Consider the following 55,672-nt stretch of genomic DNA (forward strand, 5'->3'; position numbering starts at 1 on the left):
CATCCACCGCGCCATCGAAGCCGCCGCCTCCGGCCATGCCATGCTCGACCCGCTCGCCGCCGCCCGCCTGATCCACGCGGCCCGCCGCGACGACCCTGGCCACGCCGTGAAGGACGCCGCCCTCCCTGACGGCCTCACCGAGCGCGAGGCCCAGGTGCTCGGCCTGATCGCACAGGGCCTGTCCAACGCGGAGATCGCCGCCAGGCTGTACCTGAGCCGCTCCACGGTGAAAAGCCACATCAATCAGATCTTCACCAAGACCGGCAGCCGCGACCGCCCGCAGGCCATCGTGTACGCACACCGCCATGGCATCGGGACTCAGGAGGATCCGGCCCAGCGGAACTAGGACTTGTCCGGCCGCTCACGCCGCTCGCTAAGATCGGGCCGACGGAGGACGCCTGATGCGTGCGGTGGAGTTGAGTCGCGCGGAAGCGGTCGCGCTCGTGCATCGGATTATGGAGGCGGACTACGGCTCCGAGGATGAGGTGAACGACCGGCTGGACAGGCTCGACAGAGCTCTGGTCTGCCCGGCCGGTCACGTCAGCGGCCTGGTTTTCTGGTCGACGGAGCGGCAGTTGTCGGCCGAGGAAGTGGTCGACCAGGCCTTGGCATACCAACCGATTGCCTTGTGACGCCGGTATTCAGCTGCGGAGCGAGATCACGAGGGCTTCGTGAGGGGTTGCCCCAACGCGCTTTCCAACTGTTCGTGTGGGGGTTCGGGGGCGGGCCCGGGGGCGTTCTGGTCTGCGGCGCTGCGCCAGAGAACCAGCCGCTTGGACGCTCGTGAACGGGGCTGAATGCAACCCGAACTGCCACCCTCACGCTCGCGCTACGCGGTTGCCGACATCCCGCCCGACCGCAGCGTGAGCAGCATGATCTCGCTCGGTGCGAAGATCCTGAAGGGCGGCCCCCAGAAGCCGGTGCCACGGCTGGTGTAGAGCTGGGTCCGCTCACCATGTCGGCTCAGGCCGTGCACCACCGGCTGGTCGATCCGGACGAGGAAGTTGAACGGCCAGATCTGGCCGCCGTGGGTGTGCCCGGAGATCTGCAGGTCGACGCCGGCGGCGGCGGCCTGCGGGACGTACTTGGGCTGGTGGGCGACGAGCAAGATCGGCAGGTCTGGGTCCGCCCCGATCAGCGCGTCGGGCAGGTTCGCGCGGTGCCCGGCCTGGCCGGAGGACTCCGCGGTCACGTCGTCCACGCCCGCGAGCACGAGGGCGTCCCCCTTGCGTTCCACCACCACATGGCGGTTGTGGAGCGGTTCCCAGCCCAGTTCCGCCATGCGGTCCAGCCAGCCCTGGGCCTCCCCGGAGTACTCGTGGTTCCCCGTGACGTAGACCTTGGCGAGCCGTGACCGGATTGTCCCGAGCGGCGCGGACTGCTCCCGGCGCTGGACGGGCGTTCCGTCGGCGATGTCGCCGGCGTGGACCACGACGTCCGCGTCGAGCGTGTTGACCACCCCGGCAACCCGCGCCGACCAGGCCGCACGGTCGATCGGCCCGTAGTGGGTGTCGGCCAGCACGACGACACGGGTGCCGTCCAAACCGCGGCCGAGCCGCGGGATGTGGACGTCCAGCCGCCTCACTCGGGGCACGCGCATGGCCTCGTAGTGTCCCCAGGCGAGCAGCCCGGCCGAGACCACAGCGACAGCGACAGCGACGATCCTGGCCCGGTCGACGCCGCCGACATCGAGCCCGATCAGCACGAACTGCACCAAGCCACCCAACACCGACCAGGTGAACAGCACCCAGACCATCCCGAGGGTGGTGTCCGCCACGCGAGCGGCCCGGTCGACCCGCCGTGGCCCGTGGCCCGCGACCATCAGAAAGGGGAAGGAGACCATCCAGGCCGCGAAGACAACCGTGCCGGCCAGGAAGACCGGCAACGGCCAGTCGACGCCGGAGGCGAACAGCGTCCACCAGGGCGGGAGGCACAGCACCACGAGGACGAGGACGACCACGGCCAGCCGCCGACGCATCGATCGCCGAGGCGTCCCGCCCTCGGCCGGACTCTCGCCACTCGGAAACGGCGCCGCCCCGACCTCAAGACGGGCACCGGCTTCCGTCCCCCAATGGTCCGACCGAACGTCCGACTCGATGGATTCGCTCTCTGTCACTGCTCCACCCCTCACGTCCGTCGGCCCACCCTCGCTCCCTATCATCCGGCAGACGCTGGCTGTTGAAATCGTCCGGGTCCGGCCTCGTCAATTGGCCAGGAACCGCCTCGACTTCAGCCTCCATTCGCCCTGAGAGGCCAGGCTGTCGACGCACCTGCACCTTGTTCGTCGATACAACTTGCCACGGTCACCGATCTTCGCTGCAGCCGAATCTGAGGTAGGCGAGCAGGCCGATGATGTTCCCGAAGGCGCAGATGGCCAGCCACACCTGCGGGGGGAACTGCCGTGTGCGCGGGTGTCGCGAAATGTCGATCATGCACAGGATGGCCGGGAGGATCGCGATCAGTGGCACGATCGCGACCCACGCGGTCCCGTTGGCCGACCCGGTCATCTGCCGGTGCCGCGTGCGGTGAGGATGCGCTCGACGGCGCCCGGGTCATCGGGGGTGATCGTGGGACGTACGCGGTGTCCGACGTCGATCACAAGCGCCGAGTCCTTCTTGGGGCGGTGTGGATCGAGGTTCCACCAGTGCACGAAGTCCCCTGAACCCCAGATCCGCCACTTGCGCGCCCTGTTCATACCCGTCAGGGGAAGCCTCTTGACACTCCTGATCGAGGTGTAGCGGATGCGCCTCGCTCCCCAGAGGTAGTAGCGGCGGATGGTCAACCCTTGGTCGTCACAGACGATCTGGCCGTCCTGATAGGCCACTGCTGCGGGTTCGCGGCTCATCTGAACCTCCTGGTACTCAAGGACCCGCCATCTGCAGGTCCGTCTTCCGGCCCGGTCGCGGGGTGAGGTTTCACGGGGTCTCGGGTGAGAGGATGACGATCCCGGCGACCTTCTCGTCGGCGTCGAAGGCGACGCGGGCCTTCATGTCGCCGGCCTCATAGCTCAGCGGGATGTCCACCACCGTGTGGTCACCGATGCGCCGGACGAACGGCTCTCCCTCGCCGAATCCCTCGAACACACCGACGAGACCGGTGACCGTGGCCAGGCCGTCGGCCCGAACCTCGTCGGTGAAGGCTTCCAGCACCTGCGCGTTGAAGGACTGCCTGGCTTCGTCCATGCGCCCTTCGAGGACGGCCGTGACGATCGTGAACGCCCGATCCGCGGCGTCGGCCATGCGGACTGTTTTGTCCATGGGTTCTCCGGTCCGGGGATCGATGGGCTTGCCGAACCGCTGGAACGCGGCCTGGCGGGTGACACCTAGCAGGTCCCCGATCTCCTGCCAGGTGTGACCGGCATCCCTGCACTGCTGCACGCACAGCCTGAGCACCTGCTCAGCCAAGTCGTCCACGCCCCGGGCGCGCTGAACCAGGTCAAGGTAGGCGGGCGACACCAAGGGGCTGTTCAAGGCCCGAGCGAGCGCCGAGGCGTGCTCGGCCAGGCGGGTGCTCAGGTCGGTGAGAGTGCGAGGAGAGTCGGCCACATGTAAAGGATGCCTTTACGCATCACTTCACGTCAAGGGATCCTTTACAAGCAACGCCTTGGTGGCCCAGTCGCGTCCCGCATCGGCCGCTCGCGCGATCCGCAAGTCCTGCCGCTTGCTGCTCAACGAGGCCGGCACGGCGCATCAGTTCGCCCCCTTCGGGTCACTGCGCAGCCACTCACGGCCAACTGAGACCAATGCTGAGACCAGACAACGACGAAGCCCCCGACCGGATCCCGGTCACCCCGGGGCGGAGCGGCTCACGCAAGGGCTCTGGACGGGGCCGGACAGGGCCCCCCGCAACGGGTGACGCCACCCTTGCGAACGAGGAGGGGCAGCCCCACACCGTCCCGTCGAGTCGCCTTACACCGGCCCGGCTCCGTTGCGGTCAGCGCTTCTTGGTCTTCCTCTGCTGCCGCGGCGTCCACTCACGCCGGTGCAACTGTTAGCGGGAGTAGCCGATCATCGCCGGGTTCAGCACGGCTTGCCCGTCTTCGTCTTGGTCGATCCGCACTTGACCGGCTTGCCCATGCGCCCTCCCAGCTCCGTCGGTAGCGTGTCAGGCCCATCATGAACGGGCAGGAGTCCGCCGGGTTCCGTCTCGCATATTGCGGCTGATTCACAGCCATCCGGGACCGGATCCTCGGCACCCCAGCCGACCTGAAGGGCAGTCACAAACTGTTCGATCAACGAGCCTGATTTCAGCGGGCCAACAGCTTCCCCAGCTCCTAGAGATGACCGGCGTCCGGGAGAGGCGCTGCCTGCGGCTCCAGCGAGCCCAGCGCCAACCGTGGAGGGTGCGCCGCACTGTCCTGTGAAGCCGCGGCGAGCTGTTAGTGCTGGTGCTGCCCGCGCTTGGCAGTCAGGATGGCTGGACTTGGTCGAAGTGGACGAGGGCTTCGGCGGGGTCCGGGCTCACGAGGCGTTCCAGACCGGCCGTCGTGATCTTCGCCCACCTGCTGGCCCGTGCCCACATCTGTTCCTCGAAGGCGCGGACGGCCTCGTCCAGATCTCCAGGGCCGGTGGCGATGGACTCGGCGAGTTCGGCGCCTTCCAGCATCGCGAGGTTCGCGCCCGCCCCCAATGGGGGCATCAGATGGGCGGCGTCGCCCAGCAGCGTCACCCCGGGGACGTGGGTCCAGGTGTGGGACACGGGCAGGACGTAGAAGGGGCGGTGGACGAAAGCGGTGCCGTGGCGGAGGAGGTCGAGGACGGGAGCGGCCCAGCCGTCGAACAGAGCCAGCAGGCTCGATCGCACGGCCTCGACGTCGGCCAGGTCCAGGTTCCTGTGCCAGTCCAGCGGCGCGCGGAACTTGGCGTACACCTTGACGTGGCCGCCGCTGTTGCGCTGGGCGACGAGGGAGCGGTTCATGCCGTACACGGCCACGGAACCGTCGCCGATCAACCGGGCGAGGTCAGGGTGGCGGATGTCGACGTCGTCGAGGGAGGTCTCGACCGAGGTGACGCCGGTGTAGTGCGGCGTCACCGACGAGACTGCCGAGCGGATCCGGGACCAGGCGCCGTCCGCACCGACCACGAGGTCGAACGTCTCCTGTCGCCTGTCCGCGAAATGGACCAGTACGCCATCCCGGCCCCCCGGCACCACCTGCGTCACGCCCCGACCCCACTGGACGTCGAGAGGGCCGAGCAGGAGGTCACGGAGCTGCCCGCGGTCGATCTCGGGATTGGCCCGGTCATCTGGACGGGGTCGCCAGTCGCGCAGGACGGTCCCGTCCGTGTCCAGGATGCGCATGGCCTGCCCCTCGGGGCGCGACAGCGCCTGGAACTCCGCCAGCAGCCCCGACTTGTCCAGTGCGAGCTGGCCCAGCCCTGCGTGCAGGTCCAGCGTGCCACCTGGGGGGCGGGCGTCGGGGGCGGGATCGCGTTCGAGGACGGTGACGGGGTGGCCATGGCGGTGCAGGACGCGGGCGAAGGTAAGTCCGGCAGGGCCGCCGCCGACTACGGCAATACGATGTCTCATGGCGATACACTGTATTTCTGGGATACGATGCATCGCAACAGAACGGTGTGACCATGACTGTGTGGGACCGGCCGGAGCCACCGGCTCGACCCGTGCCGCTCGACCGGGAGCGGATCGTCGCCGCCGCCATCGCGCTGGCCGACGAGGGCGGGCTGGAGGCGGTGTCGTTGCGCAAGGTCGCCGGCCGGCTGAACGCCGGCCCGATGCGGCTGTACGGATACATCTCCACCAAGGAGGAGCTGTTCGACCTCATGGTGGACGAGGTCCACGCCGAGATCCTCCCCGAGGAGCAGCCCGGTGACTGGCGGGAGGCGCTGCGCATCATCGCCCACCGCACCAGGCAGACCGTTCTCCGTCACGAATGGCTCGCCGAGCTGCTCGGCGGCCGCCCGACCCTGGGCCCGAACGGTCTCGCCGTGACCGAGGCCAAGCTGGCCGCCCTCGACGGGCTCGCCGACATCGACACCGTCATGCGTGCCGTGGAGACTGTCAGCGCCTACTTCACCGGCGCGATCAGGCGCGAGATCGCGAACCTGCGGGCGGAGCGCGCCACGGGCCTGTCCAAGCGCGACTGGCAGCGGGCCTCCGGCCCGCATGTGACGAGAGTGTTGGCCACCGGCCGCTTCCCGACGCTGGCCAAGGCCGTGTACGACGGCACGGAAGTGGACGCCGAGGCATCCTTCGCGACCGGCCTGGACTGGGTCCTCGACGCCGTGGCCGTCAAGCTCACCCGGCCGCCAACGTGACGCCCAGCTCGTGCGGCACTACGGCCGCATCGCGCGCCGAGCCGTCCTGTGCAGCGCGTAGCCGAGACCCGGGCTCCACACAGGAACCGCGACCACGCAACACGAGGGCCCCGACCGGCAACCGGTCGGGGCCCTCGTCTGCCCTGCTGGGCGAGTGCGGAGGATACGAGATTCGAACTCGTGAGGGGTTGCCCCCAACACGCTTTCCAAATGTTCGTCTGGGGGTTCAGCGACGCTCGGGAGCGCTCTGACCTGCGGTGGAGCGGGTGATGCCAGGGCCACCGGACGTCGCTGGACGGGGGTGAATGAGACCAGAACTGAGACCAGAGGCGGCCGCCTGCGCGGGCCTTGGCGCCCGATGGGTCAGGGGCAGGGGTTGTCGTGTTCGCGGTTGATCACGGCCAGGAACTCGTCAACACTCTGCGGCCGTCGCTCGATTTCGTGCTGAGTTGCTTCCTGGACGATGGTTCGCCACGGCTCCTGCGCAGGCAGGAGTGGAATGTTTGCTTGCGGCCACTCACCGGTGAGGGCCCACGCGGCTACCCGTCCGAGGCTGTAGATGTCCGATGCGGGGACCGCTTCGTGCGGTTTGACGGACAGTTCAGGCGGAGCGAACCCGAGCGTTCCCAGGTACACGCCAGTGCGGCCGATGAAGGTGGTCTGGCCACGAGGCCGCCGGCCGGCGCCCCAGTCAGCCAACGTCCACCGCCCATGCAGCAGGAGAATGTTCGACGGCTTGATGTCGCGATGACGCCATCCGTGCCGGTGAGCCTCAGCCAGCACGGACCCCACCGCTTTGATCATGCTGTGCAGATGCTTCGGGTCCTTCAAGTGAAGGCTCTGCGCCTCTGCGGTCGCATCGGCCCAAGGCATGATGAACCAGTTGTGCTTTGCATCGAAGTCTAGGACCGGCATGGCATGCGGGTGCCCGTTCAACATGCGGGCGATCTTGATCTCGTCGCTCATCCTGGAGGCTGCCTTCTTGCTCGGCGAGAGCCTCCGCTTGAACGCGACATCGATGCCCGAGGACTTGTGGATGGCCCGGAAGACCTCCGCTTGCCCACCCTTCTCAGGGATACGGTCCAGGGAATAGTCCTTCTTCACGCCCCGTGCGGCGTCGATCACCTCACGGTAGCGCTCCAGATACGGCGGGATCTCCTTTAGCGGCCCCACGAGGCTTGCATGTAGTCGACGGCTGAACCGGTCGATGAACCGCTGCACGGTCATCCCTGCTGCGGGCTCCCGGAGTACCCCATCGGCGTAGCAGGTGTAGGCGATCTCGTCGTAGAACTCATCGTTGTGGAACTGCTGCAACGCCTCTTCGAGTCTCGGCTGCACGTAGCTGCTCTCGCTCTGCTCCAGCATGATGAAGAGCCCGAGCTGAGGCTGCAGCCCATCGTGATCGTGAGATCTCCGTACGGAAATGGCCCGCGAGGTCAGCTCGTGGATCCGGTTGGCCAGGTTTTTTGCGGCGGACGATCCGCCCAGCATGGTGAACTCGATGGCTCCGAGCGGCGTTTCGTTCCTGGCGACGACGATGTCCCAGTGGGTCTTCTCCAGGCCGAAGGAACCCGCGAGATGGGCTCCACGGCCCACCTTGATCCAGGAACGATCGATGCCGCGCTCAACAAGCGCATCGACCGTGGCGGTGATGACTGGCGTCAAGTTCTGGCCGATCCGGACGCCGGGCTGGAGGAGGTCGTAGTCCCGGTCGTTGACGCTGACCCAGTAGTTTCGGGCCGCGTCTATCAACGCTTCTGTCATCAGCTTCCCTGTCGAGCGCCTACTGCTCTTGAGGAGACTACCTATGGCCTTGGATGGTGTCCCGCCGAGTGGTGTAGCCGATCAAGTCTGGGAACTTCACGAGTGCTCTGCTGTCGGGAGATCAAGTGGGGTGTTCTCAGCAAAACCTGCAGCCCTGACGTGGCGTCAGTCCGGCTGGGGTCTGCGGAGGATCACCGTGCGTGCGGCCTGCTCGATCCCGAGAGGCAGGTGGCCGAGCTTGGCGCACAGGTCGGCGGCACCATCCAGGTCCCGGGAGCCGGAGGCGGTGGTGCTCTGGGTGAGCAGATCGAGGGATTCGGCTAGTTCGAGGGTGTCGAGGCGGACCAGCGTGGTGGCGTCGCTCCAGGCGGTGGCGAGCCGGCTGGTGATCAGGAAGCGGCCGCCGGGGGCGCGGGCGAGCAGGTGGGCGATGCCGGCGGGGTCGTTGACGTTGTCCAGAATGAGAAGCCAGTCGGTGTGGCTGGCCAGCCATTGCAGGCCCCACTTCGCGAGCTGCTCGGCTTGCAGTGCCGTAGCCAGGGCGGGCTGTAGGTCGGTGGCGACGTCGGCCAAGCCCTGCTGGATGCTGACGGGGCTGTCGGCGGTGATCCATCGGATCGGCACGTAGCCGCGGGTTCCGCGAGTGGCGGCCCAGTGGGCGGCTAGGGTGCTCTTGCCGATGCCGCCCAGCCCGTGCACCGCCTGGACCAGAGCCGTGCCGGGAGCGCTCAGAGCGGCATCGAGGCGGTCGAGTTGGTGGCCACGTCCGACAAAGTGACCCGGCCGGTACGGCAGATTGTCCAGGCCAGCGGGGGCATCCACCTCGGCGGGGGACCGCAGCGCCTCAGGCGGGAGGTTCACCGTGTGGGAGGTGTAGATGCCCGTGTTGGCGATCCCACCGTCGGTGGCGGTCGCGTTCCCGCTCCGAATCACCTCCTGCCGGGTGCCCCCGGGACCGGGGGCCTCGGGCGGCCGGGTGTCGCCAGCCGCCCGAGGTGCTTCACCGCTGCTGCCAACGGCAGCTGGCTCGGAAGCGCGAGCGCCCTCGCGAGAGTCGCCCTTGCTCCACGGCCATCTGACCATGCCCTGCCCCTGGGTTCCCTCGGATCAGTTATGGCGGTGTGGGGCGGTCATTCGTTCACGATGCCGCTGATGGCGCTGGAGCCCGCCCCAGTGGCCTCCGCGTCCCCAGTGTTCACCGCCCTCGCAGGGCCCGGGTGGTCGCCGCCCGTGCGCTGGATGCCGGTGAGGGCACGGCTGCCGTTGCGGGCGACGGCCTTGCCCGTGGCGATGGCAGTATCACCAGCCGAGGCGGCGACGAACGACTGCAGCTCGCGCAGTTGCTGGGCCGCGTGCTCCCGCTCTGCGGAGTCGAGACTCTCCAGCAGGGTCTCGAACCGCCCCTGCCACACGCCTTCCTGCCGCAGCCGTTCCGCGGTGATGTCGGCCGAAGCGCCGGGGACCAGGATCCGGGCGGTGTGGTCCAGGCGTTCAAGCTCGGCCTGTTCCCGCGCGGCGTCGCCGCGGCCGAAGATCTCCGCGACGCGCCGCCGCAGCCCGTTCCATGCATCGGTACCCGCAGCCTTGACCACCGCGCCACCACCCGCCAACGCCAACGCTTCCAGTGCCTCGACCAGCATGCCCTCACCCCTCCGTACCTGCGGATCGGCCGCCCGCCGCCGCTCCGACACCGGGAATCACACACCATCCACCCCGCAACACGTCCAGCAACCGTAAGGAGTTCCCGCCCAGGCTGCTTCCGTGAACGGCCCGCCCCGATCCTTGAGGTGGCGTCAGCGACCAGACCGGTCTGGTCGGGGGTCGCGCCGCGGCCGATAGCCGACCGGGTTGAGCTTGGCGAGAACGCGTACCGCGCTGGCATTGAAGATCGGCACCAAGAGCGGCCGAGACAGAACAAGAGGCCGGAGTGCAACGCGCCGGCCTGCCGGCGGCTCAAGTGGTGACGGGCCTTCTGCCGGCGACAGTAGCTGGCTACGGCTCGTATGCCCATGCACGGCCTGTCTGGCGATACTCCTCGACGGGGATAGGGGTGATGCCGACCTGCATGCGGGCGGTGTAGAGCAGGCCGTCGAGGTGGTCGATCTCGTGATTGATCAGACGGGCGAGTCCGCGTTCGTAGGTGGTGGTCGCCAGCTGACCGTCCAGGGTGGTGGTCTCCCCAGTGATCTGCAGTGGTCGGGGGGCCAAGCCGCGGACGTCGAAGAAGGACAAGCAGCCTTCGAACTGCTCGTCCGTCTCTTCTGAGCGGTCGGTGATACGGGGGTTGAGCAGGATTATCGCTGGGGTGTCCGGCTCGGCCGGCCGGACGATCGCGGCGGCCCGGTCGATCCCGATTTGGGGGGCCGCGATGCCCATGCCCTTGGCGAAGCTCTGCGGCTTCGCGCTCGGCTGGCAGGTCGAAGGGACGGGCGGGCTCGGCGAGGATGGGGGCGCCCTCCTGGACGACGCCGAGGTCACGCATCTACTCACTGGGCCGCACCTGGATCACCTGAACTTCCTTTGGGTGGTGTCGCGTTCGGGTCGGACCCGGAACCGCCATTCCAGACGGTACCGGGCGTGGAGGGCTGGTGTGGAGGTGCTCCAGGAGAAGACGCGCATGCCGTCCTCGTCGCGCCGGATCGGTGCAGTCCGCAACACGGCTGCGGCGACCGCTGCGGGCGCAAGCCCGGCTTCTGCCCGCAGAAGGAGCCGGTCCGGCGCGAGACCAAGGACACCAAGTCCCGAGCCGGGCGACGCGCGGTGCCGCTGCCCGAGCAGCTCGTCGTGATCCTCCGCCAGCACAAGGAGGAACAGGACCGCGAGCGGGCCCTCGCTCGCGACCTTTGGACGGACAAGGGCTACGTCTTCACCTCGGAGACCGGCGCGCCGCTCAACCCCAGCACCGACTACCACCACTGGAAGCGGCTCCTACACGAGGCCAGCATCCGCGACGGCCGCCTCCACGACACCCGCCACACCGCCTCGGCCGTGCTCCTCCTGCTCGGCGTGCCGGAGCGGATCGTCATGGCGATCACGGGCTGGTCCTCGACCGCGATGGCCCAGCGCTACCAGCACATCACTGAGCCGATGCTGAACGACGTCGGCAAGAAGATCGACGGTTTGCTTTGGGGGACGGCGACGGGCGAGTTCGAGATGACCGTCGGCGTCGTGAAGTAATCGCCACAGCATGAACGTTGGGGCAGTCCAGCACGCAGGCTGTCCCAACGTCCGGACGGATCAGTCGAACATTTCGTCGAGCTGCTCCGCGGCTGAGAGAGCTTGGTCCCAGCCCAGGCGAACGAAGCACTCAAGGAGCGTGCGGAGCGCAGTGGTGCAATTCTCATTGCTGCTCACGATGTCGCGGTGGTCCACGGCGATGCGGCGAATGAATGTCACGGTCGTTTCGACGGCCATCGGCTCCCGCCAGTACGCTGGGTCATTTGAAACCGCGCGGGCAGCAACTTCGAGCGCGCGTTCAGGGTCCGTCTCGGCGATGTGGGCAATTACTTGAACGATGTGATGCGTCACCCGGGGAGTTGACGCGTCTGCCAGTTGATCTAGCAGCGGAAACACACGAAGGGCGAAGCCTCGTGTGTCACCGCGCTGACTATTCGACTGAATTCCTGGCTTCGCATCGAATGCGCCGCTTGCAAAATACAGGTTCTGGGAAACGCTGACCGCGACGGCGGCCGCGTTTACGCGCAGACGATCGTCGTTGCTGGGAGGCTCACCCAAACTACTGCGGATCCCTTCCACAACACGACTAGTGAAGGCGTATGCGCGGTCTTGGATCGGGCCCACAGGGTGCGGAGGGTTGAGGGCGTCGCGCAGCCAGCAGATGACTGCCTGGACGCGTTCGGGGTGTTCTGCTGGGGTGGCGGCCCACTTATTCAGGACGTTGGTGGCATACGGCGCTTCGTGTACGAGGGCCAGGTGAGCAAGGAGGTTGACGGCAACGCTTCCTTCTTCGGACGGCCCCAGCTTTCGGTCTCCGGCCGGCGAGTTGGTAAGGACTGTCCAGCGTGCGTCGGGCTCCAGTGACTGAAGGACCTGATCAACGCGTTCCGGCGTGGATGGTGCTACGTTGCCGAGGTGAACTAGGAGGCATGCCGCGATGTGTGGATCGGCTTCTTGACTTAGGAGTTCACCGACTTTGTCGATGAGATCATCATTTTCGGTGACTAGTGCGGGCAGGGCTTCTGTGACGAGAAACCGGTAGACCGGGTCTGTGCTGCCCAAAAGTGGTGTGAGAGACGAGCGTACCTGCGAGTGTGCTTGGCGCCAGTCGTCGCGCTTGGCGAGATACACCAGTCCTTCGACGGCAAGCGTCTCTGATGTCTGTCCCCAGCCGGGAGTTACTCCCTTCCGCCAGTTTTGCGAGGACGGGTGCGTGTTCGTCGGGGGCGGACAAGCGCCCTTGAGGAAATTCAGTACGCGCAATCCGTGGTCCGTGCTGGGCAGTATGTCGGGGTGCGTTGAGAGTCGTTCGGCAACCTCGACGTTGAGTTCACGAAGCTGTGAAGCCGTCAGGCTTACATTCTCTGGCGCCGATGGGAGTTGGTCCCATAGGGAGGCCAGGCGGTCAAGGCATTCCATCTGCGTGGCTGCGTCAGCGGCTGTTGCTCGGCTGGTCTGGGCCACTTCCCGAATCGTGCTGACAATGCTGTTCTCGGCAGTGGGTGGTGTCGTCGACCACACTGCCCGGGCTAGTGACGGGTCCTGGTCAGCCAGCTTTGGGAGCGGCGCCCCGGGCTCCACGTCATGTTCCGCCATGAGCGTCAGCGCCTTGGAGCTGAGTCTTTGGACGTCCAGGGCGGACAGAATGGTGCAGGCACGCTGAATCATGGCCGCACGGCGCTGCTGGTCATGGGTGGCAGCCGAAGTCGTCATGGCCAAGACGGCCAACTCGACCTGCTGGTGCTGCTCAGTGGTCAGGGCTGGTGCGATGCGCGCAGCCAGATGGGTTGTCGCATCAGAGGTTGTGGGGTGGGAGTAGAGGGGCGGGCAATACAGCACAGGTTCCAGCGCCTCGTCCAAACTGGTCGCCCCCGATGCGGCGGCCAGTGTCAGTAGGCGTAGCCAGACACGGTCGTTGACCAGTTCGGCGATCAGTCGGCCGACAATATGCCGCAATTGACCTGAAGTATCAGCGGCTTCGCCGGGACGAGCGAGATTCTGCAACCCATCGAAGAACGCGTCGATCATCGGACCCAGGACGCTGTGGCCTCCCGAGAATTCGAGGACATCGGCGTGCCGTAGTTTCGGGTCCTCAAGGACTTGTTCCTCGTCGGCCCAGCGGAACAGCCGTGGCAGGCCAGCGACCCGGAACAGGATATCGGTGGCGGCCTCCGGCGCCGCCTGCATCACAGCTGCGAAGCGCTCGCCCACCATGTAGCGCAAGCTCTCTAGATCCTGACTGCGGGTACTGGAAAGCCCGAGGAGCGCGCTTCGGAGCAGAGGCGTTGGTGTGTCGTTCGCTTCCTCATACTCCCAAACGGAGCCGGCCAAGGCTACGGCGAGTTGAGGCTCGTGCTGGCTGATCTCTGGGAGCTTGTTGATGAGCGGCCAAGCATGCGCGGTTCCCCACGCCTTGAGAAGCGCGGGTTCGGCCAGCGCTTCTACGGTGGCGGAGACGCTCTGTGGATCAGCGGCGGCTGCGATCGCGGTCAGGCGTGCCGCTGTCTCGCCGGCCTGTTGTCGTCCGGGATCCTGCAGGTCGCGCAATGCCACCTTCAGGCAGTTAGCGGCGGTCTCGCTCACACTGGTTGGGACTCTGCTCACGTCGGGCGGAAAGGCGGTAGCCGTCTTGTACACGAGCTGTGCTGCCAGGCTGGCGAGATCGACGTCATCTGTGATGACCGCGGAAGCTGCGAGGCGGCGGGCAGCATCATCGACACACGAGCGGACGTCAACAGAAAAATGCGCTGCTGCCGCGGCCGCAAGAAGGAAGGCGACGTAGCGGGCTTCCCGCTCGCCCCAGATGCCAGAGGGGCCTCTCGTTTCCCCGATCGCTGCACTAACGAGGTCATCCAGTTCGGCCGGCGTGGCGAGCTCACGCACTGCGGTTTGGACTGCCGTGTTTGCGGCCAACGGGTGACCAGCTGAGAAGGAAGCCAACTCAAGTGTCATGTACCAGAATCGACGGCGCGAAGCGTCCTGGTCCCACTCGAGAGCAAAGCGGTATTCAAGGCTGGGTCGGACCGCTAGGACGAGGTTTGGTGACGCGCTAAGAGTCTTGGTCAGGCTTCCTGCCTCGCGCACATCGCCCAGCGCAAGCTGCGCGATGGCGTAGTCGCGCAACACAGGATGCGCGAACGCCGTGGCGGGAAGGAGATCGCCAGGACGCCCGCTCTGTAGAAGCACGCCCTCTTGGAGGAGCTCCATGTGCGCTGCCTCGGTGACTTCGGGGACTTCGAGGACACCAACTGCCTGCTTCCCAGACCTGAGCATGCGTTCGGCCAGGGCTTTGAGCGCCCGCCACCGGTCAAGCGAGCCCGGCAGGGGGCCAACTCGCTTGTCCCAGTAGCGCTTCAGCAACCCGGCGCGGCTGCGGATGCTGGTCAACGCCGAATCCCCATCGGCGAGCAGTTGCCCGGCGAGATCGAGATTGAACGGATTGGACAGCAGTGCGCGAAGGCGCTCGTCGGCCTCGCGTAGCAGGCTGGTTAGTGCCGGGCTGGCGGCAGTCACCTGCGCCAGCTCAGCCTGATCGAAGTTTGCGACCGCCAGGTGCCGGACGTTTCCAAGGCCAGCTGCAGCGTGGAGGGGCGACACAGGAGTTCCGGGAAACATCTGTTGCCAGCGAGGGCCATGCGCGAGATCGAATGAGCGGATGGTGGCCACGATCTGCCAGCGGCTTCCGGTCAGATCATCAGCAAGTTGCGGCAGCCAGGCGGGGAAGTCGCCAGCGCGGAACCTGGGCTGGTCCAACCCATCGATCAGGAGCAGGGCGGGGCGCTCGCCAGTCCAGCCGCACAGGACCTCGGACAAGTCATGGCTGAGGTTCAGTTCGGTCCGCGTCTGGCCTCGATCAGCTTTGAGCGCGTCGGAGTCGAGCACGACCAGATCATGGGAGGTTGCCGCAACCCGGGCCAATGTGTGCAGCACCACGCTCTTGCCTGCTCCGGGCTCGCCGGTGACGGCGACGTGGCCTTCCGCTCCGAGTAGTAGATCTTGGACCCTGCGATCAAGGTACAAAGGCCCCTCGGGAGCGCTAATCGCCAGCCGGCGGCGGCCCAACATTTTCAGGGTTGCTGCAGTGCGGTCGCGCAGACGCTTGATGTCGTCGCGCAGTCGGACGACGGGGCGCAGTACGATCTTGTGGGGCGCTGCCTCGAGTCGCCGGATCAAGGAGCCGCGGTCCAAGTAGGCGCGTTCCTCCGCGAGGCGCTGGCTCTCGATAAGCAGGGCCTTCCACACGTCGGCAGCCCGGCCGCGGTCCCCAGCTAGCTCTGTGAGCATGATCAGTGCTGTCTCGAGATCTGGTCCGCCGTCGACCAGGTTCAGCGTGCGAATGCACGCAAGTTTGAGTAGCCCACGCAGGTCCGCATCGGCCATCGGCCTGCCGCACTCGGCTCGCCAGTGTCGGCCCAGGTGGTCCTTAAGGACTTTGAACGCACTTTCCTCAGGCGCGTTGACCGGTGCATCACTGAGCGGAACCTGTACTGGAAGGTCGCGAACGCGGGTGACCAGCGAAGAGAGCGCTGAAGTGATCGTCGCGGGTGCGCCTTCGTCAGTCGCGATGATTACTAGGTCACGGCCGGAGTCGACAGTTCTGACAGCTTCCGTGTCCGGCCAGTCAGGAACACCGATGAGCACTGCCTGCACAAGCTGGCCCAGCGCCTTACTCAAGGGCCCGTCCGGAGTGGTGCCGAGCTTCAAGCCCTTCTTGGCCTGAACGGTGACCCAACCCGAGTCCGTGATGATTGCTAGGTCATCGACTGGTCGGTTGGTCTGGCCTCCTACGGCCAGCACAAGGCCACCGGATGCCCATGCCGGCAGGGGAGTTTCGGTCAACATGTGTGCTGCGGCCCATGCCAGGAAGCGGCCCTCGTGCCCGACTCCTCCGGCTGTTCCAGCCCCTCCCGCTGACCCCCGGTTCCTGGTCACTCGGCGCCGACCCTCCTGAGCACTGGTCGTGTGCAAGGCGCGCCGCCCTGATGTACCGATCAACGGCGCTTCGATGAGCGCAGCCTACGGCGGTGCTGGCTCCGCCGACAGGTCCCGCCGACACACGAGATTCGTGCGTTCGGCGCTCCTGTACTGGGGCTTTGGCAGCGCGCCGGCTTCCGGGCGACAACGGGGCTTCTGTCCCAGGGACCGCAACTGAGACCAAGACTGAGACCACGGCACGACGAAGGACCCGACCGCCGAGCGGTCGGGTCCTTCGTCTGCCCTGCTGGGCGAGTGCGGAGGATACGAGATTCGAACTCGTGAGGGGTTGCCCCCAACACGCTTTCCAAGCGTGCGCCCTAGGCCTCTAGGCGAATCCTCCGCGGGAAACATTACAAGACTCCGGGGGGTGGTTGCGAACTCGATCCCCAGTGGGCCGATCGGGTACCCTGGGCGCAGCCCCTCACGTGGCGCTATCTCGCTGAACCCCCCCAGGGCCGGAAGGCAGCAAGGGTAGGTGGGCTCTGGCGGGTGCGTGAGGGGTCTTCTGCTGTTCGGAGCCGCTCCGCCCACGAACCCGCTTCCCCGTACAGGCTCGCACCGCTGCGGCGAGGCTGCGCCCGCACAGCCTTGGCCGGTAGGCTTTCCGTGTGATCTTCAAGCGCATCGGAAGCACTCGGCCGTATCCCGACCACGGCCGCACGAGCACCCGCGAGTGGGCGGACGTCGCGCCGCGCCCGGTACGCCTCGACCAGTTGGTCACCACGAAGGGCCAGCTCGACCTGGAGACCCTCCTGGCCGAGGACTCCACGTTCTACGGGGATCTCTTCGCCCATGTCGTGAAGTGGCAGGGCGACCTCTATCTGGAGGACGGTCTGCACCGGGCCGTGCGGGCGGCGCTCCAGCAGCGCCAGGTGCTGCACGCGCGCGTCCTTGAGATGGACTGATCGGCCTTCCCCCAAGGGGTAATTGATCCTTTCGGGTTGACGGCGGCGCCGATCGTTGATCATTTAGTAGGCCTCGGCGGGTTCCCGCACTACGCTGCGGCTATGAGCATGCTCACACCCCCAGGCATGGGCGGGAAGTACCGGATCACCGGGAACCAGTACCCGCGCATGCGGCGCCCCCGCAACAATCGCCGGATCGTGCTGTCCGCCGTCGTCGCCGTTGCCGTGGTCGGGCTGATCAGCTGGGGGACGGTGCAGCTCATCCATGTCTTCGGCGGGAAGTTCGGGCGCTCGCACAGCACCGTGAGCGCCGCGCACTGCTCGGGCGGCGGCAGGGGCGGCACCCTGGCCAGCGTGCCGAAACCCGGTGCCATCACCGTCAACGTGTACAACGCCACGCAGCGCGGCGGGCTCGCCAAGACCACCGCCGACGAGCTGAAGAAGCGCGGCTTCGCGGTCGGAAAGGTCGGCAACGCCCCGGCGGCCTACGACAAGAAGGTCAAGGGCGCCGCCATACTGCTCGGCGGGCCCAGGGCGCAGGGTGCGCTCAAGGTGCTGGGCACACAGCTCGCGGCGGCCGAGGTGAAGACGGATCCGGCGCGGAACGGCGCCTCCGATGTGGATCTGATCATCGGTGACGGGTTCGGTGCGCTGGATCCGCAGAACAGCGCGGCTCACGCGCTGGCCCAGCTGTCCTCGCAGGGAGCGCCCAAGCCGTCGGCCTCCGCCAAGGGCTGCTGAGCGGCTGCCGGAACCTTCCGGCAGCCGCACCAGGCCGGAGGGCTAGCCCGCCGTGCCGTACATCCGGTCGCCCGCGTCACCCAGGCCCGGAACGATGTAGCCGTGCTCGTTGAGCCGCTCGTCGATCGAGGCGGTGACCACGGTGACCGGCCGACCGGCCAGTTCGCGCTCCATGACCTCCACGCCCTCCGGCGCGGCCAGCAGGCACAGGGCGGTCACGTCGTCCGCGCCCCGCTCGATGAGCGTGTTGATCGCGGCGACCAGCGTGCCGCCGGTGGCGAGCATCGGGTCGAGCACGTAGACCTGGCGGCCGGACAGGTCGTCCGGCATCCGCGTGGCGTACGTGGACGCCTTGAGCGTGTCCTCGTCACGGACCATGCCGAGGAAGCCGACCTCGGCGGTCGGCAGCAGCCGAACCATGCCGTCGAGCATGCCGAGCCCGGCGCGCAGGATCGGTACGACCAGCGGACGCGGACGTGCCAGCCGAACGCCCGTGGTGGGGCAGACCGGCGTGGCGATGTCGACGGATTCGGTGCGCACGTCACGCGTCGCCTCGTACGCGAGCAGGGTGACCAGCTCGTCGGCGAGCCTTCGGAAGGTGGGCGAGTCGGTGCGCTGATCGCGCAGCGTGGTGAGTTTGTGCGCCACCAGCGGGTGGTCGACGACGTGGATCCGCATGCCCTCGACATTAACCGAGGTTCCGGGGTGGGCCGTGCCACCTAGGCGGTCACGGAAGCCGGCGCAAGGGCCGCATCCGGGCATCGCGAGGGCCGGTGCCGACGCCCCCGCCACCGCTTGACGGGCATCAAACCCGATGCTGCGGGAAAGTGTGACGGTACGGCCGTACATGACCGTACGTAGAGGTGGTGGCCATGACCGAACGGCAAGGAAGGCGCGACGAACAGCGGGCGCCGGTCGATCCCGGCGCCGAACGCTTCCCGGCCGATCCGGCCGCGCCCGCCCCGCCGCAGGAGAACGGAACCCGGGACACCACCGAGGAGCGCAGGCGGCGCCGCGCCCTGTTCCTGCGCGAGCTGCACGAGGCCAAGGAGCTACGGGACCGGGTACAGCCCAGAAGGGCCCGCGCGGCCCGAGCCCGCGAGCAGATGCGGATGCGGACATTCCGCTGGTGAGTGTGATCACATCCCACCCGATGAGCCGGGGTGTCCGGCGGTAACACCGCCATCCAGCCACCCGAGCGCCCTAAAAAGCCCGAAAAAACGTGCACGGCCTGGCACGACGCAGTGCGGAAGACCCTTCCCAACGCTTAGGTTTCTGCCACGATGCCGAGTGGGCGGGACTGAACTGCCGACGTCTCGTCCGTCCCGGCACACCTAGGACCAGTGGGAGAGTCACGGTGTACTTCGCCGCACTGCTCGCGCGCACCGAGGACGGGTGGGAAGCGAGCGATACGGAGCTTGACGATGTGGAAGCCCTCGCCGATCTAGCGGACCTCGCCCGCGAGGCCGCGATCGACGAGGACACAGTGCTCGTCTTTATCGAGCAGGAAGACGCGTGGTTCGGCATCGTCCGGGTGGACGGCGAGGACGACCCGCGGATCTTCGTATCGGACGCGTCCGCCGCGTCCCGCAGTTCGTACGGGGCCATGCTCACGGACGAGCTGCTGGGGCGCGACGCGGACGAGGTGGATGAGCTCGACGCCCTCGACCTGGACGGCACCGAGGACGGCGAGGACGAGGAGACGGAGGACGAGGAGGCCGCCGACGAGACCAATCCGGTCCCGGCCGGCCCGCTGGGCGACACCAAGCTGCTGTCCGACCTCGGCGTCAGCGAGAAGGAGTTGTTGGCCCTCAGTGATGACGCGCTCGGCGAGATCGCCGACGCGCTCGGGTGCTCCGAGGTGCTGGAGGCCGTCCGCTGAGCACCGAACCACCGGCACGGCCCGGTCCCCACGGCGATCCGCTACGGGGGCCGTGGGCCGCGTCCATGCGGCTCGCCCTGGACGAGGCCGCGCTTGCCCCTCGCACCGGCGACGTGCCGGTGGGCGCCGTGGTCCTCGCACCGGACGGCAGCGTCATCGGCCGGGGGCACAACGAACGCGAGGCCTGCGGCGACCCGACCGCGCACGCGGAGGTCCTGGCGATCCGCGAGGCCGCGCGGGCGGTCGGCGAGTGGCGGCTGTCCGGCTGCACACTCGTGGTCACACTGGAGCCCTGCACCATGTGCGCGGGCGCCATCGTGCTGTCCCGGCTCGACCGGGTGGTGTACGGGGCGCGGGACGAGAAGGCCGGTGCGGTGGGCTCCCTCTGGGACGTCGTGCGTGACCGCCGGCTCAACCACCGCCCCGAGGTGATCTCCGGAGTGCTGCCCGAGGAGTGCGGCAGGCTGCTCACCGACTTCTTCCGCGGCGACCCGGACCCCCGCTCCGGATCCGCCGAGGGGGCCGGAGAAGGAACCGATTTCAGCGCACGGCCCAGCGTCCGCTAAGCTCTCTCTCGGTAGCGTGTCCGAGCGGCCTAAGGAGCACGCCTCGAAAGCGTGTGAGGGGGCAACTCCTCCGTGGGTTCAAATCCCACCGCTACCGCCAGCACCCCCTCTGGGACGTGGAGACACGTGCCAGAGGGGGTTTTGCTTGTGCGTGGACCCCGTACCCCAAGCGCCCTGTGCGCGGCGCTCACGCGCCCATGTGCGCCGCGGCCGGTACGGCGCCGCACGCCGGGAGCCCAGCCCGCGCGTACCGGCGCGCGCCGACCCGCAGGGCGCGGCGCCTGGCCTGCCGCGGCGCGAGAGCCCCAACCACGGCCGGGAGATGGGGACTTGGCCCGGTGGCGCCCCCGCCTCCGGCCCACCCAGGTGGACGGACCGGGAGGCCGGGGGCGGGGCGCACCACCGGGCAGTGACGGTCAGGGGGAGCGGCTTTGGAGGGACACGTCCGCTCCCCCTGATCGAGGGGGCCTCCGGGCTCGGCCGCGGTCAGGGTGGGCCACGGCGCGGCCCCCGTAGGGGAGGTCCCGACGACCCGCCGGGTTCCTGCCAGACCCGACGGGTTCACAAACAATTCTGATCAGTTCTGGTCGTCTTCGCGCTCGACAAAGGGCCTGGATCCAGGGGACCTTGGACCATAAAAGTGCGCTAAATGACAGGCTCGGACACTGGGTGGCTAGACTCTCGCCACTGCGCGGTGTGGCGAAACCGTGGTCCGGCGCGCCACGGCTGAGGAGGCAGAGCAGGGAATGGCACAGGCGAAGAAGATAGCGATGTACCTCCTCATCGTCTTCGTGTTGTACACGATCATCACCTCCCCTGCGCGCGCCGCCCAACTGGTCCAGGTAGGGTTCGAGGGCATTTCAACCGCTGCCAAGGGCGTCGGCAAGTTCATGACGTCGCTCGTCAACTGAGAACGCGGCCAGTGGCAAGGCCTGATCGTCGGAGCGAAACGGTTCCTCGCGCCGACCGGACCGCTACCGCTCCGCGCCGACCAGCGCCTGACGGCAGGCTGTCGGCACGGCCCCAGAGGAGCGCCACATGATCCGTCACCTGGTCCTGTTCAAGCTCAACGATGGCGTCGACCGCGACGACCCCCGCGTGGTGGAGGGCGTGCGGGCCTTCGAGCGGCTCGGCGCGCAGATTCCCGAGCTGGCCTCGTGGGAGTGCGCCTGGAACATCACGGACCGGCCCGTCGCCTACGACTACGCGATCAACTGCTCCGTCGCCGACCGCGACGCACTGGTCCGCTATCTGGAGCATCCCGCCCACCAGGCGGGTGTCGCGATCTGGCAGGAAATCTCCACCTGGGTGATCGCGGACTACGAAATCTGACAGAACGCCATAGTTTTCCGAACGCGCGGCCCCTGCCCTGTGGCGGGGGCCGCGCCATGCGTAGCACGGTTCCCGAGACGGGCTCCCGGCGGGCACATGACGGCAAGAGTCACCCAACTGCCCACCAACACGGCACTTTACGGTGCTTGCACACAGTGGACATGTCTTGTGATGCTATGACCGCTTTTGCCGGATCAGTGACCGTCGATGGGTGGTGAGAGTCCTGGCCGCTCGAACCGTGCCTTCGCCATCCACGACATCCACCGACCCCCGCGCGGCGAACTCTCGTACGGCCGCGTCCCACGCCTCGGAGCCGCCCTCCCCGCCCATGGATCCGACCGAACGACATGCGGATCCGACCGACCCGCACCCAGATCCGACCGGTCACCATGAGCGGCAGGTCGACGCGTGCACGGAACCGTCCGCCGCACGCCCGGAACCGACCGAATCAGCGCCACCAGCAACCGACACCGCCTCACCCGACGCCCCGTCGCCCGACGCCCCGCCACATGGCACCCCGCAGGCCGGCCGTCCTCCCCGCAACAGCCGGGCCGCTGACGCGCGGGCCCTGACGCAGGTGCTGTTCGAGGAGCTGTCCAAGCTGGAGCCGGGCACCCCCGAGCACGCCCGGGTGCGGGCCGCGCTGATCGAGATCAACCTGCCGCTGGTGCGCTACGCGGCGGCCCGGTTCCGCAGCCGCAACGAGCCGATGGAGGACGTGGTCCAGGTCGGCACGATCGGGCTGATCAACGCGATCGACCGGTTCGACCCGGAGCGCGGGGTGCAGTTCCCGACCTTCGCGATGCCCACCGTGGTCGGCGAGATCAAACGTTATTTCAGGGACAACGTCCGCACCGTCCACGTACCGCGCCGACTGCACGAGCTGTGGGTGCAGGTCAGCGGCGCCATCGAGGACCTGACGGTGCTGCACGGGCGGTCGCCCACCACCGCCGAGATCGCCGAGCGCCTAGGGCTGTCCGAGGAGGAGGTGCTGGCCTGCCTGGAGGCCGGTCGGGCCTACCACGCGACGTCGCTGGAGGCGGCGCAGGAGGGCGACGGCGCCCCCGGGCTGCTGGACCGGCTCGGCTACGAGGACCCCGAGCTGGCCGGTGTGGAGCACCGGGAGCTGGTCCGGCACCTGCTGGTGCAGCTGCCGGAACGCGAGCGCCGCATTCTGCTGCTGCGCTATTTCGGGAATCTGACCCAGTCACAGATCAGTGCGGAGCTCGGCGTCTCCCAGATGCATGTGTCGCGGCTACTCTCGCGCAGCTTCGCTCGATTGCGATCCGCAAATCAGCTCGAAGCGTAGCTGACGAGGGCTAAGGTCACCTGACAAATAAGTCGACATGACGCTACAGCGTGTTGCCGACATGTGACATTCTGCTTGAACCGCGTTTGTCGCGGCTCGGCCTCCGGTATGCAGGTGGAGGAAACCGTTGCTCGCGACCCGTCCGCGACCTCAAGGGGGTGGCATGTCCGTAGAAGTGGGCAGTCCGAAGGTGCTGGAAGCCGAGGCGCCGTTCGACGCCGACAATGCGGCGCCGCTCAGCGCCGAAGCGGTGCTCGGCGCCGACACCGGCGAAGCCATCAACACGCGCACGCTGTCCCGCTCCCTGTTCCTGCGGCTCGCCGAACTGCCGCCGGACAGCCGGGAGCGCGGCTACGTACGCGACACGCTGATCGAGCTCAACCTCCCCCTGGTCCGGTACGCGTCCGCGCGCTTTCGCAGCCGCAACGAACCGATGGAGGACATCGTCCAGGTCGGAACGATCGGTCTGATCAAGGCGATTGACCGTTTCGACTGCAACCGCGGAGTCGAGTTCCCGACGTTCGCGATGCCCACGGTGGTCGGCGAGATCAAGCGCTTCTTCCGGGACACCTCGTGGTCGGTGCGGGTGCCGCGCAGGCTCCAGGAGCTGCGGCTGGCGCTGACCAAGGCCAGCGACGAGCTGTCGCAGCGGCTGGACCGCTCCCCCACGGTCTCCGAACTCGCGGGCGCCCTTGGGGTGTCGGAGGAGGACGTGGTCGACGGACTGGCGGTCGGCAACGCCTACACGGCGTCCTCGCTGGACTCCCCGCCGCCCGAGGAGGACGGCGGCGAGGGCTCGCTGGCGGACCGTCTCGGCTACGAGGACGCCGCGCTCGAAGGCGTCGAGTACCGCGAGTCGCTCAAGCCCCTGCTGGCCCAACTCCCGCCCCGCGAACGGCGGATCATCATGCTCCGGTTCTTCGCCAACATGACGCAGTCGCAGATCGGCGAGGAGGTCGGCATCTCCCAGATGCACGTATCCCGCCTGCTGACAAGGACGTTGGCACAGCTGCGGGACGGACTGACGGCCGAGTAGTCGCGGTCTAGGCGTATCTGACGATGCGTCAGTACACTGGCGTGATGCTTCGGACAGCCGACCGCCGGGGAAAGCGGAGGCGGAACCCAAGGGGTTCCGCGCATCGAAGGCCGGGAGCGGGCAGCGGACGGGTCCTCCTGGCCGCCTCGGCGGTCGTGCTCTGTCTGGCGGCGCTGGCGCTGCTGACCTGGGGCACGGGCGGTACGGGTGGCGGCGGCCGTCTGGCGGTGGGCTCGGCGGGCTCCTCCGCCGATCCGGCCCACGCCGTACCCCCCGACGGCAAGGTCACCCTCGTCCCGCTGGACGGCACATCCGGCTCGGCGACGCCGCCTACGGGCACCGTGGCGGCCGGTTCCACCGCACCCCGTACGAGCGAAGGCGCCTCGCGTCCGGTGGTCACCGCGCCGAGCGGCAGCGCCCGGAGCGGGCCGTGGACCAGTCCCCAGGCCCCCACGTCCCCGGCACCGACCACACCGGGCTCACCCAGCACACCCAGCGCCCCCGGAAGCCGTCCCGCGCACCTGGTGGTCGGCGGGCTGCGGCAGGCGGCGGCCGGACAGCGGTGGTGCCAGGAGGTGACCGTGGACCTCGCCAACTCCGGCGACCTGCCCGTGACTTCGGGGTCGGTGACGTTCGCCACCCATGTCATCGGCCTGCTGGGCGTCGACTGGGCGACCATCGACACCACCGAGAAGGTGCCGGTTCCGATCGCCGGAGGCCAGCGGGTGAGCAGGACCTGGGAGATCTGCGTGGACTCCTGGCGGGTCCCGTTGGGCGTGCACATCGAGACCCGGAGCGTCACGCTCCAGGCCTGAGCCGATTCCGGGCGGTATCGCCGGTGTTATGCGGGATCGACCCCGCCGCGGGGGCGCCCCCCGCGGATCATCCCAGGGCGAAGTAGGCGACCGCGGCGATGACCAGCACCGCCACGACGACGCCCACCACCACACCGGTCCGGGAGCCGCCGCGCGCGCGGCCGTACGTCGTACCGGCGCCCGCGGCCGGTCGCTGGTCGACGCCCTCGTCCACGAAGGCGCGGAACATCTGCGTGCTGCCCGCCGGGTCCGGGTTCTGGTTGGGGTTCTGGTAGTCAGCCATGACGCAGGACCCTAGCGAAGTCAGGAAGCGGAATACCAGAGACCCCCGCGGCGCTGTGGTTGACCATGGCACGTATCGGAAGTTCTGAACTCGACGTCTTTCCGCTCGCCTTCGGCGGGAACGTCTTCGGCTGGACCGCCGACGAGAAGGAGTCCTTCGAACTACTGGACGCCTACACGGCGGCGGGCGGCAACTTCATCGACACGGCGGACGTCTACTCCGCCTGGGTACCGGGCAACTCCGGCGGCGAGTCCGAGGCCATCATCGGCCGCTGGTTCGCCGCCCGCGGCAAGAGCAAGCGGGACCAGGTGGTGGTGGCCACCAAGGTCGGCTCGCACCCGGACTTCAGGGGTCTGCGGGCCGAGAACGTCAGGAGCGCGGTCGAGGCGTCGCTGCGGCGGCTGCAGACCGACCGCATCGACCTCTACTACACGCACCGCGACGATCCGGACACCCCGGTCGAGGAGTTCCTCGGCGCCCTCGACCAGCTGGTCAAGGAGGGCAAGGTGCGGGAGATCGGCGCCTCCAACATCAGTGCGGAGCGGCTCACCGAGGCGCTGGCCGCCTCCGAGCGCGAGGGCCTGGCCAGGTATGTCGCCCTTCAGCAGCACTACAACCTGGTGGAGCGCGACGAGTACGAGGGCGCGCTGGCCGAGGTCGTCGGCGAGCACGGCCTGTCGTCGGTCCCGTACTACGCGCTGGCGTCCGGCTTCCTCACCGGTAAGTACCGGCCGGGGGCGAAGGTGGACAGCGCTCGGGCCGGGAGCGCGGGCAAGTACCTGGACAGCGAGCGCGGACAGCGCGTCCTGGTGGCCCTGGACGAGGTGGCGGAGGCCCACGGCGCCGAGGTGGCGACGGTGGCGCTGGCCTGGCTGGCGGCACAGCCGACAGTGGTGGCGCCGATCGCCAGCGCCCGCACCCTCGACCAGCTGCCCGCACTGCTGGCCATGGCGGATCTCACACTCTCCGCCGACGAGGTGGCGAAGCTGACCGCCGCCTCGGCCTGAGCGAGCGGCTGAGCAGGCAGTACGTCCGATGCCGCCCGGTTCCCCTGGAGGGAGGCGGGCGGCATCTTTGCGTCATCTTTACATACCAATGGCCGAATTCATTTGCGTGTAGCAACTAACCGGGCTTAAGGTTGCTTCAGGCAACTAGTACTGACTGGGGGGTGCTCCATGGTGACGCGGACACGGTGCGCGGACCTGGTACAGCACCTCAGCGCACTGACCGCGGTCAGCCGTGGGCTCGGCCGCGCGTTGCCGCCCGACTGCCCGGCCGCCTCGGTCGCGGCGCTCCGGACACTCAGCCGGTACGGCGAGATGCGGATCAGCCGCCTGACCGAACTCCTGGACGTGGACATGTCGGTGACCAGCCGTCATGTCGCACACCTGGCGGCCCGGGGCTGGCTGGACCGCCACCCCGACCCACAAGACAAGAGATCGCGGCTGCTGCGGCTCACCCCGCTCGGCGAACAGGTCCTGCGCGTGGCGTCGGACCGGATCGCCGAGGAACTGGCCGACTTCCTCCTGGACTGGACGGACGACGAAGTGACGCAGCTCACCGTGCTGTTGGCCCGGTTGCGCGCGAGCTTCGACGACTGCCGACCGGGCCATCGCGCGACAGCGGCACACACAGAGGTTTCCCCCGCCACCGCCCCACAGGTGGCCGGGACGAGTAAAGGATGACGATGGCTTCAACCACACCGGCCGGTGTGCGGGAGGCGGATCCGAAGCGCGGTGCCCATCGGGCCCACGGGTCCCACGGCACACACGGCAACCACGGCACGCATCGGGACCACTCGGCTCCGATGACCCACCGACAGATCATGGAGGCGCTCTCCGGGCTCATGCTCGGACTGTTCGTGGCGATCCTCTCGTCCACGATCGTCTCCACCGCCCTGCCCACCATCCTCGCCGACATCGGCGGTGGCCAGGAGGCGTACACCTGGATCGTCACCGCGGCGCTGCTCGCGGTCACCGCCACCACCCCGCTGTGGGGCAAGATGTCGGACCTGGTGAGCAAGAAGCTCCTGGTCCAACTGGCGCTGGTGCTCTACATCGTGGCCTCCGTCGTCGCTGGTTTCTCGCAGAACGCCGGAACGCTGATCGCCTGCCGCGTGGTGCAGGGCATAGGCGCGGGCGGTCTGTCCGCCCTGTCCCAGGTGATCATGGCCGCGATGATCTCGCCGCGGGAGCGCGGCCGTTACAGCGGCTACCTCGGCGCCACCTTCGCGGTGGCCACCGTCGGCGGACCGCTGATCGGTGGTGTCATCACCGACACCAGCTGGCTCGGCTGGCGCTGGTGCTTCTACGTGGTGGTGCCCTTCGCGCTGATCGCACTGGTGGTGCTGCAGAAGACCATCCACCTTCCGGTGGTCAAGCGCGAGGTCAAGGTCGACTGGCTGGGCGCGTTCTTCGTCACCGCCGCGGTCTGCCTGCTGATGGTCTGGGTCACCCTCGCCGGTGACAAGTACCCCTGGCTGTCCTGGCAGACCTACGTCATGGTGCCGGGCTCGGTGGTACTCGGCCTGATCTTCCTGTTCGTCGAGAGCAGGGCGAGCGAACCGATCATCCCGCTGCGGCTGTTCCGCAACGCCACGATCACCCTCACCTCGCTGGCCAGCGTCTTCGTCGGCGTCGCGATGTTCGCCGGAACGGTGTTCCTGAGCCAGTACTTCCAGTTGGCCCGCGGCAGGACGCCCGCGATGTCCGGTGTGCTGACCATTCCGCTGGTGGTCGGGCTGTTCGTGGCATCCATGGCCTCCGGCCAGGTCATCACCCGCACCGGGCGCTGGAAGATGTTCCTGGTCTCCGGTGGTGTCTTCCTGACGGCGGGCGGCGGACTGCTGAGCCTGATGCGGTACGACACCCCGTACTGGCAGGTGGCCGTCTACATGGCGCTGCTCGGCCTGGGCATCGGTCTGATGATGCAGAACCTGGTGCTCGCCGTGCAGAACCAGGTGGCACCGAAGGACCTGGGCTCCGCCAGCTCGCTGGTGACGTTCTTCCGCTCGCTCGGCGGTGCGGTCGGCGTGGCCGCGCTCGGCGCGGCACTCAGCAACCGCATCAGCCACTACTCGTCCGAGGGCTTCGCGGCGCTGGGCATTCCGATGCCCGCCTCGCAAGGCGGCGAGGCGAACATCCCGGATCTCAAGAAGCTTCCGCTTCCGATCCGTACGATCGTCGAGAGCTCCTATGGGCACGGCATCGCGGATGTCTTCCTCTACGCCGCGCCGTTCGCGTTCGTCGCCTTCCTCCTGGTGCTGTTCATCAAGGAGGTGCCGCTGAAGACCGCGAGCGGTCTCCAGCAGACCGCGGGAGTTCCCGCGCACGACAGGGCGGCGGCGGACGCCCCCGTCACCATCCCAGCGCCGGCTCCCGAATCCGAGCTGGTCGCCGTGGCCGCAGCCGCCGATGCTCAGCCGGTCACCGTGTACGCCTCGGCGGGTAGGGGCCCGTCCGGCGAGGAGGTTCCCATGAACGGCATCACCATCCACGGTTCCGTCCGCAACGCCGAAGGCGTGGGCGTCGGTTCCGCTCATCTGACCCTGATATCCCTCCAGGGACGGCAGTTGGGCCGCGCCCAGGCCGGGACGGACGGCGGCTACTGGCTGGCCGCACCCGGTGCGGGCTCCTACGTGCTGATCGCGGCGGCCGACGGTCACCAGCCGCAGGCCACCACCGTGGTGGTCGGTGACGCGCCGCTCGGCTACGACATCGTGCTGTCCGGCACCAGCGGCCTGGCCGGTGTGGTGCGCGGCGCCGCCGACGGATCGCCGGTGGACGGCGCCATGGTGGTGGTCACCGACGTACGGGGTGAGGTGCTGGCCACCGCGAAGACCGGTGAGTCGGGGGCGTTCACCTTCGACGAGCTGTCCGCGGGCGTCTTCACGCTGGCGGTCAACGCGGCCGGGTTCCGTCCGGCGGCGCAGCCGGTGGAGGTCGGTGGCCAGGGCGTCACCCGGGTGGAGATCCAACTCGCCTCCGGCGCGCATCTGCAGGGCACGGTACGGGCCGGTGCGGACCGGCTGCCGATGGCCGACGCGCGGGTCACGCTGATCGACGGGGCGGGCAACGTCGCCGGCACGGCGACCACCGATGACGACGGCTCCTACGCCTTCACCGATCTGAGCGCGGGCGACTACACGCTGATCGCCAGCGGCTACCCTCCGGTCGCCCGCACGCTTGTGGTGGACGGCAGGGGCGAGGACGCCTTCGACGTCGAACTCGGCCACCCGGCCGAGTAACTGAAGCGACTGGCGGGCGCGCACAGCGGAGACGCGTACCGCCAGTTCGGGGGAGACGGGTTCCGGTCGGCGGCCGGAGCAGGGGACGGCCGAGGCCGTCCGACCGGGACCCGTGACCAAACCAACAGGAGATGCAATGACCACGCATGCGGGTGAGGGCAACACCGGTCTTCGGGCCCGGATCCGGACCAAGGACGGTTGGGCGGTGCAGCACGCGGTGCTGACCGTAACGGATATGACGGGCAGTCAGATACAGCGGGCGACCACGGACGACGACGGCGTGGTGCGCACCGATCCGCTGCCGCCGGGGGCGTACACGGTGATCGTGACGGCCGTCGGCTACCAGCCCACCGCCTCGACGGCGATCGTCGGTGCCGCCGGGCGAGCGGACCTGGGCAACCTGGTGCTGGCCCGGCAGGGCGGGGTGGAGCTGCCGCCGCCGGGCCCCTGGACCATCGACCCGGCGCACTCCTCGGTGGGCGCCGTCGCGCAGCACCTGGGCATCTCCAGTGTGCGCGGCCACTTCACCGAGTTCCGCGGCCGGATCGAGATCGCGGAGAACGTCGAGCAGTCGTCGGTGGTCGCGGCGATTAGCACGGCGAGCATCGACACCGGCAACAAGATGCGCGACGACCATCTGCGGTCGCCCGACTTCCTGAACGTCGACGTCCACCCGGAGATCACCTACCGCAGCACCGGCGGGGTCACCCCGGCCGGACCCGACCGCTGGACGGTGCGCGGCGAGCTGACGATGAACGCGCTGACCCGCCCGGTGGACCTGGACCTGACCTACCTGGGCACCGGCCCGGACCCGTGGGGCGGCACGCGGGCCGCGTTCCGCGCCACCGCGGAACTGCGGCGGGAGGACTTCGCGATGAACTACAACCAGGTCCTCCAGGCGGGCATCGCCGCCATCGGCACGACACTCCGCGTGGAACTCGACATCCAGGCGGTCCAGGGCGATTCGCTGCCGATGGCATAAGACGCGGGGTGCGCCCTGGGGGCGCGAGCGCCGCTATGCGTGCGGAGCGCGCCCCCGCATCGCCTCGATCCCCGCGATGACGCACTCCAGCGCGAAGCCGAAGTCGCGCTCGCGGTACTGCGCCACCGGCCCCTCCATACGTTGGTCGATGATCGGCCCGAGTTCCCCGTACTCGGGCCGATCCCGTACCGCCCCCGCCATCTCGCGGAAGAGGTCGTCCTCGCTGGTACCGGTGCTACGGCACAGTTCGGTCCAGCGGCCCTCCACCGTGCCGTACCCGTACACGAACTGGTAGACGGCGGCCAGCGCGCCGGGGATGTGTTCCGGCGCCAGGCCCGAGCGCCGCATGACCCTGTGCGCCGCGGTGCTGAACGCCACTGACTTCGGGCCGACGTTGGCGTACTCCCCCATCAGCCGGGACGCCCACGGATGCGTGGCGAGCGTCCTGCGGTAGCTGGTCGCGAACTCCCGTACCGCGTCGCGCCAGTCGCCCCCCGTCTCCGCGGCCTGTAGCGGAATCTCGGCGAACACCTCGTCCAGCGCGTATTCGAGCAGGTCGTCCTTGTTGTCCACGTACCAGTAGACGGACATCGGCGTCACCCCGAGTTCGGCGGCAAGGCGGCGCATCGAGAAGTTCTGCAGGCCGTTGGCGTCCAGCAACTGGACCGTGGTGCGCACGATCTTGCCGTGGTCGAGGCCGACCGGCTGCTGGGAGGACTTCCTGCGCCGGCCGTCCCGCGCGCCGCCGCTCAGCCACACACTCGCTTGCGGCTTGCTGGCGCGGGGGGCGGCGGGGGCCATGGGCTTCTCCTCGGTCGAGCTTGCTCAGCGGTGCGCTGCGTACGTGATGCTAAGCCGCCACTTCCGCGGGGGCCGAGCTGCGGCGGTCCGAGTCGGCGCGGTCCGCACGGTGCAGCAGGAACGCGGCGAGCAGCCCACCGGCGAGCACGGCCGCCGCGCCGACGAGTTGGCTGACGCTGACGCCGGAGGCGAACGCGTGCGCCACAGCGGTGCGTTGCTCCTGGCCGTGCGCGGCGGCCAGTGCGGCGGGCAGCGAGCTGGCGCCGATCGTGGCCGGAAGCAGCGCGGCGAAACGGGAGTTGAGCACCGCACCGAGTACCGCGTTGCCAAGGCCGTTGCCGAACTCGGTCAGCGTGCCGTTGACGCCCGCGCCGATGCCCGCGCGCTCCGGCGGGATGGCACCCATGATCGCCGCGCCCATCGCGGGCGAGGCCATGGCGATGCCCACGCCCATCGTGATCAGGCCGACCACCATTCCGCCGTAGCCGTGGCGTCCCAGTACGGAGACGAGCGCGAGGCCGAGGGCGATCAGGGTCATGCCCAGCACCACCACACCTGCCGTGCCGAGCCTGCGCAGCAACCGGGCGCCGACTCCCAGGATGTTGAGCAGTGCGATGCTCAATGCGAGCGGAACCGTGCACAAACCGGCCTTCAACGGACCGTAGCCGAGCACGAATTGCAGGTGCTGGGTGAGCAGGAAGAGGGAGCCGCCCATGCCGAACGCGACGAGGATGCCGCCCGCGACCGCGCCGACGAACCGCCTGTCACGGAAGAACCGCAGGTCCAGCATGGGATGCGGGGTACGGCGCTCCCAGAGCGCGAAGCCGGTCATACCGGCGATGCCTACGAAGGCGGGCAGCAGTACGTCGCTGGAGCTCCAGCCGTGCACCGGGCCGGAGATGATCGCGTAGACGACGCCGAGCATGCCGATGACGGACAGGCCCGCGCCGGGCAGGTCGGGCCGATCGCCCAGCGGGTTCCTGGATTCGGGGATGTAGACGGTGACGGCGGTCAGGCCAAGCACTGCCACCGGCACGTTGACCAGGAAGATCGATCCCCACCAGAAGTGGTTGAGCAGCACCCCGCCGATCAGCGGCCCGGCGGCGAAGCCGAAGGTGAGGACGGTGCTCCACAGGCCGATGGCCCTCACCCGCTCCTCGGCGTCGAAGACCTGGACGATCACCGCGAGGGTGCTGGTCATCAGGATCGCTCCGCCTACCCCCATTCCCGCGCGGGCCGCGATCAGCTCACCGGGGCTCTCAGCCAACGAAGCGATCAGCGATCCGATGCCGAAGAGCCCAAGTCCGGTCATCAACGCGCGCTTTCGACCGTATCGGTCGGCGGCGCTACCGACGGTGAGCAGCAGGCCGGACTGCGCCAGCGAGTAGGCGCTGATCATCCACTGTATGTCCGCGGTGCTCGCGCCCATTCCCTTGGTGAGGGAGGGGATGGCGACGTTCAGCACGGTGTTGTCGAGCAGGACGGTGAGGTGGGCGAGGCAGATGACGCCGAGGATCAGCCAGCGTCGGGGATGGGGCTGGATCTGGGCGGGGGCGGTCAAGGCAGCTCCTTGTACGGCGTACGGGACCACACGGTGCTGTACACCGTAGAAGTTCCCCCGTACGCCGTACAAGGCAATTTGTTCCGGCCGGGCCCTGGGCCACGTTCTGGCTTGAATTCCCCTTGGGGAAAAGGAGTTGGGTGAGGCGCCCGTAGAGCGTGGGGCGCGCGGCGATCACCCGGCTTCGGCGGGCTTGATCAGATATCCGGCGCCACGCCGGGTGTGGATCATCGGCGCCCGCCCAGCATCGATCTTGCGCCGCAGGTACGAGATGTAGAGCTCGACCACATTGGCCTGACCGCCGAAGTCATAGCTCCACACCCGGTCCAGGATCTGGGCCTTGCTGAGCACCCGGCGCGGGTTGCGCATCAGGTACCGCAGCAGTTCGAACTCGGTGGCGGTGAGGTGGATGGAACGACCGGCGCGGCTGACCTCATGGCTGTCCTCGTCCAGCGTGAGATCCCCGACGACCAGCAGCGACTCCGAGCGGATGGCCGCCGCCCCGGACCGGCGCAGCAGCCCGCGCAGCCGGGCCACCACCTCTTCGAGGCTGAACGGCTTGGTCACGTAGTCGTCGCCACCCGCGGTGAGCCCGGCGATCCGGTCCTCCACGGCGTCCTTGGCGGTCAGGAACAGCACGGGCACGTCGGGCAGTTCACGGCGCAGCCGGGAGAGCACGTCGAGCCCGTCGGCGTCGGGCAGCACGATGTCCAGCACCACCGCGTCGGGCAGGAAGTCACGGGCGGCCCGCAGCGCGGCGCCGCCGTCGGCCTCGGTGCGCACTTCCCAGCCCTCGTAGCGCAGCGCCATGGAGAGCAGATCGGCGAGCGCCGACTCGTCGTCCACGACGAGCACCCTGACCGGCGATCCGTCGGGTCGCAGCAGTTCGGTACGCCCCCCGGTCACGGGCGCGGCGGCGGTCTGACTGGTGGCGGTCCGGCTGGCGCCCATGGCGGTCCGGCCGCTCTGCGTGGAAGAAGGAATGGCAGGCATGGCCAACACCTTCGACCGCGCCGGTGAGAGCATCCTTTCCCCAATCTGTGAGTTGTCTGAGAAACTTCTGGCCGCCGCGTCGAGGAATAGCCGGAGGAAACCTCCGGTTGTCGCTGCCAAAAGGCATCACAAGCCACACCGCAACGGAGGGAACGGGCCATGGCGCTGGGACGGTACGGAATCTGGAGCATCGAACTGCGGGCGCAGCCCAACGCGGACAACGGCGAGGTCATCGAGGCCGTACAGGAACTGGAGGAGCTGGGGTACGGCGCCCTGTGGATCGGCGGCAACAGCGACATCTCCCATGCCGCCCCGCTGGTCGAAGCCACCTCCTCGATCGTCCTGGCCACCGGCATCCTCAGCATCTGGGAGCACGACCCGGCCGATGTCGCGGCCCGCCACACCGCACTGACCGCCGCGCACCCCGGCCGTTTCCTCCTTGGCCTCGGCGCCAGCCACGCCAAGCTGGCCGCCGCATACGAGCGGCCGTACTCGAAGATGGTCAGCTACCTCGACGCGCTCGACGCGGCCGAGCCCCCGGTGCCCGTCAACGAGCGCGTACTCGCCGCCCTCGGCCCGAAGATGCTCAAGCTCGCCGCCGACCGGGCGGTCGGCGCCCACCCCTACCTGGTCACGGCGGAGCACACCGCCGAAGCCCGCTCCATCCTCGGCGAAAGCGCCCTGCTGGCACCGGAGTTGAAGGTCGTCCTCGAACCCGACCCGGAGCGCGCCCGTGCCATCGCCCGGGACTACCTTGCCCACTACCTCGCCCTGCCCAACTACACCAACAACTTCCTCCGCCTCGGCTTCACCGAGGACGACTTCGCGAACGGCGGCAGCGACCGGCTGGTGGACGCGGTCGTCGCCTGGGGCGACGCGGAGCGGGTACGCGCACGGACCGACGAGTTCCTGGCGGCGGGTGCCGACCACCTCGCCCTGCAACTCGTCGAGCCCTCCGACGCCAAGGGCCTGCCGCGGGAGGGCTACCGCCGCCTTGCCGAGGTGCTGAGGCTCAAGGGCTGAGCGCTCTGGCAACCTACCCTCGGACCCGGCCCGTCGGCCCTGCCGCCCAACTCCCCCTGGAGCAGCCCATGCGTGTGATCGGCTTCGACCATCTCGTCCTCAACGTCACCGACATCGAACGCTCACTGGCCTTCTACGGCGGCCAGCTCGGCCTGGCGCCGGTCCGCGTGGACGAATGGCGCGCGGGCGAGGCACCCTTCCCCTCGGTACGGGTGAGCCCGACGACGATCATCGACCTCGTCCAGCGCCCGGACGGCTCCGTCCAGGGGTCCAACGTCGACCACATCTGTCTGGTCGTGGAACCCCTCGACTGGCAACAGGTCGTCGACTCCGGCGAGTTCACCGTCCTCGACGGCCCCGGCCCCCGCTTCGGCGCCCGCGGCACCGCCCAGTCCCTCTATGTCCGCGACCCGGACGGCAACACGGTGGAACTCCGGTGGTACCCCGTGGAGGGGAATGCGGAGAATACGGTTCTTTCATGACGCTCCTCGCGATATCCGACAGCCTGCGGGCGGCCTCTTCCAATGGTGTGCTGCTGGGTGCGGTGCTCGAACTGGCGCGGGCTGGGGGTTGGGACGGCACGGCGGTGGCCGGGATCGGCGAACTTCCGCTGTTCAACCCCGACTTGGACGGCGAGGATGCCATCGCGCCCGAGGCCGTGGATGCGTTGCGCCAGGCGGTGGCCCGGGCCGACGCGGTGGTGATCGTCAGTCCGGAGTACGCGCATGGCGTTCCGGGCGCGCTGAAGAACGCCCTCGACTGGCTGGTGAGCAGTGCGGAGTTCGTGGACAAGCCGGTGGCGGTGATCACCGCTTCGGCGAGCGGCGGCGCGTACGCCAACGCGCAGTTGCGTGAGACGTTGCGCATGATGACGGCCACGGTCGTCGAAGGGGCCTGCCTCACCGTTCCCCGCGCCGCCGCCAAGATCGACCATGCGACCGGTGACGTCACCGATGACGCCCTCCGTGAGGAATTGCGCGGGGCGCTCGGCGCACTGCGGACGGCCGTGCGGTCCGCGAGCGCGGCGGCGGACTGAGCCGCTTCGGCGGCACGCCGGGTCAGACGATGAAGTCCCTTATGAGCGCCACCAGTTCGTCGGGGCGCTCGTAGATCACCATGTGCCCGCTGTCCAGCTCCTCGTAGCGGCTGCCCCGTATCGCCTTGTGCAACTGCCGTGTGTAGGTGACCGGCACCATCTGGTCCCGGGTCGCGCCTATGACCAGGGTGGGCGCGGTGATGTCGGGCAGTAGTGCGCTGATGTCCAGTTCGGCGTCGAGGTCTATCTGGCGCCGGATGCCCTCCGGAAAACTGGTCTCCGCCACGGTCCGCTCGACCGCCGCGTCCCCGGCACCGTCCAGCCAGGCCGGGGACCAGCCCTCGGCGGTGACGAAGCGCGAGAACAGCGCCGGATCCGCCGACCACAGCCGCCGCCAGAGGTCGAACGCCAGGCGCTGCCGCGGCCCGGTGACCGCCCACCCGGCCACCAGCACCAGCCTGCTGACCATTTCGGGTCGAACGGCCGCCAGGGCCGCCGCCACGCCGGCGCCGAGCGAGAACCCCACCACGGCCACCGGCCCCGGCACCCCCGAGTCCACGATCGCCGCCTCCACCTGCCGGGCAAGGCCCTCGACGGTCAGCGGGCCGCCGGAGTCCTTCGTACCGCCACTGCCCGAGTAGTTGGGTGTGATCACCGTGTGCCGATCGGAGAAGCGGTCCACCAGATGCCCGTAGTTGCTCTCCGCGTCGCCGCCGGTGCCGTGCACCAGCACCAGCCCGGGGCCGCCGCCCGCGGTCGCGTACTCCACCAGGTCCGTCTCCACCAGGCCCGTAGCGTTCGCCACGTATCGCATGGCACACCCCTCCCGTTGCCGCGACCATTCCATAATGACCGCTACACAAAGACCATAGCACGCTGGCTATCGATCGCTATAGAATTTCCACCATGACCGGAACACAGCCGCGGCAGCGGCGGGAGGAGAAGGAGCGGCCGAAGGGCCGCCCCCGCAGCTTCGACCGGGAGACGGCGCTGGAGCGGGCCCTCACCCTCTTCTGGCAGCACGGGTACGAAGCCACGTCGATCTCCGGACTGACCAAGGCCATGGGCATCAGCCCGCCCAGCCTCTACGCCGCCTTCGGCGACAAGCGCTCGCTGTTCGAAGAGGCCGTCGCCCGGTACCAGGAGTCGTACGGCGCCTTCACTCCCCACGCGCTCGCCGAGGAGTCCACAGCCCGGAGCGCGATGGAGCGCGTACTGCGTGAGGCCGCCGCCGAGTTCACCACCCCCGGACGGCCACGCGGCTGCCTGGTGGTCTCCGCCGCCGTCAACTGCGGGCCGGAGTCCGGCGATGTGGAGGAGGCACTGCGCGCCCAGCGTGAAGCGGGCATGCGCGCGATGCGCGACCGCATCACCTCCGGCGTCCGCACCGGCGAACTCCCCGCCGACACCGACACGGAGGCCCTGGCCCAGTACTACGCCGCGGTCTTCCAGGGCATGTCCACCCAGGCCCGCGACGGCGCGACCCGCGAACAGCTCGAAGCCCTGGCCGAACTGGCCATGCGCGCCTGGCCGAAGTGAGCGCGGAACCCAGGCGCGTACGGAAAACGCCACGGTCCCGGCACTCGTGAGTGCCGGGACCGTGGCCTTGGTAGCGGGGACAGGATTTGAACCTGCGACCTCTGGGTTATGAGCCCAGCGAGCTACCGAGCTGCTCCACCCCGCGTCGGTGAACACCACCTTACAGGTATCGGGACCCGTCGGTGCACCACACCCCCACCGGGACGCCGCACGGGGCGCTCGACGCACAAGAGAGGCGCACGCCCCACACCCAACGCGCGGGCGCACGTGAACAGGCCGGTGGGGTATGCCCAGTGCTCTACCGACAGCCGCAAGGCCCTGTCATCATTCACCCTCAGGAGGAGACGTGACCTGTCCCATGTGCGGCTCGACGGACGGCAGGCAACTCAACAATGGAAACTGGCAGTGCAACAAGTGCGGAGCGGTCACGGCAGGCCAGGGCCGCGTGGGAAGCCCTGGATCCCGAGACGCGTGAGCGCGTGCCGTTCCTGTCGCCCGAGGAGTTCACGGTCGCCGACGGCGAGGAGTCGGCCCAGCAGTGGCAGCGCTTCGTCGACGTCCTCGACCGCGCGGAACGCCACGAGGGGCTGTAGCCGAGGACCGCGTTCCGCCGCACCGACCACCGAACTCGCCGCACACACAGCGGCCTCGCGCCGCACACAGCGGCCTCGCGTCGCGCACATCGACGTCGCGCCCGGGCCCTTTGAGGGTTCGGCCGGGGTAGTCGTCCGGTGACAGGGAACCTCGACCGGTCGCGCGTTCGGCCCGCAGTGCGGTCCGCCCCTGGCCCCGGCACCACGGACGGCGTGATCGCCCGCGCCCCTCACTGTCAGGCGTGGCTGACAGCTGCCTCGCCCTTCTACCTGGTCACGGGGCTCACGGCAGCTGGCGGAGCCCGATGACGTTGCCGTCCGCGTCCTTGACGGACGCGACCAGCAGGCCGCCGCCGACGTCATGCGGCTGTTCGTCGGACTCGGCGCCAGCGGCGAGAAGGGCCTGGTAGGCGGCGGCGATGTCGGGCACGTCGCGGAAGCAGACCGGGCCGGTGAGGCCGCGCCCCTGGCCGTCGGGGACGAGGCCGATCTGCTGGCCGTCGAACTCGAAGCCGACGTAGTACGGCGAGTCCGTCGTCGGCTCGACGCCGAGGAACGTCCCGAAGAGCGCCTTGGCCCGGGCCAGGTCCTTGACGTGGTAGATGATCACGCTGATGCCACTGCTCATGACGTGGGTGCTCCTGCTTTTCGGGGTTGTCCTGCGGCGGACCTGCGGGTTCCGCCGGTGATCCCAGCGTAGGCACGGGGTGCGGACGGCCGCTTCTCCGAAACTGACCGATCAGCCGGTGCAGGCGGCCGCGTCGCGGCCGTCGCTTCTGAGCGGGTCGCCCTCCCAGCTCGTCCTCGGGCAGCTCGGGCTCCTCAACTCACAGGGCACGATGCCGTGTGCCTCGGGCTGCGCCGAGGCGAGGTGCTGGGCCTGTCGTAGAAGCGCATCGACTTCGAAGCCGGGGAGCTCTACGTGGATCACCAGATCCGGCACGCCGGACGCCAGATCTCGCACGGCGAGCGAGACGAAGACCGCGGACTCGGAGGACTTCCCTCCGCTGCCCGCGCTGTGCCTGAAGGTGCTACGGATGCGCCGGGCCCGGCAGTTCGGCGCCCGGAAGGCGGCGGCCGATCTCTGGCAGGACGATCATGGTCTGGTGTTCACGACCAATAGGGGACGCCGATCGAGCCAGGGAACTCACCCGCATGTTCGCCCTGCGGTTCATGTGTGCCGGGCTCTGCGGCATCCCGCTGCGGGGGCGCGGCTCGCTCCTGGTCGTCCTCAAGGTGCACCGAAGGCGGCCCAGCGGATCCTGCGGCGCTCGCAGATCGCTATGACAATGGAGGTCCCCACCGAGGCGGGTGACACCGAAGTGCCCGCCGCCGTCGGCAAGTTGTCCGAGGCCATGAGCGGAACCGGCTGACAGCACCTCCGAGCCCATTGCTGTACTTCGCTGCGGCAGAGCACGACAAAGCCCCCTCCGGGATGATCCCGAGGGGGCTTTGATCTGCTGTGCACTCGGCAGGATTCGAACCTGCAACCTTCTGATCCGTAGTCAGATGCTCTATCCGTTGAGCTACGAGTGCTTGGCTTCCCGGTTTTTCTTGCCGGTCGGCGTTGCGGGAACAACATTACATGAACCCCGCCGTCAGGCGAAATCCATTCCCCGGACCGTCACTGACCTGCGGAAACGCCGCAACGAGCCGGTGTGGGGCGAGGGGCGGACGGGTCGGAGAAGCGCGACAGCCCCGTCCGGAGAATCCGGACGGGGCTGTCGGCAAGAGCGGAGGCTCCGGGATTTGAACCCGGGATGGGCGATTAACCCAAACCGCATTAGCAGTGCGGCGCCATAGACCAGACTAGGCGAAGCCTCCAGCACGCCCGCGCGAGCGCAAGGCGTGTGCAGATGATGGCACATCCCCGAAGGGCGTTACCAATCGCAGCCTACGGTACAAGGACGCCGGTCGGGAGGGCAAAGCCGTTGCGAACCGGAGCGGCGACATGCCCACGATCGGGTGCAATGCCGGGGCAGCGCCGGGTGTGGGCGGTAAGGAGAGGCGCGTCCGCACCCTTCACTCCGGCGCATCGCCACCTCAGGGAGCCACCCCATGTTCCGTCTCCGTGACCGTGCTCACACCAAGGGCCACGCTCGAACCCGTTCGCCGCGGGCGCTCGGCCGCTCGCTGTCCGCCACGGTGGTGCTGGCGCTGGCCGCCGTGCCGGTCCCGGCCTCCGCCGCCGCACGGATGCCGCTGCCCCTGCCGCTGCCGCTGCCACTGCCCGAGGCGGCGGGCGACCAGCTGACCATCACGTACGACGACGGCAGCGGCGCCACCGTCACCAACACCCTCAGCTGCCACCCGGCCGGCGGCTCGCTGCCGAACGCGCAGGCGGCGTGCGACCGGCTCGACGCGCTCGACGGTCCGCTCGGACCCGTACCGCACGACCAGATGTGCACCGAGTTGTACGGCGGACCGCAGAGCGCGCGGATCACCGGAACCTGGCACGGGCGGCACGTCGAGGACACGTACAACAGGAACGACGGCTGCCAGGCCGCGCGCTGGCAGCGGATGGAGCCGGTACTGCCCGCGCCGGGCCGGGTGTCCGGTGCCCCGGTGCACTGAGCCGCGCGGGCGCGCCCGCCGAGCCAGCCGGGTACCGGAATCACCCGCGCCGCCAACCGCTCAGCGCACACGCTCATCCCAGGCCGGGGAACGGTCCGGCGCGGGCAGGAACGATCCGGCTTGGTCGGCATTAGTCGGGGTTAGTCGGACCCGGACAAGATCGTCACGGAACCTCTTCTTCCTCTACGTCATCCGCCACCGTGCCCAGGAGCCCGCCCCTTACACTCCTGTGGTGACATGCCACGGGGGGAAGGGCAAGATGGGCCATCGGTGATAGCAGCCCGCGATCACCGAGCCAGCTGAGCAAAGAGCGGTACAGCAAGTGCGGTATCAGGGAGGACGCGTCTCGTGAGCAGCAGGCCATCCCGAGGCGCTGCTCGCCTCGCGGCAATACTCGACGCCCTCCCCGACGCCCTGCTACTGGTGAACGCCAACGGAACGGTCGTCAACGCCAACGCCATAGCCCTGGAAACGTTCGAGGCCCCCGGCACCGCCCTGGTCGGTCGGGGTCTGCTCGACCTGCTGCCCGCCTTCGACTCCCGGCGCATCCCCGGTTCGATGCGCCGCCCGGACTCGGAGGAGGACCGGCGCACCAAGCCGACCCGGATGGTCGCCCGGCGCACCGACGGCAGTGAGTTCCCGGTCGAGGTGACCAGCGCCAACGTGGAGGACGGGCGCACCCCGTACGCCGATCCGCACCATCTGTACACCGGCGACGAGCTGCTGATGCTGGTGGTGCGGGACCTGACCGGCACCCTTGACACCGAGGCCGAACTCGCCCGCCAGCAGCGGCAGACCGAGATGATCCTGCGCGCCGCAAGCGAGGGCGTGGTCGGCGTGGACACCGAGGGCAAGGTCGTCCTGGTCAACCCGGCCGCCGCGCAGATCCTCGGCTTCCGGGCCAGCGATCTGGGCGGCCAGGAGCTGCATCCGCTGATCCACCACTCGCGGGCCGACGGCAGCGCGCTGCCGTGGGAGGAGACGCCACTCGCCGACACGCTGCGCTCGGGGCGCAAGCACCGGGTGCGCGGCCAGGTGCTGTGGACGAAGAACGGCCGCGCGGTACCGGTCGACCTCACCACCGCGCCGGTGCGCGAGGGCGACCAACTGGTCGGCGCGGTGATGTCGTTCACCGACCGCAGCCGCTTCGACGCGCTGGCGGCCCGGCACGCACAGCTGCGCGAGGTGCTGGACGCCTCGCTGCGCGCGCCGTTGGACGAGCTGCGCGGCGAGCTGTCCGGGCTGGCGGCCGACCCGGCCGGGCAGTTGTGGCCGGAAGCCAACCAGACGCTGCACCATCTGGCCGCCGGATACGCCCGGATGACCACGCTGATCGACAACGTGCTGGCCTTCCAGCGGCTGGACTCCGGCAAGGAGAAGCTGGACCGGACGGCGGTCGGCCTTGACGACGTGGTCGCGGCGGGGGTGGAAGGGGCGATCGAGCTGATCGGCCCCGGCCGCGCGCAGTACGCGGTGCACGCGCCGCCGATCGAGGCGGTGGTCGACGGGCCCAGGCTGTCGCAGGCGATCGCGCACCTGATCGCCGACGTGGCGGGCGTGGACGCCACCGGACGCACCGCGGTGGTCGCCGGAGGCGGCGACTCCACGATCGTGGTCGCGGCGGCGCAGCGCGGCGACGTGGTACGGATCGAGGTGCGCGGCCCGCACAGCGGCGGCAGCCCGGTCCATCTGCCGATCACCCGCGGGATCGTTGAGCGGCACGGCGGAGTGCTGCAGACGCACGAGGTCCCCGGGCAGGGCGGCAGCGCCTATGTGCTTGAGGTGCCGGTCGACGAAGGCGGCGGTGACGCGGCGCACGGCAAGGCGGCGGCGCGGGAGTCCGAGACGACGGTGCTGCCGATGCCGTCCGCCCCGGCGCGCGGCACCCAGGGCACGGCGGACGGGCCGAAGCCCGTCGACACGGCCGGGCAGAACACCGGGCGGGCGCCGCGGCCGCGGCGCCCGGTCCACGAGAGCAACGGCGGCCCCGGCGCGCCGATCGCGCTTCCGGCCGGCCCCTCGGCGAACGCCGCCCCACAGGAGCAGCCCACCGGGCGGCGCCGTGCGCTGCGCCGCGCTGAGCCCGGTGGCGTCGAGCAGCCGCCCGCCCCGGACGGCGCCGCGGTGAACGAGGCCAACGGCTCCAACGCGGCCGGTCCGCAGTCCCAGGCCCGGCCGACCGGTCGCCGGGCCCGGCGCGCACTGTCCGAGGGCCAGCAGCCGGAACTGCCCGCGCTGCCCGCCGCTCACGCGCTGCCGCCCGCCGCACAGAGCGATCCGGAACCGGCCGAGCCGCTGCGCGCTGCGCAGCAGGCCGAGTCCGGGCGCCCGGCCCTGCCCGCGCTGCCTGAACAGGCGACGGCCACGCCACGCGGACGCCGGGCGCGTCCCGGCGCGCTGCCGCAGGAGGCGGGTCCGCGGCCCGCGCAGCCAGAACCGCTGGCGATCGAACCGGCGTTGCCGTCGGCCGCGGCGGAGCAAGCGCCCCGGCCGTCCGGCCGCCGGGCCAGGAAGCCCGCCGCCGGTCCGGAGCTGCCGGCTGCGCTGCCCCCGGCCGCCCAGGCCGTCGACGACCCCGTGCACCAGGGCCTGCCGCAGGGCGAGGGCGAGAGCCCGGCGGACGCGGCACGTCCGGTCCCGCACCAGGTCAACGGCCAGCCCAATCCGCCCGGTTGGCAGGCCGCGAACGGAACGCCGCAGGCCGCCGAGTCGCCGCAGTCGGAGGGCCGGGCGATCAGCGTGCGGACGCTGGGGCAGGGTGTGGCGTACGCCCAGCCCGGGCAGCCGACGCCGCCCGGCGGGGTGCCCGCGGCGGGCAGTGGTTCCGGGCGGCGCCGCAAGCTGACCGCTCCCCCGCAGACGCAGACCGCCGAGCCCGCCCGGCAGCACCCGACGGACCAGGCCGCGGCGTCGAATCCGGCGTTCCAGGCCAGCGACAGCCAGGGCGAAGGCCAGGCGTTCGCCATAGGCGCGCCCGCCGAGGGGGACGAGGGACCCGAGCATCTGGACGGCCCGAACGGCGCGGTGGAGGTCAGCGCCGCCCCGGCGGCGGACGGCGCGGCGGCGGAGCTGAGCAGTCCGCGTCGGCTGCTGGTCTGGCCTGAGCCCGATGTGTCGACCCGGCAGGCGCTGACCGACCGCGGCTACCGTCCGGTGACGGTGCGCTCGCGGGAGGAGGTGGACGCGCAGGTCGCCGAGTATCCGGCGGCGCTGTTCGTGGACCCGCTGACCGGGCCGATCACCCGCACCGCGTTGCAGTCGCTGCGGGCGGCGGCGGTGGCCGCGGAGGTTCCGGTGCTGGTGACGGCCGGGCTCGGGCAGGCGACACGGGAGGCGGCGTACGGCGCCGACCCGGCGGTGCTGCTCAAGGCGTTGGCGCCGCGCGACAGTGAGCAGCACCCGCCGCGGGTGCTGCTGGTGGAGAGCCACCAGGACATCGCCGCGGCGTTCACCGCGACCTTGGAGCGGCGCGGCATGCAGGTGGCGCACGCGGCGTCGGAGGGCGACGCGGCAACGCTCGCCGCGCAGTTGCGACCGAATCTGGTCGTGATGGATCTGATGCTGATCAGGCGGCGCCGGGTCGGGATCGTCGACTGGCTGCGGGCGAACGGTCTGTTGAACCGCACCCCGCTCGTCGTCTACACCTCGGTGGACATCGAACCGGCCGAACTGCCGCGCCTCGGATCCGGCGAGACGGTGCTGTTCCTCGCGGAACGTTCCACAAGCGCCGAGGTGCAGGGCCGGATCGTGGACCTGCTGAGCAAGATCGGCACCGAGCTGTAGGGCGGTCCGGCGGTCAGCGACCGCCGGACCGTGCCAACCACCGGGCGGGGACGGCGACTCAGAACACCGTGACGTCCAACTTGCCGTCCGCGTACTGGCGTCGGATCACCTTCTTGTCGAACTTGCCCACCGACGTCTTGGGCACGGCGGAGACGATCGTCCAGCGCTCCGGAACCTGCCAGCGGGCGACGCGTTCGGTGAGGAAGACGCGCAGCGTGGCGTAGTCGGCCACGGCGCCCTCCTTCAACACCACGGTGGCGAGCGGCCGTTCACCCCACTTCTCGTCGGGGACCGCGACCACGGCCGCCTCCGCGACGTCGGGGTGGGCCATCAGGTGGTTCTCCAACTCCACCGAGGAGATCCACTCACCGCCCGACTTGATGACGTCCTTCGCGCGGTCGGTCAGCGTCAGATAACCGTCCGGCGAGATCGCCCCGACGTCGCCGGTGCGCAGCCAGCCGTCGTGGAACTTGTCCTCGGGGGCGAGGGGTTCGGCTCCGGCGCCGCCGAAGTAGGCGCCCGCGATCCACGGACCGCGCACCTCCAGTTCGCCCGTGCTCGTGCCGTCCCACGGCATCACCTCACCGGACGGGCCGATCAACCGGGCCGCCACCGAGGCGGGGAACCGGCCCTGGGTGAACCGGTACGTCCACGCCTCCTCACCGGTGGCTCCGGCCGGGGGGTGGGAGGTCGTGCCCAGCGGCGAGGTCTCGGTCATCCCCCAGGCGTGGCAGACCTCGATGCCGTGCCGCTCCTGGAAGTCCCGCATCAGCGAGGGCGGGCAGGCCGAGCCGCCGATGATCACCTGGCGCACCGAGGAGACGTCCCGTGGCCGTTCGGCGAGTTCGGCGAGCAGCCCCTGCCAGATGGTGGGGACGGCGGCGGCGTGGGTGGGCCGCTCGGCCTCGATCATCTCGGCGATGGCGGCGGGTTGCAGGAACCGGTCGGTCATCAGCATGTTGATGCCCGTCATGAACGCGGCGTGCGGAATGCCCCAGGCGTTGACGTGGAACATCGGGACGATGGGCAAGGTGGTGTCCCGGTCGGTCAGCGAGAACGACTCGGCCATGTTCACCTGCATCGAGTGCAGATAGATGGAACGGTGGCTGTAGACGACGCCCTTGGGTTCGCCGGTGGTGCCCGAGGTGTAGCACATCGCCGCGGCCTGCCGTTCGTCCAGCTCCGGCCACTCGTACCGCTGCGGGCGGTCCGCGATCAGCGACTCGTACTCGTGGACGGTCGCACGGCAGCCGTCCAGCACGGAGGTGTCGCCGGGACCGACGACGACCAGGTGCTCGACGGACTCCAGCCGCGGCAGCAGCGGGGCGAGCAGCGGCAGCAGCGTACCGTTGACCAGGATGACCCGGTCCGCCGCGTGGTTGACGATCCACGTCAACTGCTCCGGCGGCAACCGCAGGTTGAGCGTGTGCAGCACCGAGCCCATGCACGGGATCGCGAAGTACGCCTCGACGTGCTCCGCGTTGTTCCACATCAGCGTCGCCACCCGGTCGTCGGGGGCGACGCCGAGTTCGTCGCGCAGCGCGTGCGCGAGTTGGGCGGCGCGTGCGCCGATTTCGGCGAAGGTCCGGCGCCGCGGTCCAGCGTCCGCGGTCCAGGTGGTCACCCGCGCTCGACCGTGCACGGTCGAGCCATGGGTCAGAATCCGCGAGACCAGCAGGGGTACGTCCTGCATCGTGCTCAGCACCGGGGAGCCTCCTCGTTGACGCACTACGCGAGAGTAGGTTTCCCGTGATTGTGCTGGCATACCGTGCGGTATGGCTAGGCCGCGACGGGTTCCTTTCGGCCGACCTGGCCCGGCATCGGCGTGCCCCTTCCGCTTCCGATCGGGGGCAGCCGGGACGAGCGGCGCCACCGGGCCACGCGTTCCCTTCTACGGCGTCCGGTTACCAGGCGAGGAGTTCCGGGTCGGAGCGCAGCTTCACCAGGGCCCGGGAGACCGAGCTCTTGACCGTGCCCACCGAGACGCCGAGCAGCTCGGCGGTCTGCACCTCGGTGAGGTCCTCGTAGTACCGCAGCACGACCATCGCGCGCTGGCGGGCCGGCAGCCGCCCTATGGCGGTCCACAACGCGTCGCGCTGCGCCTGGTGCTCGGCCGGGTCGGGGCTGGGGACGCTGCTCTCCGGCAGCTCCTCGCAGGCGAACTCGTCGACGCGGCGCTTGCGCCACTGCGAGGTGCGCGTGTTGACCAGCGTGCGCCGTACGTAGCCGTCCAGCGCACCGTGGTCGGCGATCCGGTCCCACGCCAGGTAGGTCTTGGCCAGCGCCGTCTGCAGCAGGTCCTCGGCGTCACACGGGTTGGCGGTCAGGGAACGGGCGGTGCGCAGCAGCACCGGTCCCCTGTCCTGGACATAACTGGTGAACTGCTGCTGAGCGCTGGTGCACACAGGCGTGGTCATGCACTCAACGCTATGAGCGCCGACGGCGTCGGGGATCGGCCGCAGGTCCCGAAGCTGGGTCACTCTGAAGTCGTAGGGGTGAGGGTCTCCCTACCTCCCGAGGGTGGACACGGTCCGGGGTTCCACCCGAAGGGACGCCACGGACCACGGCGCGCGTTGCCTGCCGGTCGCGACAGGATCACATCACGTTGAGTGACGGCCTCCCTCGGCGGCGGGCGCGCGCCGTGCGTGGCCCCGCGTCATCCGTCCTTGCGGATGATCGCCACCGGTGCGTCGACCAGGTCCCGGTCGATGACGAGGGTCCGGCCGCCGTGCGTCTCGCGCTTGTCACCGGCGTACTGGTGGACGCGGCGGTGCGGGCGCCAGGCGCCGCTGGACAGCTTGGGCTCCTCATAGACGTCCGGCTCCACGCCCCAGTGCGCGAACCACACCAGGTCCGGCAGGTCGGAGTGGCCGTGCCGGCGGGCCCGCTCCATCTGGGCGATTCCGGCGTTGGCGTTGCTGTAGAAGCCGGGAAGGTATCCGCGGGCGCGCACTTCCCGGCTCCACGCCTGGACGAACTCCAGTACCGGACGCGTGCAGAACCGGTACTTCGTGTCGTACGACTCCATGTCGAAGTAGATGGGGCTGTTGCGGTCCATGCCGAGGCGCTCCGCGTTGTACACCGCGTCATCGGCCTCGTGCGTCGCCTGGCCCTCGATGTCGTCCTCGTCGATCACGTAGGTCCGGTGCCGCTCGTCCGTGGCGCACGGCGACTGCGAGCCGACGTAGACCGGCAGCAGCCGCCAGCCCATGCTGGTCACCTTGCGCACCCAGTGGGAGGTGAGGTTGTCCTGGGCGCAGCTACGGGAGATCCCGCCGATGTAGACGCCGATCGCGCCGTACTTGGAGTCCCGCCAGGCCCGCATGGTGTCCAGCGAGGGCGCGGAGCAGATGTCGAACCCCCAGCCCTGGAAGATCTGGGCGCCGTGGTGGCGGGGGTCGTCGGTGGTGGGCCACACCCGCGACTGCGCGGCGCGCTGGTGCGGATTGCGCGTGCTGGGCGGGGTCGGGGCCGGTGAGGCGGGGGGCTGCGTGTGCCCCGGGTCGCCGGGGATGTCCACGCCGCCCACGATGCCCACGCCGCCCAGGTCGCCGAGGTCGCCCAGGTTGCCCAGGTCCCGAAGGTCGCCCAGGTCCGGCAGCCGCAGGTCACCGGGCCAGCCGGGGCCCGGGAAGGGGTTGCCGGGCTGCCCGGGGCCGGGCAGCGGACCGGGTCCGAGCTGTGCCGGTCCGGACCCCGGGCCGGGGTCACGCGGCCGACGCGACGGTGCGCGGTTGACGCCGCCGGGTCTACGCGACGGTGCCCGGCCGGTGCGGCGTCCCTCGGTGGTGGTGACCCTCTGGTGCGGGCCCGGCCGCCGGGCCGAGCCCTTCGCCGCGACCGGCATGATGCCCGCGACAGCGCAAGCGAGGGACGCCACCATGACAAGCACAAGTCGGATGATCCGGTTGTTATCACGCATGACGGGGAGTCAAAAGGGCGACGGGCACGGTACGCGGGAGGCGCGCCCCGTGGGACGTCGGGTTCAGCCGTCTGCACCCATCGGGTCCCCCGTGAGTGGCGTGAGGGCGGCCGTCAGCCGTCGCGGCCCAGCAGCAGCCCGGAGGTCGGCACGCCGGTGCCCGCGGTCACCAGGGCACAGGAGGCGTCCGGGACCTGGTTGACGCTGGTGCCCCGCATCTGCCGCACGGCCTCGGCGATGCCGTTCATGCCGTGCAGATACGCTTCGCCGAGCTGGCCGCCGTGGGTGTTGACCGGCAGCCGCCCGTCGATCTCCAGCCCGCCGTCGGCGGCGAAGCCGGCCGCCTCACCGCGCCCGCAGAAGCCGAACTCCTCCAGTTGCATCAGCACGAACGGCGAGAAGTGGTCGTACAGCACGGCCGTGTCCACATCGCCCGGCCCGAGCCCGGAGGTGCGCCACAACTGGCGGGCCACCACCCCCATCTCCGGCAGCCCGGTGAGGTCGTCGCGGTAGAAGCTGGTCATCTGCTGCTGCGCGCGGCCCGCGCCCTGTGCCGCCGCGGTGATGACGGCAGGGCGTTGCCGCAGGTCACGGGCGCGCTCCAGGGTAGTGACGACGAGTGCCTGGCCACCGTCGGTCTCCTGGCAGCAGTCGAGCAGCCGCAGCGGTTCCGCGATCCAGCGCGAGGCGGCGTGGTCGGCGAGGGTGATGGGCCTGCCGTGGAAGTACGCGGCCGGGTTCGTCGCGGCGTGCCGGCGGTCGGCGACCGCGACCGGCCCGAAGGCGTCCGGGCCCAGCGCGTACGTGTACAGGTACCGCTGGGCGGCCATCGCGACCCAGGAGGCGGGCGTCAGCAGGCCGAACGGCAGCACCCAGCCCAGTGCCACGCCCTCGGCGGACGGTTCGCGGTGCTGGACGCCGGAGCCGAAGCGGCGGCCGGAGCGCTCGTTGAACGCCCGGTAGCAGACCACCACCTCGGCCACCCCCGCCGCCACCGCGAGCGCCGCCTGCTGGACGGTGGCGCATGCCGCGCCGCCGCCGTAGTGGACGCGGGAGAAGAAGGTCAGCTCGCCCATGCCGGTCGCCTGGGCGACGGTGATCTCCGGGCTGGTGTCCATGGTGAAGGTGACCAGCCCGTCGACGTCGGCGGGGCGCAGCCCCGCGTCGTCCAGCGCGGCGCGTACCGCCTCGGCGGCGAGCGAGAGTTCGCTACGGCCGGAGTCCTTGGTGAACGCGGTGGCGCCGATCCCCACGATCGCGGCCCGCCCTCCCAGAGCATCAGGACCGTGCAGGCTCATGGCCGCCTCCCCGTGGCAGACGGATGGTGACCTGTCCGGTGACGTGCTGGCCGAGCGCGTTGGCGCCCGTCACCTCGATGACGGCCGTCTCGCCGTCGGCGTCGGTGCCCATGGACGTGACCCGTCCGCTCAACTCCATCTCGCCGTCCGGGTAGTTGGGGACGCCCAGCCGGATGGCGACCTTGCGCAGTTCGGCGGCCGGCCCCAGGCGCTCGGCGATGTAGCGGCCGACCAGGCCGTTGGTGGTGAGGATGTTCATGAAGATGTCGGGGGAGCCCTTGGCGCGGGCGGCCTCGGCGTCGTGGTGCACGTCCTGGTAGTCGCGGGTGGCGATGGCACCGGCGACGATCAGGGTTCGGGTGATCGGTATGCGCAGCGGCGCCAGTTCGTCACCGGCACGCATCTAAACCTCCTCCTTCGCCCGAAACACCGGAAGCGTCAACTCCGAGTCGACGCCGGTGAATTCGAGCTCCACCGGCATACCGATGCGCACCTTGTCGCACGGGACACCGGTCACGTTGGCGACCATCCGCACCCCTTCGGCCAGCTCCACCAGCACGACCGCGTACGGGGGGTCGAAGGCCGGGAACGGCGGATGGTGCATGACGACATACGAGTAGACGGTGCCGGAGCCGCTCGCCCTGACGGTGTCCCACTCCTGCCCACCGCACCGGTCGCATCCCGGCAGCCAGGGGAAGCGCGGTGTAGCGCAGTGCGTGCATCGCTGGATGAGCAGTTCGCGGCGCGAAACCCCGTCCCAGAAACCGGCGTTGTCACGGTTGACGACCGGGCGCGGCCGTTTGGCGGGCGCCTTCCGATGTACGGGTGCGTACTTGAGGATCCGGAAGCGGTGGGTGCCGACCGGTTCCGCTGCGCAGCGCAGGTCCATCCTGGTGGTGATGAAGTAACCGGTGCCCAGTTTGGTGGCCTTGGGTGGCGAGACCGACTCGATGACGGCGTCGAAGGCGATCCGGTCGCCGGGGCGCAGTGGTCGCAGGTACTCCTGCTCGCAGTCCGTGGCGACGACGGCGGTGAACCCGGCGGCGTCGAGGGCGCCCAGCAGTTCGTCGTACGGCCCGGACCGGTCGCCGTGGCCGGGGAGTCCAGCCATGGTCCACACCTGCAGCATGGTGGCGGGCGCGGAACCGTCAGCGGGTACGGGGTGGCCCAGCGCCTCGCACCAGTGCCTGATCATGGGGGAGTTGACGGGATCCCTTCCCTCGCCCCCGGTGACGGCCGACCGCCCCTCATACGCCTTGATCCGCTCATAGAGCCCCGCATCCGCCATATCCTGACTGTCCGTCAGATTAGCTGGGGGCGTCAAGACGCCGGGAGGTTGTCCACACCCTGTGGACAACCTCCCGGCGTCCACGGCAGCCCCAAAAAGGCTGTGCGACGGCATCGATCATGCCGCCGCACAGCCACCTCACCGACCTGCCGCGCGGGACTCCGGCGCCGCTACCTACGGAAGCGCGCCGAGGGCTCGCGCCGCCTTCACCAGCACCTGGAGAAGATCACCCGCACATTCTGCTGCTCGATTCGGGTATCACCGGACCCGTTCACACTGGCGGTGTTGCTCTGGTTCGTGGCGCCCGCGCCCGAGGACACCTGTCCCGTGCTGTTGACGCTCGACTGCGAGTGGTCGTTGGCGAAGGAACCGTTGTCCGCCGAGGCGGTGCCCGCGAACAGAACCGCGGTGAGCGGCAACGCGGCGAAGGCGGCCAGGACACGGGCGGTACGGATCTTGCTCATGTTCAATTCCTCCCAGGCTGGTGTGGGCGAGCGGCCGGCCAACCGCTTCGCCACCTCTGCGGCGCCGCGAATCCAGACTTGCCCACGGGAACCACCAAGAACCACTCCGGGCACTCCATTTACCTCGCAAGCGTGACGATCTGTCGATAAACATGGCTTCAGGAAGTCGACTTGGCGACGCGTGAGAGTCACGTGCGGAAACGCACCCGTCGGCATCAGGCCCAGCCGAGCTGCCGCCGCGGCCCCTGGCCGCGGCGGCCCCCCCGCCCTTGCCCACGCGGCCGGATCAACGGCCGCCCACTGTCAGGGAGATGGCTGATGCCGTCCCCCGACTGGAATCCCGCTCTGCCTGAACCCGACGGCGGACGCGTACGATCTCGCCGCGCTGGCCCGTGAGGCCGCGGCGTCGCCGAAACCGGTCGAGCACTGCGGAGACCCTCGCGACCAGGAGCGGCCCACAGGGGTCTCCCACCGAGGCGGACGCCGTAGGCACCGAGGGACGGGAGTACGCCGAAGGGGTGCCCCCGTTCTCGGGAGCACCCCTTCTGACCAGCACCTACGCTGACCTGCGCGGAGAGTGTGGGATTTGAACCCACGGTGACATCGCTGCCACGACGGTTTTCAAGACCGTTCCCTTAGGCCGCTCGGGCAACTCTCCCCCGCGTCGTCTGGCGACGCGAGGGACAGCCTAGCCGGTTCGGTGGGATCTTGTCGGTCAGCTGTCGCCCTTGCGTTCGCCCAGGGTGACCGTGGTGGTGTGGGTGGAGCCGCCGCGCTGATAGGTGATCTGGACCTGGTCGCCGGGGCGGTGCTGCCAGATCGTGCCGATCAGGGTGGGGCCGCTGTCGATCATGGTGTCGTCGAGCTTGGTGATCACATCGCCCGCCTTGAGGCCCGCCTTGTCGCCCGGGCCGCCCGGAGTGACCGCCGAACCGCCGTTGGCGCCGTTGTCGGAGATCTGGGCGCCCTGGCCGTTGTAGTTCATGTTCACGGACAGGCCCATCACCGCGTACACCGGCTGGCCGGTCCTGATCAGGGTGTCGGCCACGTACTTCGCCTCGTTGATCGGGATGGCGAAGCCGAGACCGATACTGCCCGCCTGCGACGAGCCGCCGAACATGTTCCCGCCACCGTTGTTGGCCGACTGGATGGCCGAGTTGACGCCGATCACCGCGCCGTTGGCGTTGAGCAGCGGGCCGCCGGAGTTGCCGGGGTTGATGGAGGCGTCGGTCTGCAGGGCGCTCATGTAGGAGGCGGTGGTGCCCTGGCCGTCGCTGGAGGCGACCGGACGGTTCTTGGCACTGACGATGCCGGTGGTGACCGTGCCCGACAGGCCGAAGGGCGCACCGATCGCGATCGTCGCGTCGCCGACCTGGGCCTGGTCGGAGTTGCCGAGCGGCAGCGGGGTCAGCTTGGCGTCGCCCGCGTTCTTGAGCTTGATCACGGCGATGTCGTAGCCCTGGGCGCGGCCGACCACCTCGGCGTCGTATGTCTTGCCGTTGGAGAAGGTGACGGTCAGCTTGCCGCCGCCCGCGGCGGGGGCCACCACATGGTTGTTGGTGAGGATGTGGCCCTGCGTGTCGTAGACGAAGCCGGTGCCGGTGCCGCTCTCCTGGCTGCCGCTGGCGTTGATGGTCACCACGCTGGGCAGTGCCTTGTTCGCTATTCCGGCGATCGAGTTGGGCGGGCGGTTGAGCGCCTTGGGGTCGACGGCGGACGACACTGTGGTCGAGCCGTTGTCGGCGCGGTTGGCCGCCCAGTAGCCGATGCCGCCGCCGACGCCGCCCGCGACCAGCGCGGCCACGATGACCGCGACGACCAGACCGCCGGCGCCACGGCGCTTCGGTTCGGGCGTGGGGCTCAGCGCGTACGAACCGTACGGGTCCTGCGGGCCGTTCGGCGGCTGCTGTCCGAGCGGCGGCTGGCCCAGCGGCGGGGGCGGTGGCGCAGTGGGCTGGCCGGGGACGGAGAAGGCCGACGGCGGTACCGGAGGCGGCGTGCTGGGGTGCGTCGGGGGGACGGGGGGCATCTGCGCGGTGTCGCGGGGCTGCTCCGAGACGCCCGGCTCGCCCTCCAAGGGCCGGCCGCCACCGTCCTGCCCGGAGGCGGGGAGGCCGCCCTCGTTCTCGGTGCTCACAGCTGTATCTCCTCGAAGGTGCGCGATGGGACGCGATGCGGGGCTGACGGGGGCCGCCAGCTGACTGACAGGGGAAAGAGTGCCGTAGCACAGTTTTTCCCATGGGCCGTCGGACCACCGTAAGCAGTCCCCGCCCAGGTGGCCGTCCTCCTTTACAAGCGGCGAAACGGCCACCCCTCATGAAGGGGAAAACTCTGACCAATCGGACTCTGTCACCAGACGATGGCACGATAACCCCGTGACCCATGCGTACCCGGCCGGAGATGCACCGCCCGGCCCGAAGGCCATCCAAGTCGTCGCCCACCGCGGAGCGTCGGAAGACGCTCCAGAACACACCCTCGCCGCCTACCGCAAGGCCGTCGAGGACGGCGCCGACGCGCTGGAGTGCGACGTTCGGCTCACCGCCGACGGTCACCTGGTCTGTGTACACGACCGACGCGTCAACCGTACGTCCAACGGGCGCGGAGCGGTGTCCACGCTGGAGCTGTCCGAGCTGGCGGCACTGGACTTCGGGTCGTGGAAGGACGCCTACGAGTCCCCCGACTGGGAGAGTTGGACGCCCGACCCGCTGGAGCGCAGCTCGGTGCTCACCCTGGAGCGGCTGCTGGAACTCGTGGTCAGCGCCGACCGGCGCATCGAATTGGCGATCGAGACCAAGCATCCGACGCGCTGGGCGGGGCAGGTGGAGCAGCGGCTGCTGGAACTGCTGGGCCGCTTCAACCTGTTGCGCCCGGTGGACGGCCGCCCGCAGGTACGGGTGATGAGCTTCTCGGCGCGCTCGCTGCGCCGGATCCAGACCGCCGCACCGGACCTGCCCACGGTGTTCCTGATGAGCTACGTGCTGCCGAGGTACCGCGACGGACGGCTGCCCGCCGGAACGCGGATCGCCGGCCCCGGTATCCGCATCCTGCGCGCCAACCCCGGGTATGTGGCGCGATTGCATCGGGCCGGACATCGGGTTCACGTCTGGACGGTGGACGATCCGGCGGACGTGGAGCTGTGCGTACGGCTGGGAGTTGACGCCATCATCACCAACCGACCCAGGCGAGTACTGGAACAACTCGGGCGATAAACCGAGAAAGCCGACAAGATTTGGTGATAACTGGATCACTTCGGCACCTGCCCCACACGCGGAGTACACCGGCGCGTTCGGACCGTGTTCGACTGCCAAGAGTGCACCAAGGGACGGTGAATGGCCTGTTTCCGGTCCAGTCCTTTGGGGCATCCAATCCGTGGCGCGGGGTGAAGGAGGTAGCGGGGGTGGCGTTGGTGGCAGCCCGAGAGGTAACGGCATCCTCGACCATGGCCCTGCCTCATGGTCCGGCGGGGGTAGGTGCGGCACGTCGGCGACTACGTGAGGAACTGGGCGAGTGCCAGACCCCGGACACGGTGGTCGACGACGCGGTACTGGTCCTGTCGGAGCTGCTGAGCAACGCGTGTCGGCACGGCCGCCCGATCGACGGTGACGGCGACGGAGTGCGCGACTCCGGCATACGCGCGGCCTGGCGGCTCGACGCGGACGGGCTGTTGACCCTGGAGGTGACCGACGGCGGCGGGCCCACCCGCCCCAAGCCGTCCAGCCCCTCGCTGACCGCGCGCGGCGGTCGGGGACTCGGCATCGTCGGTGCCCTGTCGCTCGACTGGGGCGTCAGGGACCGGCCCGGCGAGGTGACGGTGTGGGCGGTGCTGCCGGTGCGCGGTCGGCACGTGCGACGCGACGCCGTGGGCACGCGCATGGCCGTGCCCGCCGCGCTGGGCGACCTCGGCGGCCTCTTCGACGAACTGGGCTGACAGCGGCCCGACTTCCGCCGCGGCTTCTTCACCGGTGGACACGTCCGGCGCGACAACGTCCGCGGCCCGTAGGGCACTAGGCTCGCGTGGGAAACGTACACCGCACGCGGGAGACACCCAGTCATGGCCAAGAAGCGCCCCCTCACCAAGGACCGCAAGCCCTCGGCCGCGCCCGGCGACGGGGAGGTCCCGGTCGTCGGTGCGCGGGAGGCCTGCCCGTGCGGTTCCGGCCGCCGGTACAAGGCCTGCCACGGGCGCGCGGCGGCGCATGCGGTGACCGAGCTGGTGCGGCGGCCGTTCGAAGGCCTGCCCGGCGAGTGCGACTGGGTGGCGCTGCGGGAGCTGGTCCCGGCCGCCACCGCGGAGTTGGCGCTCAAGGGCGGACTGCCGCAGGGCGTACCGTCGGTGACGTTGGCCACCGTGCTGCCGATGGCCTGGCCCGCGTTGCGCCGCGAAGACGGCGCCGTACTGCTCGGCCTGCAGAACGACACCGCGTCCGGGGACATCAGCCGCGATCTGGCCGAAACGCTGCGGCGCGCGCTGGAGACCAAGCCCGGCAACCAGGTGGAGGCGGTGCGCCCG

At 69.5% G+C, this 55,672-nt stretch carries 53 protein-coding genes, 6 tRNA genes, 1 other RNA gene and 1 pseudogene (2 of these 61 cut by a window edge); 31 read left to right on the forward strand and 30 right to left on the reverse strand.

The genetic code is table 11. The annotated features are described in order from the left end of the window. Positions 1-346, forward strand: partial view of a response regulator gene (locus tag O5O46_RS11510; protein ID WP_269855254.1) — the 3' portion only. 341 nt of this gene lie to the left of the window's left edge; only the last 346 of its 687 coding nucleotides appear in the window; the start codon falls outside the window, past its left edge; its stop codon occupies positions 344-346. Between the two features lie 55 nt (positions 347-401). Beyond that, positions 402-632, forward strand: a complete 231-nt coding sequence (locus tag O5O46_RS11515) for an e9imm peptide (protein WP_269855255.1) — start codon at positions 402-404, stop codon at positions 630-632. A gap of 197 nt (positions 633-829) precedes the next feature. On the opposite strand, the gene O5O46_RS11520 is transcribed toward O5O46_RS11515, so the two are convergent. The 5 genes from O5O46_RS11520 to O5O46_RS11540 form a co-directional block, all read right to left on the reverse strand. Beyond that, positions 830-1,978 carry a metallophosphoesterase gene (locus O5O46_RS11520; protein WP_269855256.1) on the reverse strand — a complete coding sequence of 383 codons (1,149 nt, stop codon included), beginning with the start codon at positions 1,976-1,978 and terminating at the stop codon, positions 830-832. 325 nt (positions 1,979-2,303) lie between these two features. Beyond that, positions 2,304-2,507 (reverse strand): PLDc N-terminal domain-containing protein, encoded by a 204-nt coding sequence (locus O5O46_RS11525; protein ID WP_269855257.1) that lies wholly within the window; start codon positions 2,505-2,507, stop codon positions 2,304-2,306. Continuing rightward, positions 2,504-2,845 (reverse strand): hypothetical protein, encoded by a 342-nt coding sequence (locus O5O46_RS11530; protein WP_269855258.1) that lies wholly within the window; start codon positions 2,843-2,845, stop codon positions 2,504-2,506. Before O5O46_RS11530 ends, O5O46_RS11525 begins: the two co-directional genes overlap by 4 nt. A gap of 70 nt (positions 2,846-2,915) precedes the next feature. Next, positions 2,916-3,545 carry a DUF3887 domain-containing protein gene (locus O5O46_RS11535; RefSeq protein ID WP_269855259.1) on the reverse strand — a complete coding sequence of 210 codons (630 nt, stop codon included), beginning with the start codon at positions 3,543-3,545 and terminating at the stop codon, positions 2,916-2,918. Between the two features lie 862 nt (positions 3,546-4,407). Further along, entirely contained in the window at positions 4,408-5,526 is a 1,119-nt protein-coding gene (locus tag O5O46_RS11540) for an FAD-dependent oxidoreductase (protein ID WP_269855260.1), read from the reverse strand. A 53-nt stretch (positions 5,527-5,579) separates the two neighbouring features. Here O5O46_RS11540 and O5O46_RS11545 point away from each other — a divergent pair, with 53 nt between their 5' ends. Then, positions 5,580-6,272 carry a TetR/AcrR family transcriptional regulator gene (locus O5O46_RS11545; RefSeq protein WP_269855261.1) on the forward strand — a complete coding sequence of 231 codons (693 nt, stop codon included), beginning with the start codon at positions 5,580-5,582 and terminating at the stop codon, positions 6,270-6,272. Between the two features lie 363 nt (positions 6,273-6,635). Here O5O46_RS11545 and O5O46_RS11550 read toward each other — a convergent pair whose 3' ends face one another. The 4 genes from O5O46_RS11550 to O5O46_RS11565 all read right to left on the reverse strand — a co-directional run bounded on the left by O5O46_RS11550 (position 6,636) and on the right by O5O46_RS11565 (position 10,412). Then, positions 6,636-8,036 (reverse strand): protein kinase domain-containing protein, encoded by a 1,401-nt coding sequence (locus tag O5O46_RS11550; protein ID WP_269855262.1) that lies wholly within the window; start codon positions 8,034-8,036, stop codon positions 6,636-6,638. A 165-nt stretch (positions 8,037-8,201) separates the two neighbouring features. Next, positions 8,202-8,969, reverse strand: coding sequence for an NB-ARC domain-containing protein (locus O5O46_RS11555; RefSeq protein ID WP_269855263.1), 768 nt, complete (start codon positions 8,967-8,969; stop codon positions 8,202-8,204). Between the two features lie 197 nt (positions 8,970-9,166). Then, positions 9,167-9,676, reverse strand: coding sequence for a hypothetical protein (locus tag O5O46_RS11560; RefSeq protein WP_269855264.1), 510 nt, complete (start codon positions 9,674-9,676; stop codon positions 9,167-9,169). 352 nt (positions 9,677-10,028) lie between these two features. Next, complete coding sequence (locus O5O46_RS11565) at positions 10,029-10,412, reverse strand: peptide deformylase (RefSeq protein ID WP_269855265.1); 384 nt, start codon at positions 10,410-10,412, stop codon at positions 10,029-10,031. 201 nt (positions 10,413-10,613) lie between these two features. Here O5O46_RS11565 and O5O46_RS11570 point away from each other — a divergent pair, with 201 nt between their 5' ends. Beyond that, positions 10,614-11,213 (forward strand): tyrosine-type recombinase/integrase, encoded by a 600-nt coding sequence (locus O5O46_RS11570; protein WP_443072463.1) that lies wholly within the window; start codon positions 10,614-10,616, stop codon positions 11,211-11,213. 60 nt (positions 11,214-11,273) lie between these two features. Here the strand turns inward: O5O46_RS11570 and O5O46_RS11575 are convergent, their stop codons facing one another. Both O5O46_RS11575 and O5O46_RS11580 read right to left on the reverse strand, forming a co-directional pair. Continuing rightward, positions 11,274-16,055 carry a hypothetical protein gene (locus tag O5O46_RS11575; protein ID WP_269855266.1) on the reverse strand — a complete coding sequence of 1,594 codons (4,782 nt, stop codon included), beginning with the start codon at positions 16,053-16,055 and terminating at the stop codon, positions 11,274-11,276. Between the two features lie 390 nt (positions 16,056-16,445). Next, positions 16,446-16,530: transfer RNA gene (locus tag O5O46_RS11580), tRNA-Ser, on the reverse strand. A gap of 72 nt (positions 16,531-16,602) precedes the next feature. Here O5O46_RS11580 and ffs point away from each other — a divergent pair. The 3 genes from ffs (at position 16,603) to O5O46_RS11595 (ending at position 17,836) form a co-directional block, all read left to right on the forward strand. Next, positions 16,603-16,699, forward strand: an RNA gene (ffs, locus tag O5O46_RS11585) — signal recognition particle sRNA small type. 99 nt (positions 16,700-16,798) lie between these two features. Then, positions 16,799-17,095, forward strand: coding sequence for a type II toxin-antitoxin system VapB family antitoxin (locus tag O5O46_RS11590; protein WP_255927799.1), 297 nt, complete (start codon positions 16,799-16,801; stop codon positions 17,093-17,095). A gap of 102 nt (positions 17,096-17,197) precedes the next feature. Continuing rightward, complete coding sequence (locus O5O46_RS11595) at positions 17,198-17,836, forward strand: LytR C-terminal domain-containing protein (protein WP_269855267.1); 639 nt, start codon at positions 17,198-17,200, stop codon at positions 17,834-17,836. A 42-nt stretch (positions 17,837-17,878) separates the two neighbouring features. Here the strand turns inward: O5O46_RS11595 and upp are convergent, their stop codons facing one another. Continuing rightward, a complete protein-coding gene (gene upp, locus O5O46_RS11600; protein WP_269855268.1) occupies positions 17,879-18,514 on the reverse strand; it encodes a uracil phosphoribosyltransferase in 636 nt (211 codons plus the stop codon). A 194-nt stretch (positions 18,515-18,708) separates the two neighbouring features. Here upp and O5O46_RS11605 point away from each other — a divergent pair, with 194 nt between their 5' ends. The 9 genes from O5O46_RS11605 (at position 18,709) to O5O46_RS11645 (ending at position 24,776) form a co-directional block, all read left to right on the forward strand. Further along, entirely contained in the window at positions 18,709-18,969 is a 261-nt protein-coding gene (locus O5O46_RS11605) for a hypothetical protein (RefSeq protein ID WP_269855269.1), read from the forward strand. A gap of 224 nt (positions 18,970-19,193) precedes the next feature. Then, positions 19,194-19,718: a tRNA adenosine deaminase-associated protein gene (locus O5O46_RS11610; RefSeq protein ID WP_269855270.1), complete on the forward strand. Its 525-nt coding sequence runs from the start codon at positions 19,194-19,196 to the stop codon at positions 19,716-19,718. Between the two features lie 65 nt (positions 19,719-19,783). Next, the gene (tadA, locus tag O5O46_RS11615; protein ID WP_269855271.1) at positions 19,784-20,284 is read left to right on the forward strand and encodes a tRNA adenosine(34) deaminase TadA; all 501 of its coding nucleotides are present in this window, start codon (positions 19,784-19,786) and stop codon (positions 20,282-20,284) included. Positions 20,285-20,294: 10 nt separating this feature from the next. Next, a tRNA-Ser gene (locus tag O5O46_RS11620) sits at positions 20,295-20,384 on the forward strand. Between the two features lie 646 nt (positions 20,385-21,030). Then, on the forward strand, positions 21,031-21,195 hold the full coding sequence (locus tag O5O46_RS11625) for a hypothetical protein (RefSeq protein WP_269855272.1): 165 nt from the start codon (positions 21,031-21,033) through the stop codon (positions 21,193-21,195). Between the two features lie 127 nt (positions 21,196-21,322). Continuing rightward, a complete protein-coding gene (locus O5O46_RS11630; protein WP_269855273.1) occupies positions 21,323-21,616 on the forward strand; it encodes a Dabb family protein in 294 nt (97 codons plus the stop codon). Between the two features lie 328 nt (positions 21,617-21,944). Continuing rightward, a complete protein-coding gene (locus tag O5O46_RS11635) occupies positions 21,945-22,925 on the forward strand; it encodes an RNA polymerase sigma factor SigF (protein WP_269855274.1) in 981 nt (326 codons plus the stop codon). Between the two features lie 163 nt (positions 22,926-23,088). Further along, a complete protein-coding gene (locus tag O5O46_RS11640) occupies positions 23,089-23,961 on the forward strand; it encodes an RNA polymerase sigma factor SigF (protein ID WP_269855275.1) in 873 nt (290 codons plus the stop codon). A 44-nt stretch (positions 23,962-24,005) separates the two neighbouring features. Beyond that, positions 24,006-24,776, forward strand: a complete 771-nt coding sequence (locus O5O46_RS11645) for a hypothetical protein (RefSeq protein WP_269855276.1) — start codon at positions 24,006-24,008, stop codon at positions 24,774-24,776. Between the two features lie 67 nt (positions 24,777-24,843). On the opposite strand, the gene O5O46_RS11650 is transcribed toward O5O46_RS11645, so the two are convergent. Continuing rightward, positions 24,844-25,059, reverse strand: a complete 216-nt coding sequence (locus O5O46_RS11650; RefSeq protein WP_269855277.1) for a hypothetical protein — start codon at positions 25,057-25,059, stop codon at positions 24,844-24,846. Positions 25,060-25,124: 65 nt separating this feature from the next. On the opposite strand from O5O46_RS11650, the gene O5O46_RS11655 reads away from it, so the two are divergent. The 4 genes from O5O46_RS11655 (at position 25,125) to O5O46_RS11670 (ending at position 30,287) form a co-directional block, all read left to right on the forward strand. Beyond that, positions 25,125-26,066 (forward strand): aldo/keto reductase, encoded by a 942-nt coding sequence (locus O5O46_RS11655; RefSeq protein WP_269855278.1) that lies wholly within the window; start codon positions 25,125-25,127, stop codon positions 26,064-26,066. 168 nt (positions 26,067-26,234) lie between these two features. After that, complete coding sequence (locus O5O46_RS11660; protein WP_269855279.1) at positions 26,235-26,744, forward strand: MarR family winged helix-turn-helix transcriptional regulator; 510 nt, start codon at positions 26,235-26,237, stop codon at positions 26,742-26,744. Positions 26,745-26,746: 2 nt separating this feature from the next. Beyond that, a complete protein-coding gene (locus O5O46_RS11665; protein WP_269855280.1) occupies positions 26,747-29,305 on the forward strand; it encodes an MFS transporter in 2,559 nt (852 codons plus the stop codon). 136 nt (positions 29,306-29,441) lie between these two features. Further along, positions 29,442-30,287, forward strand: coding sequence for a YceI family protein (locus O5O46_RS11670; protein WP_269855281.1), 846 nt, complete (start codon positions 29,442-29,444; stop codon positions 30,285-30,287). Between the two features lie 33 nt (positions 30,288-30,320). Here O5O46_RS11670 and O5O46_RS11675 read toward each other — a convergent pair whose 3' ends face one another. From O5O46_RS11675 to O5O46_RS11685, 3 genes are all read right to left on the reverse strand, one after another. Beyond that, positions 30,321-31,088 (reverse strand): TetR/AcrR family transcriptional regulator, encoded by a 768-nt coding sequence (locus O5O46_RS11675; RefSeq protein WP_269855282.1) that lies wholly within the window; start codon positions 31,086-31,088, stop codon positions 30,321-30,323. Between the two features lie 49 nt (positions 31,089-31,137). Further along, positions 31,138-32,649: an MFS transporter gene (locus O5O46_RS11680; protein ID WP_269855283.1), complete on the reverse strand. Its 1,512-nt coding sequence runs from the start codon at positions 32,647-32,649 to the stop codon at positions 31,138-31,140. Between the two features lie 174 nt (positions 32,650-32,823). Then, the gene (locus tag O5O46_RS11685) at positions 32,824-33,600 is read right to left on the reverse strand and encodes a response regulator transcription factor (RefSeq protein WP_269855563.1); all 777 of its coding nucleotides are present in this window, start codon (positions 33,598-33,600) and stop codon (positions 32,824-32,826) included. A 201-nt stretch (positions 33,601-33,801) separates the two neighbouring features. Between O5O46_RS11685 and O5O46_RS11690 the strand changes: the two genes are divergently transcribed. From O5O46_RS11690 to O5O46_RS11700, 3 genes are all read left to right on the forward strand, one after another. Continuing rightward, the gene (locus O5O46_RS11690; protein ID WP_269855284.1) at positions 33,802-34,665 is read left to right on the forward strand and encodes an LLM class F420-dependent oxidoreductase; all 864 of its coding nucleotides are present in this window, start codon (positions 33,802-33,804) and stop codon (positions 34,663-34,665) included. 68 nt (positions 34,666-34,733) lie between these two features. Next, a complete protein-coding gene (locus O5O46_RS11695) occupies positions 34,734-35,147 on the forward strand; it encodes a VOC family protein (RefSeq protein WP_269855285.1) in 414 nt (137 codons plus the stop codon). Next, complete coding sequence (locus O5O46_RS11700) at positions 35,144-35,701, forward strand: NADPH-dependent FMN reductase (RefSeq protein WP_269855286.1); 558 nt, start codon at positions 35,144-35,146, stop codon at positions 35,699-35,701. The genes O5O46_RS11695 and O5O46_RS11700 overlap by 4 nt, the downstream gene beginning before the upstream one ends. 22 nt (positions 35,702-35,723) lie before the next feature. Here the strand turns inward: O5O46_RS11700 and O5O46_RS11705 are convergent, their stop codons facing one another. Then, positions 35,724-36,506, reverse strand: coding sequence for an alpha/beta fold hydrolase (locus O5O46_RS11705; protein ID WP_269855287.1), 783 nt, complete (start codon positions 36,504-36,506; stop codon positions 35,724-35,726). Positions 36,507-36,607: 101 nt separating this feature from the next. On the opposite strand from O5O46_RS11705, the gene O5O46_RS11710 reads away from it, so the two are divergent. Continuing rightward, positions 36,608-37,240: a TetR/AcrR family transcriptional regulator gene (locus O5O46_RS11710; RefSeq protein WP_269855288.1), complete on the forward strand. Its 633-nt coding sequence runs from the start codon at positions 36,608-36,610 to the stop codon at positions 37,238-37,240. Between the two features lie 68 nt (positions 37,241-37,308). On the opposite strand, the gene O5O46_RS11715 is transcribed toward O5O46_RS11710, so the two are convergent. Continuing rightward, positions 37,309-37,385, reverse strand: a tRNA-Met gene (locus O5O46_RS11715). Positions 37,386-37,632: 247 nt separating this feature from the next. On the opposite strand from O5O46_RS11715, the gene O5O46_RS11720 reads away from it, so the two are divergent. Beyond that, the gene (locus tag O5O46_RS11720; protein ID WP_269855289.1) at positions 37,633-37,833 is read left to right on the forward strand and encodes a hypothetical protein; all 201 of its coding nucleotides are present in this window, start codon (positions 37,633-37,635) and stop codon (positions 37,831-37,833) included. Between the two features lie 283 nt (positions 37,834-38,116). Here O5O46_RS11720 and O5O46_RS11725 read toward each other — a convergent pair whose 3' ends face one another. Continuing rightward, on the reverse strand, positions 38,117-38,461 hold the full coding sequence (locus tag O5O46_RS11725; RefSeq protein WP_269855290.1) for a VOC family protein: 345 nt from the start codon (positions 38,459-38,461) through the stop codon (positions 38,117-38,119). Positions 38,462-38,677: 216 nt separating this feature from the next. On the opposite strand from O5O46_RS11725, the pseudogene O5O46_RS11730 reads away from it, so the two are divergent. After that, positions 38,678-39,206 (forward strand): annotated as a pseudogene (locus O5O46_RS11730) (site-specific integrase); the annotation flags it as partial. A gap of 90 nt (positions 39,207-39,296) precedes the next feature. Here O5O46_RS11730 and O5O46_RS11735 read toward each other — a convergent pair. Together O5O46_RS11735 and O5O46_RS11740 are read right to left on the reverse strand one after the other, a co-directional pair. Next, positions 39,297-39,369, reverse strand: a tRNA-Arg gene (locus O5O46_RS11735). A gap of 198 nt (positions 39,370-39,567) precedes the next feature. Continuing rightward, positions 39,568-39,657 (reverse strand) — tRNA-Ser (locus O5O46_RS11740). Positions 39,658-39,891: 234 nt separating this feature from the next. Between O5O46_RS11740 and O5O46_RS11745 the strand changes: the two genes are divergently transcribed. Together O5O46_RS11745 and O5O46_RS11750 are read left to right on the forward strand one after the other, a co-directional pair. After that, on the forward strand, positions 39,892-40,407 hold the full coding sequence (locus O5O46_RS11745) for an SSI family serine proteinase inhibitor (RefSeq protein ID WP_269855291.1): 516 nt from the start codon (positions 39,892-39,894) through the stop codon (positions 40,405-40,407). Between the two features lie 348 nt (positions 40,408-40,755). After that, positions 40,756-44,190: a response regulator gene (locus O5O46_RS11750; protein ID WP_269855292.1), complete on the forward strand. Its 3,435-nt coding sequence runs from the start codon at positions 40,756-40,758 to the stop codon at positions 44,188-44,190. 58 nt (positions 44,191-44,248) lie between these two features. Here O5O46_RS11750 and O5O46_RS11755 read toward each other — a convergent pair whose 3' ends face one another. The 9 genes from O5O46_RS11755 to O5O46_RS11795 form a co-directional block, all read right to left on the reverse strand. After that, positions 44,249-45,895: a long-chain fatty acid--CoA ligase gene (locus O5O46_RS11755; protein ID WP_269855293.1), complete on the reverse strand. Its 1,647-nt coding sequence runs from the start codon at positions 45,893-45,895 to the stop codon at positions 44,249-44,251. A gap of 199 nt (positions 45,896-46,094) precedes the next feature. Then, the gene (locus O5O46_RS11760; RefSeq protein WP_269855294.1) at positions 46,095-46,607 is read right to left on the reverse strand and encodes a SigE family RNA polymerase sigma factor; all 513 of its coding nucleotides are present in this window, start codon (positions 46,605-46,607) and stop codon (positions 46,095-46,097) included. 239 nt (positions 46,608-46,846) lie between these two features. Continuing rightward, the gene (locus O5O46_RS11765; RefSeq protein WP_269855295.1) at positions 46,847-48,112 is read right to left on the reverse strand and encodes a DUF1906 domain-containing protein; all 1,266 of its coding nucleotides are present in this window, start codon (positions 48,110-48,112) and stop codon (positions 46,847-46,849) included. Between the two features lie 113 nt (positions 48,113-48,225). Next, the gene (locus tag O5O46_RS11770; RefSeq protein ID WP_269855296.1) at positions 48,226-49,410 is read right to left on the reverse strand and encodes a lipid-transfer protein; all 1,185 of its coding nucleotides are present in this window, start codon (positions 49,408-49,410) and stop codon (positions 48,226-48,228) included. After that, positions 49,391-49,813, reverse strand: a complete 423-nt coding sequence (locus O5O46_RS11775; RefSeq protein ID WP_269855297.1) for a MaoC/PaaZ C-terminal domain-containing protein — start codon at positions 49,811-49,813, stop codon at positions 49,391-49,393. Before O5O46_RS11775 ends, O5O46_RS11770 begins: the two co-directional genes overlap by 20 nt. After that, a complete protein-coding gene (locus tag O5O46_RS11780; RefSeq protein ID WP_269855298.1) occupies positions 49,814-50,698 on the reverse strand; it encodes a Zn-ribbon domain-containing OB-fold protein in 885 nt (294 codons plus the stop codon). Positions 50,699-50,904: 206 nt separating this feature from the next. Then, a complete protein-coding gene (locus O5O46_RS11785) occupies positions 50,905-51,162 on the reverse strand; it encodes a hypothetical protein (protein WP_269855299.1) in 258 nt (85 codons plus the stop codon). A gap of 571 nt (positions 51,163-51,733) precedes the next feature. Next, a tRNA-Ser gene (locus tag O5O46_RS11790) sits at positions 51,734-51,820 on the reverse strand. A 57-nt stretch (positions 51,821-51,877) separates the two neighbouring features. Next, a complete protein-coding gene (locus O5O46_RS11795; protein WP_269855300.1) occupies positions 51,878-53,299 on the reverse strand; it encodes a S1C family serine protease in 1,422 nt (473 codons plus the stop codon). 238 nt (positions 53,300-53,537) lie between these two features. Here O5O46_RS11795 and O5O46_RS11800 point away from each other — a divergent pair, with 238 nt between their 5' ends. From O5O46_RS11800 to O5O46_RS11810, 3 genes are all read left to right on the forward strand, one after another. Next, positions 53,538-54,371: a glycerophosphodiester phosphodiesterase gene (locus O5O46_RS11800; protein WP_269855301.1), complete on the forward strand. Its 834-nt coding sequence runs from the start codon at positions 53,538-53,540 to the stop codon at positions 54,369-54,371. Positions 54,372-54,601: 230 nt separating this feature from the next. Then, positions 54,602-55,090 (forward strand): ATP-binding protein, encoded by a 489-nt coding sequence (locus tag O5O46_RS11805; RefSeq protein ID WP_443072465.1) that lies wholly within the window; start codon positions 54,602-54,604, stop codon positions 55,088-55,090. Between the two features lie 123 nt (positions 55,091-55,213). Next, positions 55,214-55,672 carry the 5' portion of a DUF5926 family protein gene (locus O5O46_RS11810; RefSeq protein WP_269855303.1) on the forward strand. 522 nt of this gene lie beyond the right edge of the window, so the window shows 459 of its 981 coding nt (coding positions 1-459); the start codon lies at positions 55,214-55,216; its stop codon lies beyond the right edge, outside the window.

The sequence above is a fragment of the Streptomyces sp. RPT161 genome, assembly GCF_027533845.1.
GTDB lineage: Bacteria > Actinomycetota > Actinomycetes > Streptomycetales > Streptomycetaceae > Streptantibioticus_A > Streptantibioticus_A silvisoli_A.

Bases quoted from the DNA above. Each gene is read 5' to 3' on its own strand.
- O5O46_RS11515 (WP_269855255.1), top strand. From the start codon at position 402: ATGCGTGCGGTGGAGTTGAGTCGCGCGGAAGCGGTCGCGCTCGTGCAT.
- O5O46_RS11520 (WP_269855256.1), bottom strand. From the start codon at position 1,978: ATGCGTCGGCGGCTGGCCGTGGTCGTCCTCGTCCTCGTGGTGCTGTGC.
- O5O46_RS11525 (WP_269855257.1), bottom strand. From the start codon at position 2,507: ATGACCGGGTCGGCCAACGGGACCGCGTGGGTCGCGATCGTGCCACTG.
- O5O46_RS11530 (WP_269855258.1), bottom strand. From the start codon at position 2,845: ATGAGCCGCGAACCCGCAGCAGTGGCCTATCAGGACGGCCAGATCGTC.
- O5O46_RS11540 (WP_269855260.1), bottom strand. From the start codon at position 5,526: ATGAGACATCGTATTGCCGTAGTCGGCGGCGGCCCTGCCGGACTTACC.
- O5O46_RS11545 (WP_269855261.1), top strand. From the start codon at position 5,580: ATGACTGTGTGGGACCGGCCGGAGCCACCGGCTCGACCCGTGCCGCTC.
- O5O46_RS11550 (WP_269855262.1), bottom strand. From the start codon at position 8,036: ATGACAGAAGCGTTGATAGACGCGGCCCGAAACTACTGGGTCAGCGTC.
- O5O46_RS11560 (WP_269855264.1), bottom strand. From the start codon at position 9,676: ATGCTGGTCGAGGCACTGGAAGCGTTGGCGTTGGCGGGTGGTGGCGCG.
- O5O46_RS11565 (WP_269855265.1), bottom strand. From the start codon at position 10,412: ATGGGCATCGCGGCCCCCCAAATCGGGATCGACCGGGCCGCCGCGATC.
- O5O46_RS11575 (WP_269855266.1), bottom strand. From the start codon at position 16,055: ATGTTGACCGAAACTCCCCTGCCGGCATGGGCATCCGGTGGCCTTGTG.
- O5O46_RS11595 (WP_269855267.1), top strand. From the start codon at position 17,198: ATGAGCATGCTCACACCCCCAGGCATGGGCGGGAAGTACCGGATCACC.
- upp (WP_269855268.1), bottom strand. From the start codon at position 18,514: ATGCGGATCCACGTCGTCGACCACCCGCTGGTGGCGCACAAACTCACC.
- O5O46_RS11605 (WP_269855269.1), top strand. From the start codon at position 18,709: ATGACCGAACGGCAAGGAAGGCGCGACGAACAGCGGGCGCCGGTCGAT.
- tadA (WP_269855271.1), top strand. From the start codon at position 19,784: ATGCGGCTCGCCCTGGACGAGGCCGCGCTTGCCCCTCGCACCGGCGAC.
- O5O46_RS11625 (WP_269855272.1), top strand. From the start codon at position 21,031: ATGGCACAGGCGAAGAAGATAGCGATGTACCTCCTCATCGTCTTCGTG.
- O5O46_RS11630 (WP_269855273.1), top strand. From the start codon at position 21,323: ATGATCCGTCACCTGGTCCTGTTCAAGCTCAACGATGGCGTCGACCGC.
- O5O46_RS11635 (WP_269855274.1), top strand. From the start codon at position 21,945: ATGGATCCGACCGAACGACATGCGGATCCGACCGACCCGCACCCAGAT.
- O5O46_RS11640 (WP_269855275.1), top strand. From the start codon at position 23,089: ATGTCCGTAGAAGTGGGCAGTCCGAAGGTGCTGGAAGCCGAGGCGCCG.
- O5O46_RS11645 (WP_269855276.1), top strand. From the start codon at position 24,006: ATGCTTCGGACAGCCGACCGCCGGGGAAAGCGGAGGCGGAACCCAAGG.
- O5O46_RS11650 (WP_269855277.1), bottom strand. From the start codon at position 25,059: ATGGCTGACTACCAGAACCCCAACCAGAACCCGGACCCGGCGGGCAGC.
- O5O46_RS11655 (WP_269855278.1), top strand. From the start codon at position 25,125: ATGGCACGTATCGGAAGTTCTGAACTCGACGTCTTTCCGCTCGCCTTC.
- O5O46_RS11660 (WP_269855279.1), top strand. From the start codon at position 26,235: ATGGTGACGCGGACACGGTGCGCGGACCTGGTACAGCACCTCAGCGCA.
- O5O46_RS11665 (WP_269855280.1), top strand. From the start codon at position 26,747: ATGGCTTCAACCACACCGGCCGGTGTGCGGGAGGCGGATCCGAAGCGC.
- O5O46_RS11670 (WP_269855281.1), top strand. From the start codon at position 29,442: ATGACCACGCATGCGGGTGAGGGCAACACCGGTCTTCGGGCCCGGATC.
- O5O46_RS11675 (WP_269855282.1), bottom strand. From the start codon at position 31,088: ATGGCCCCCGCCGCCCCCCGCGCCAGCAAGCCGCAAGCGAGTGTGTGG.
- O5O46_RS11685 (WP_269855563.1), bottom strand. From the start codon at position 33,600: ATGGGCGCCAGCCGGACCGCCACCAGTCAGACCGCCGCCGCGCCCGTG.
- O5O46_RS11690 (WP_269855284.1), top strand. From the start codon at position 33,802: ATGGCGCTGGGACGGTACGGAATCTGGAGCATCGAACTGCGGGCGCAG.
- O5O46_RS11695 (WP_269855285.1), top strand. From the start codon at position 34,734: ATGCGTGTGATCGGCTTCGACCATCTCGTCCTCAACGTCACCGACATC.
- O5O46_RS11700 (WP_269855286.1), top strand. From the start codon at position 35,144: ATGACGCTCCTCGCGATATCCGACAGCCTGCGGGCGGCCTCTTCCAAT.
- O5O46_RS11710 (WP_269855288.1), top strand. From the start codon at position 36,608: ATGACCGGAACACAGCCGCGGCAGCGGCGGGAGGAGAAGGAGCGGCCG.
- O5O46_RS11720 (WP_269855289.1), top strand. From the start codon at position 37,633: ATGGAAACTGGCAGTGCAACAAGTGCGGAGCGGTCACGGCAGGCCAGG.
- O5O46_RS11725 (WP_269855290.1), bottom strand. From the start codon at position 38,461: ATGAGCAGTGGCATCAGCGTGATCATCTACCACGTCAAGGACCTGGCC.
- O5O46_RS11745 (WP_269855291.1), top strand. From the start codon at position 39,892: ATGTTCCGTCTCCGTGACCGTGCTCACACCAAGGGCCACGCTCGAACC.
- O5O46_RS11760 (WP_269855294.1), bottom strand. From the start codon at position 46,607: ATGACCACGCCTGTGTGCACCAGCGCTCAGCAGCAGTTCACCAGTTAT.
- O5O46_RS11765 (WP_269855295.1), bottom strand. From the start codon at position 48,112: ATGCGTGATAACAACCGGATCATCCGACTTGTGCTTGTCATGGTGGCG.
- O5O46_RS11770 (WP_269855296.1), bottom strand. From the start codon at position 49,410: ATGAGCCTGCACGGTCCTGATGCTCTGGGAGGGCGGGCCGCGATCGTG.
- O5O46_RS11775 (WP_269855297.1), bottom strand. From the start codon at position 49,813: ATGCGTGCCGGTGACGAACTGGCGCCGCTGCGCATACCGATCACCCGA.
- O5O46_RS11780 (WP_269855298.1), bottom strand. From the start codon at position 50,698: ATGGCGGATGCGGGGCTCTATGAGCGGATCAAGGCGTATGAGGGGCGG.
- O5O46_RS11785 (WP_269855299.1), bottom strand. From the start codon at position 51,162: ATGAGCAAGATCCGTACCGCCCGTGTCCTGGCCGCCTTCGCCGCGTTG.
- O5O46_RS11805 (WP_443072465.1), top strand. From the start codon at position 54,602: ATGGCCCTGCCTCATGGTCCGGCGGGGGTAGGTGCGGCACGTCGGCGA.